Origin of the sequence: Marinobacter fonticola (assembly GCF_008122265.1) — a bacterium.
GTDB classification, from domain to species: domain Bacteria; phylum Pseudomonadota; class Gammaproteobacteria; order Pseudomonadales; family Oleiphilaceae; genus Marinobacter_A; species Marinobacter_A fonticola.
Genome location: NZ_CP043042.1, coordinates 115,344 through 171,728 on the forward strand (window position 1 = coordinate 115,344; position 56,385 = coordinate 171,728).

At 60.4% G+C, this 56,385-nt stretch carries 52 protein-coding genes and 1 riboswitch (2 of these 53 running past the window's edge); of the genes, 31 read left to right on the forward strand and 21 right to left on the reverse strand.

The annotated features are described in order from the left end of the window. The 14 genes from gltB to FXO11_RS00590 all read left to right on the forward strand — a co-directional run. Positions 1 to 4,251: the 3' portion of a glutamate synthase large subunit gene (gene gltB, locus FXO11_RS00525; RefSeq protein WP_148861065.1), read on the forward strand. It extends 324 nt beyond the left edge of the window; the window shows 4,251 of its 4,575 coding nt (coding positions 325–4,575); its start codon lies beyond the left edge, outside the window; it ends in the stop codon at positions 4,249 to 4,251. Then, positions 4,248 to 5,738, forward strand: coding sequence for a glutamate synthase subunit beta (locus tag FXO11_RS00530; RefSeq protein WP_148861066.1), 1,491 nt, complete (start codon positions 4,248 to 4,250; stop codon positions 5,736 to 5,738). The genes gltB and FXO11_RS00530 overlap by 4 nt, the downstream gene beginning before the upstream one ends. A 178-nt stretch (positions 5,739 to 5,916) precedes the next feature. Then, entirely contained in the window at positions 5,917 to 6,279 is a 363-nt protein-coding gene (locus tag FXO11_RS00535; protein ID WP_148861067.1) for a MerR family transcriptional regulator, read from the forward strand. 82 nt (positions 6,280 to 6,361) lie between these two features. Next, a complete protein-coding gene (locus FXO11_RS00540; RefSeq protein WP_148861068.1) occupies positions 6,362 to 6,748 on the forward strand; it encodes a carboxymuconolactone decarboxylase family protein in 387 nt (128 codons plus the stop codon). 60 nt (positions 6,749 to 6,808) lie between these two features. Further along, positions 6,809 to 7,180 carry a thiol-disulfide oxidoreductase DCC family protein gene (locus FXO11_RS00545; RefSeq protein ID WP_148861069.1) on the forward strand — a complete coding sequence of 124 codons (372 nt, stop codon included), beginning with the start codon at positions 6,809 to 6,811 and terminating at the stop codon, positions 7,178 to 7,180. A 58-nt stretch (positions 7,181 to 7,238) separates the two neighbouring features. Beyond that, positions 7,239 to 7,634 carry a VOC family protein gene (locus FXO11_RS00550; protein WP_148861070.1) on the forward strand — a complete coding sequence of 132 codons (396 nt, stop codon included), beginning with the start codon at positions 7,239 to 7,241 and terminating at the stop codon, positions 7,632 to 7,634. 75 nt (positions 7,635 to 7,709) lie between these two features. Continuing rightward, positions 7,710 to 8,249, forward strand: coding sequence for a DUF2058 domain-containing protein (locus FXO11_RS00555; RefSeq protein ID WP_148861071.1), 540 nt, complete (start codon positions 7,710 to 7,712; stop codon positions 8,247 to 8,249). A 66-nt stretch (positions 8,250 to 8,315) separates the two neighbouring features. Then, the gene (gene mtgA / locus FXO11_RS00560; protein WP_148861072.1) at positions 8,316 to 9,023 is read left to right on the forward strand and encodes a monofunctional biosynthetic peptidoglycan transglycosylase; all 708 of its coding nucleotides are present in this window, start codon (positions 8,316 to 8,318) and stop codon (positions 9,021 to 9,023) included. A gap of 52 nt (positions 9,024 to 9,075) precedes the next feature. After that, positions 9,076 to 9,492, forward strand: a complete 417-nt coding sequence (gene arfB, locus FXO11_RS00565; RefSeq protein WP_148861073.1) for an alternative ribosome rescue aminoacyl-tRNA hydrolase ArfB — start codon at positions 9,076 to 9,078, stop codon at positions 9,490 to 9,492. Between the two features lie 100 nt (positions 9,493 to 9,592). Continuing rightward, positions 9,593 to 10,429, forward strand: coding sequence for a YbaY family lipoprotein (locus FXO11_RS00570; protein WP_148861074.1), 837 nt, complete (start codon positions 9,593 to 9,595; stop codon positions 10,427 to 10,429). 72 nt (positions 10,430 to 10,501) lie between these two features. Then, positions 10,502 to 11,470 carry a hypothetical protein gene (locus tag FXO11_RS00575; RefSeq protein ID WP_148861075.1) on the forward strand — a complete coding sequence of 323 codons (969 nt, stop codon included), beginning with the start codon at positions 10,502 to 10,504 and terminating at the stop codon, positions 11,468 to 11,470. Positions 11,471 to 11,516: 46 nt separating this feature from the next. Beyond that, positions 11,517 to 11,732: a hypothetical protein gene (locus FXO11_RS00580; protein ID WP_148861076.1), complete on the forward strand. Its 216-nt coding sequence runs from the start codon at positions 11,517 to 11,519 to the stop codon at positions 11,730 to 11,732. A 65-nt stretch (positions 11,733 to 11,797) separates the two neighbouring features. Further along, positions 11,798 to 12,298: a shikimate kinase gene (locus FXO11_RS00585; RefSeq protein WP_148861077.1), complete on the forward strand. Its 501-nt coding sequence runs from the start codon at positions 11,798 to 11,800 to the stop codon at positions 12,296 to 12,298. Further along, positions 12,295 to 12,627, forward strand: coding sequence for a hypothetical protein (locus tag FXO11_RS00590; RefSeq protein ID WP_148861078.1), 333 nt, complete (start codon positions 12,295 to 12,297; stop codon positions 12,625 to 12,627). The genes FXO11_RS00585 and FXO11_RS00590 overlap by 4 nt, the downstream gene beginning before the upstream one ends. Positions 12,628 to 12,639: 12 nt before the next feature. Here FXO11_RS00590 and FXO11_RS00595 read toward each other — a convergent pair whose 3' ends face one another. The 5 genes from FXO11_RS00595 to FXO11_RS00615 all read right to left on the reverse strand — a co-directional run bounded on the left by FXO11_RS00595 (position 12,640) and on the right by FXO11_RS00615 (position 21,293). Beyond that, positions 12,640 to 14,055: a sigma-54 interaction domain-containing protein gene (locus FXO11_RS00595; RefSeq protein WP_148861079.1), complete on the reverse strand. Its 1,416-nt coding sequence runs from the start codon at positions 14,053 to 14,055 to the stop codon at positions 12,640 to 12,642. Between the two features lie 183 nt (positions 14,056 to 14,238). Further along, entirely contained in the window at positions 14,239 to 15,390 is a 1,152-nt protein-coding gene (locus tag FXO11_RS00600) for a DcaP family trimeric outer membrane transporter (RefSeq protein ID WP_148861080.1), read from the reverse strand. 167 nt (positions 15,391 to 15,557) lie between these two features. Beyond that, positions 15,558 to 17,714 (reverse strand): 3-hydroxybutyrate oligomer hydrolase family protein, encoded by a 2,157-nt coding sequence (locus FXO11_RS00605; protein WP_148861081.1) that lies wholly within the window; start codon positions 17,712 to 17,714, stop codon positions 15,558 to 15,560. Between the two features lie 81 nt (positions 17,715 to 17,795). Further along, entirely contained in the window at positions 17,796 to 19,514 is a 1,719-nt protein-coding gene (locus FXO11_RS00610; RefSeq protein WP_148861082.1) for an extracellular catalytic domain type 1 short-chain-length polyhydroxyalkanoate depolymerase, read from the reverse strand. 399 nt (positions 19,515 to 19,913) lie between these two features. Beyond that, a complete protein-coding gene (locus FXO11_RS00615) occupies positions 19,914 to 21,293 on the reverse strand; it encodes an SLC5/6 family protein (protein WP_148861083.1) in 1,380 nt (459 codons plus the stop codon). Next, positions 21,283 to 21,412: riboswitch (TPP riboswitch) on the reverse strand. It overlaps the preceding gene by 11 nt. A gap of 187 nt (positions 21,413 to 21,599) precedes the next feature. Between FXO11_RS00615 and FXO11_RS00620 the strand changes: the two genes are divergently transcribed. After that, positions 21,600 to 22,568, forward strand: coding sequence for an MBL fold metallo-hydrolase (locus FXO11_RS00620; protein ID WP_148861084.1), 969 nt, complete (start codon positions 21,600 to 21,602; stop codon positions 22,566 to 22,568). A 104-nt stretch (positions 22,569 to 22,672) separates the two neighbouring features. On the opposite strand, the gene FXO11_RS00625 is transcribed toward FXO11_RS00620, so the two are convergent. Then, a complete protein-coding gene (locus FXO11_RS00625) occupies positions 22,673 to 24,169 on the reverse strand; it encodes a flavin-containing monooxygenase (RefSeq protein ID WP_148861085.1) in 1,497 nt (498 codons plus the stop codon). 220 nt (positions 24,170 to 24,389) lie between these two features. On the opposite strand from FXO11_RS00625, the gene rrtA reads away from it, so the two are divergent. Both rrtA and FXO11_RS00635 read left to right on the forward strand, forming a co-directional pair. Next, positions 24,390 to 24,953 carry a rhombosortase gene (rrtA, locus tag FXO11_RS00630; protein WP_168203102.1) on the forward strand — a complete coding sequence of 188 codons (564 nt, stop codon included), beginning with the start codon at positions 24,390 to 24,392 and terminating at the stop codon, positions 24,951 to 24,953. A gap of 259 nt (positions 24,954 to 25,212) precedes the next feature. Continuing rightward, a complete protein-coding gene (locus tag FXO11_RS00635) occupies positions 25,213 to 25,806 on the forward strand; it encodes an exopolysaccharide biosynthesis protein (protein WP_148861087.1) in 594 nt (197 codons plus the stop codon). Between the two features lie 4 nt (positions 25,807 to 25,810). Here FXO11_RS00635 and FXO11_RS00640 read toward each other — a convergent pair whose 3' ends face one another. Beyond that, a complete protein-coding gene (locus tag FXO11_RS00640) occupies positions 25,811 to 26,869 on the reverse strand; it encodes an acyltransferase family protein (RefSeq protein ID WP_148861088.1) in 1,059 nt (352 codons plus the stop codon). Between the two features lie 222 nt (positions 26,870 to 27,091). After that, entirely contained in the window at positions 27,092 to 27,973 is an 882-nt protein-coding gene (locus tag FXO11_RS00645) for a DMT family transporter (protein WP_148861089.1), read from the reverse strand. A 243-nt stretch (positions 27,974 to 28,216) separates the two neighbouring features. Between FXO11_RS00645 and FXO11_RS00650 the strand changes: the two genes are divergently transcribed. Both FXO11_RS00650 and FXO11_RS00655 read left to right on the forward strand, forming a co-directional pair. Then, on the forward strand, positions 28,217 to 29,182 hold the full coding sequence (locus FXO11_RS00650; RefSeq protein WP_148861090.1) for a LysR family transcriptional regulator: 966 nt from the start codon (positions 28,217 to 28,219) through the stop codon (positions 29,180 to 29,182). Positions 29,183 to 29,307: 125 nt separating this feature from the next. After that, positions 29,308 to 29,511 (forward strand): DUF3185 family protein, encoded by a 204-nt coding sequence (locus FXO11_RS00655; protein ID WP_148861091.1) that lies wholly within the window; start codon positions 29,308 to 29,310, stop codon positions 29,509 to 29,511. Between the two features lie 90 nt (positions 29,512 to 29,601). On the opposite strand, the gene FXO11_RS00660 is transcribed toward FXO11_RS00655, so the two are convergent. Further along, on the reverse strand, positions 29,602 to 30,093 hold the full coding sequence (locus tag FXO11_RS00660; protein WP_202980264.1) for an MOSC domain-containing protein: 492 nt from the start codon (positions 30,091 to 30,093) through the stop codon (positions 29,602 to 29,604). Positions 30,094 to 30,294: 201 nt separating this feature from the next. Between FXO11_RS00660 and FXO11_RS00665 the strand changes: the two genes are divergently transcribed. The 3 genes from FXO11_RS00665 (at position 30,295) to FXO11_RS00675 (ending at position 33,341) form a co-directional block, all read left to right on the forward strand. Further along, entirely contained in the window at positions 30,295 to 31,470 is a 1,176-nt protein-coding gene (locus FXO11_RS00665) for a type III PLP-dependent enzyme (RefSeq protein WP_148861093.1), read from the forward strand. A gap of 133 nt (positions 31,471 to 31,603) precedes the next feature. Next, positions 31,604 to 32,530, forward strand: a complete 927-nt coding sequence (locus FXO11_RS00670) for a DUF4124 domain-containing protein (RefSeq protein WP_148861094.1) — start codon at positions 31,604 to 31,606, stop codon at positions 32,528 to 32,530. Between the two features lie 37 nt (positions 32,531 to 32,567). Further along, entirely contained in the window at positions 32,568 to 33,341 is a 774-nt protein-coding gene (locus FXO11_RS00675) for a TerC family protein (protein WP_148861095.1), read from the forward strand. A 41-nt stretch (positions 33,342 to 33,382) separates the two neighbouring features. On the opposite strand, the gene FXO11_RS00680 is transcribed toward FXO11_RS00675, so the two are convergent. From FXO11_RS00680 to FXO11_RS00705, 6 genes are all read right to left on the reverse strand, one after another. Then, on the reverse strand, positions 33,383 to 34,564 hold the full coding sequence (locus FXO11_RS00680) for an MFS transporter (protein ID WP_148861096.1): 1,182 nt from the start codon (positions 34,562 to 34,564) through the stop codon (positions 33,383 to 33,385). Between the two features lie 104 nt (positions 34,565 to 34,668). Continuing rightward, complete coding sequence (locus tag FXO11_RS00685; RefSeq protein WP_148861097.1) at positions 34,669 to 36,744, reverse strand: TonB-dependent siderophore receptor; 2,076 nt, start codon at positions 36,742 to 36,744, stop codon at positions 34,669 to 34,671. A 257-nt stretch (positions 36,745 to 37,001) separates the two neighbouring features. Next, a complete protein-coding gene (locus tag FXO11_RS00690; RefSeq protein ID WP_148861098.1) occupies positions 37,002 to 37,394 on the reverse strand; it encodes an ectoine synthase in 393 nt (130 codons plus the stop codon). Between the two features lie 76 nt (positions 37,395 to 37,470). Next, positions 37,471 to 38,910, reverse strand: a complete 1,440-nt coding sequence (locus FXO11_RS00695; RefSeq protein WP_148861099.1) for a GTPase/DUF3482 domain-containing protein — start codon at positions 38,908 to 38,910, stop codon at positions 37,471 to 37,473. Then, positions 38,903 to 40,285, reverse strand: coding sequence for a DUF2868 domain-containing protein (locus tag FXO11_RS00700; protein WP_148861100.1), 1,383 nt, complete (start codon positions 40,283 to 40,285; stop codon positions 38,903 to 38,905). Before FXO11_RS00700 ends, FXO11_RS00695 begins: the two co-directional genes overlap by 8 nt. A 120-nt stretch (positions 40,286 to 40,405) precedes the next feature. Next, entirely contained in the window at positions 40,406 to 40,954 is a 549-nt protein-coding gene (locus tag FXO11_RS00705; protein WP_148861101.1) for a DUF1415 domain-containing protein, read from the reverse strand. Positions 40,955 to 41,063: 109 nt separating this feature from the next. On the opposite strand from FXO11_RS00705, the gene FXO11_RS00710 reads away from it, so the two are divergent. Next, entirely contained in the window at positions 41,064 to 41,423 is a 360-nt protein-coding gene (locus FXO11_RS00710; RefSeq protein WP_148864739.1) for a DUF6164 family protein, read from the forward strand. Between the two features lie 57 nt (positions 41,424 to 41,480). Here the strand turns inward: FXO11_RS00710 and FXO11_RS00715 are convergent, their stop codons facing one another. Next, positions 41,481 to 42,383, reverse strand: coding sequence for an alpha/beta hydrolase (locus tag FXO11_RS00715; protein WP_148861102.1), 903 nt, complete (start codon positions 42,381 to 42,383; stop codon positions 41,481 to 41,483). Positions 42,384 to 42,660: 277 nt separating this feature from the next. On the opposite strand from FXO11_RS00715, the gene FXO11_RS00720 reads away from it, so the two are divergent. Beyond that, entirely contained in the window at positions 42,661 to 44,253 is a 1,593-nt protein-coding gene (locus FXO11_RS00720) for a sensor domain-containing diguanylate cyclase (protein WP_148861103.1), read from the forward strand. Here FXO11_RS00720 and FXO11_RS00725 read toward each other — a convergent pair. Further along, entirely contained in the window at positions 44,190 to 45,011 is an 822-nt protein-coding gene (locus FXO11_RS00725; RefSeq protein WP_168203103.1) for a M90 family metallopeptidase, read from the reverse strand. The genes FXO11_RS00720 and FXO11_RS00725 overlap by 64 nt on opposite strands. A gap of 364 nt (positions 45,012 to 45,375) precedes the next feature. Between FXO11_RS00725 and FXO11_RS00730 the strand changes: the two genes are divergently transcribed. Beyond that, entirely contained in the window at positions 45,376 to 46,665 is a 1,290-nt protein-coding gene (locus tag FXO11_RS00730) for a serine hydrolase domain-containing protein (protein WP_148861105.1), read from the forward strand. A 59-nt stretch (positions 46,666 to 46,724) separates the two neighbouring features. Here FXO11_RS00730 and FXO11_RS00735 read toward each other — a convergent pair whose 3' ends face one another. Further along, on the reverse strand, positions 46,725 to 47,069 hold the full coding sequence (locus FXO11_RS00735) for a hypothetical protein (protein ID WP_148861106.1): 345 nt from the start codon (positions 47,067 to 47,069) through the stop codon (positions 46,725 to 46,727). A gap of 381 nt (positions 47,070 to 47,450) precedes the next feature. Between FXO11_RS00735 and FXO11_RS00740 the strand changes: the two genes are divergently transcribed. Further along, positions 47,451 to 47,726 carry a hypothetical protein gene (locus FXO11_RS00740; RefSeq protein WP_148861107.1) on the forward strand — a complete coding sequence of 92 codons (276 nt, stop codon included), beginning with the start codon at positions 47,451 to 47,453 and terminating at the stop codon, positions 47,724 to 47,726. A gap of 32 nt (positions 47,727 to 47,758) precedes the next feature. On the opposite strand, the gene FXO11_RS00745 is transcribed toward FXO11_RS00740, so the two are convergent. Beyond that, complete coding sequence (locus tag FXO11_RS00745; protein ID WP_148861108.1) at positions 47,759 to 48,817, reverse strand: hypothetical protein; 1,059 nt, start codon at positions 48,815 to 48,817, stop codon at positions 47,759 to 47,761. Between the two features lie 193 nt (positions 48,818 to 49,010). Here FXO11_RS00745 and FXO11_RS00750 point away from each other — a divergent pair, with 193 nt between their 5' ends. Genes FXO11_RS00750 through FXO11_RS00760 form a run of 3 tightly spaced genes read left to right on the forward strand, consistent with a single transcriptional unit; the run spans position 49,011 to position 53,532 of the window. Further along, positions 49,011 to 52,526 carry a response regulator gene (locus tag FXO11_RS00750; protein ID WP_227545995.1) on the forward strand — a complete coding sequence of 1,172 codons (3,516 nt, stop codon included), beginning with the start codon at positions 49,011 to 49,013 and terminating at the stop codon, positions 52,524 to 52,526. 4 nt (positions 52,527 to 52,530) lie between these two features. Beyond that, positions 52,531 to 53,064, forward strand: coding sequence for a hypothetical protein (locus tag FXO11_RS00755; RefSeq protein WP_148861110.1), 534 nt, complete (start codon positions 52,531 to 52,533; stop codon positions 53,062 to 53,064). Between the two features lie 57 nt (positions 53,065 to 53,121). Then, positions 53,122 to 53,532, forward strand: a complete 411-nt coding sequence (locus FXO11_RS00760) for a response regulator (RefSeq protein ID WP_148861111.1) — start codon at positions 53,122 to 53,124, stop codon at positions 53,530 to 53,532. 90 nt (positions 53,533 to 53,622) lie between these two features. On the opposite strand, the gene FXO11_RS00765 is transcribed toward FXO11_RS00760, so the two are convergent. Continuing rightward, entirely contained in the window at positions 53,623 to 53,892 is a 270-nt protein-coding gene (locus FXO11_RS00765) for a hypothetical protein (RefSeq protein ID WP_148861112.1), read from the reverse strand. 928 nt (positions 53,893 to 54,820) lie between these two features. Continuing rightward, positions 54,821 to 55,354 (reverse strand): 3'-5' exonuclease, encoded by a 534-nt coding sequence (locus tag FXO11_RS00770; protein WP_148861113.1) that lies wholly within the window; start codon positions 55,352 to 55,354, stop codon positions 54,821 to 54,823. Positions 55,355 to 55,523: 169 nt separating this feature from the next. On the opposite strand from FXO11_RS00770, the gene queC reads away from it, so the two are divergent. Beyond that, positions 55,524 to 56,189, forward strand: coding sequence for a 7-cyano-7-deazaguanine synthase QueC (queC, locus tag FXO11_RS00775; RefSeq protein WP_148861114.1), 666 nt, complete (start codon positions 55,524 to 55,526; stop codon positions 56,187 to 56,189). Next, on the forward strand, positions 56,189 to 56,385 hold the beginning of the coding sequence (gene queE, locus FXO11_RS00780; RefSeq protein WP_148861115.1) for a 7-carboxy-7-deazaguanine synthase. The gene runs 475 nt beyond the window's last position; the window shows 197 of its 672 coding nt (coding positions 1–197); it begins with the start codon at positions 56,189 to 56,191; its stop codon lies beyond the right edge, outside the window. Before queC ends, queE begins: the two co-directional genes overlap by 1 nt.

Consider the following 56,385-nt stretch of genomic DNA (forward strand, 5'->3'; position numbering starts at 1 on the left):
GAGCAGGCAGAGCTGGTCAAAATGGTCGAGCACACGGTTGAGTCCGAGGGGTGCCGTCTGCTGGCCTGGCGCGAGGTTCCGGTGGATGGCCGGGACCTGGGGGCGTCTGCGCAAGCGGCCCAGCCGGTGGTCAAACAGGTTTTTGTGACGGCGCCGGAGGCATCGGACCCCGCCGCTCTGGATCGTCGCCTCTATGTACTGCGCCGTTGTCTGGAGCGTGCCGCCGCCGAAGTGGCGCTGGCCGAACCCGAATCCTTTTACGTGTGCTCCCTGGATCGCCGCCGTCTTGTCTACAAGGGCATGCTCACCTGCGGCCAGTTGCCGCTGTTCTTCCCCGACCTACGGGACGAGGACATGACCAGTGCCCTGGCGCTGGTCCACTCGCGTTTCTCCACCAATACCCTGGGCGCCTGGCATCTGGCGCATCCCTATCGCTGGGTGGCGCACAATGGGGAATTCAACACGCTGCAAGGCAACATCAACTGGGTGCGCACCCGCGAGGCACTGCTCGCCAGCGAGGCTTTCGGTGACGATATCCACAAGCTCAAGCCGATCATCCCCAAGCTGGAGGGCTCCGACAGCGCCAGTTTCGATCAGGTGCTGGAGTTGCTGGTGGCGTCGGGCCGGACCCTGCCCCACGCCTTGCGCATGCTGGTGCCCGAGGCCTGGAACAAGCATGCGTCCATGCCGCCCGAGCGCCGCGCCTTCTACGAGTACAGTTCGACCCTGATGGAACCCTGGGACGGCCCGGCGCTGGTGCTGGCAACCGACGGCCAGTCGCTGGCTGCGATTCTTGACCGCAATGGCTTGCGGCCCTGCCGCTACTGTGTCACGCGGGATGACCGGTTGATCATGGCCAGCGAAACCGGCGTGCTGGATACACCCGCCGAAGAGGTCGTGCTCAAGGGCCGCCTGAAACCGGGTCAGCTTTTCCTGGCGGACAGTGCATCCGGCCGCATCGTGCCGGACGAAGAAATTTTCGACACGCTTACCGAACCCGACCACGCCCACTGGCTGGCACAGGAACAGGTGGCGCTGGCGGATCTGGTACAAGGCATTCCAGCGCCGGCGGAGCCCCCGGACACCCTCACGCTGAACACGGCCCAGCGTGCCTTCGGCTATACCCGGGAAGCGGTGGAGAAAATCCTGATGCCCATGGCCGACGAGGCCAAGGATCCGATGGGCGCGATGGGATCGGATACGCCGCCGGCGGTGCTCTCGTCGTTTGCCAAACCGCTCTACAACTATTTTCTGCAACAGTTCGCCCAGGTCTCCAACCCGCCGCTGGATTATATTCGCGAGGATCTGGTCACCTCCCTGGATAGCCACATCGGCCGCCAGCGCAACTTGCTGGAGCAGACGCCGGAACACTGCAGGCAACTGCATCTCGCCTCGCCGATCCTCGACAGCCGAGAGCTGGCGGCCATCCGGGACCTGGATGTAAACGGCATCCGCGCCACCGTCATCGACCTGACGTTTCCGCAGGAGCTGCGACTGGAAGCCGCTGTCGACCAGATGCGCGCCGCCGCCGAAGCCGCCATCCGCACGGGCTATGAAATGCTGATTCTCAGCGACCGGGCGCTCGGGCCGGAACGTCCCGCCATACCCGCATTGCTGGCCGTGAGTGGCTTGCACCACTATCTGATCCGCCAGGGATTGCGAACCGATGCCGCGCTCATTGTGGATTCCGGTGAGCCCTGCCTGGTGCATCACCTCTGCACCTTGATCGGCTACGGCGCCGATGCCGTGCACCCCTGGCTGGCGGCCCAATCGCTGGCGCGGTTTCAGGCCGATGGCGGGCTGGCCGGCGGGGTGGACGAGCCCTTCCAGCGATACCGCAAGGCGGCCGAAGGGGGCATCCTCAAAGTGATGTCGAAAATGGGGATTTCCACGCTGGACAGCTACAAAGGCGCACAGATGTTCGAAGCGGTGGGCCTGGATGTGGATTTTGTCGACGAATACTTCGCCGGTACCGCCGCCCGCATTCCCGGCGTAGGCTTGGCGCGGATCGAACAGGAGCTGCGCATGGCCCATGCCATCGCTTTTTCGCAGCCCATTCCCGGCAGTCCGATTCTGCCCAGCGGCGGCGATCTGTACTGGCGGCGGGATGGCGAGTTCCATCAGTGGAATCCGGTAACGATCGGCAATCTTCAGCACGCCCTGCGCACGGACAACCAGCTGGCTTACGACACCTTCGCCGACGCCATCAACACCCAGAACGAACAGCTCCAGACGCTGCGAGGCCTGCTGGACGTCACCTCGGCAGACCCGGTACCGCTGGAGGACGTTGAATCCTGTGCCTCACTGATGCGGCGTTTCTCCAGCGGGTCCATGTCCTTCGGCGCGCTGTCGCGGGAAGCGCATGAAACCATCGCCGCGGGCATGAACCGGGTGGGCGGCAAATCCGGCACCGGCGAGGGCGGCGAACAGGTGGATCGCTTCGGCACCGAGCGTGAGTGCTCGATGAAGCAGATCGCCAGCGGCCGCTTCGGCGTAACCCACCATTATCTGGCCCAGGCCCGGCAAATCGAGATCAAGATGGCCCAGGGCTCCAAACCTGGCGAAGGTGGTGAACTGCCCGGCGCCAAGGTAGGCGAGGAAATTGCCGAGGTACGCTTCACCGTGCCCGGCGTGGGGCTTATCTCGCCCCCGCCGCACCACGATATCTATTCCATCGAGGATTTGGCTCAACTGATTCACGACCTCAAATGCGCCAACCCGCGGGCGGAAATTCACGTCAAGCTGGTGGCCAAGGCCAACGTGGGCACCATCGCCGCGGGGGTGGCCAAGGCCCGGGCGGACGCGGTACTGATCAGCGGCGACTCTGGCGGCACCGGCGCGTCGGTGAAGACGTCCATCAAACAGGCTGGCATCCCGTGGGAATTGGGTCTGGCGGAAACCCACCAGGTGTTGATGGAAACCCGTCTGCGCTCGCGGATCCGCGTGCGGGTGGATGGCGGGCTGAAAACCGGGCGCGATGTGGCTATCGCGGCGTTGCTGGGGGCCGAGGAATTCGGTTTCGGCACCGCACCCATGGTGGCGGTGGGCTGCATCATGTTGCGCAAATGCCACTGCAACACCTGCTCGGTGGGGGTTGCAACGCAGGATGCAGAACTGCGCAAGAAATTCCCCGGCGCGCCCGAGCATGTGGTGCGCTACATGCAGTTCGTTGCCCGTGAACTGAGGGCGATTATGGCGCAATGGGGCTTCCGCAGCCTGGACGAGATGATCGGACGCGTCGATCGGCTGCAGCAACGGGCGCTGCCTCACCCACGGGGCATCCAGCCGGACCTGACCGCTCTGCTATACCAGGCCGATTCCAGCGATACGCCGCGCAAGGTGACCGAACAACACCATAACCTCGACCGCAAACTGGACCATCGCCTGCTCTGGGAAGCCGCGCCCGCCCTGGACGATCGCAAGCCGGTGCGGCTGGTTTGCGAGCTAACCAACCGCAATCGCACCTTCGGCACGTTGCTCAGCGCTGAAGTGGCCCATCGGTACGGGGCCGACGGTCTGCCCGAGGATACGATTGTGTGCCAGTTGACCGGCACCGCAGGCCAGAGCTTCGGCGCTTTTCTCGCGCCCGGGATCAGCCTGCACCTGGTTGGCGATGCCAACGATTATCCGGGCAAGGGCCTCTCCGGCGGTATTATCAGCATCGCCACCCCGGCACAGGCCGGTTTTGACGCGGCGACCAATACGCTGCTCGGCAATGTGGCCCTCTACGGTGCGACAGCGGGTCAGGCTTACTTCAATGGCCGCGCGGGGGAGCGCTTTGCGGTCCGCAATTCCGGTGCCTTGACCGTGGTGGAAGGCATCGGCGATCACGGTTGCGAATACATGACCGGTGGAACCGTCGTGGTGCTCGGGCCGGTGGGACGCAATTTCGGCGCCGGCATGAGTGGCGGCGAAGCTTACCTGCTCTGTGAGAACGGCGACGCGCAGACCTTGGAGCAACACATCAATCCCGCCATGGTGCATACCGAAGCGGTCGAGGACGAACGCGACCGCGCCCTGCTCAAGCGTCTGCTGGAAAACCACGTAGCCTACACCGGTAGCGCCCAGGCGCGGCGCTTACTGGACGACTGGGACGCCGCTGCCGACCGGTTTATCAAGGTGATCCCCGGCGACTATCAGGCGGTCGTGGAGCGCTATCGCAGCGAAGGCCGCGATGTGCGGACGCCGATACCGACCGCAGCCCGTGCGATTCAGCGTGCTGATGCCTCGATTCGAGGAGATAGACCATGAGTGAAAATCACCCCAACGGCTTTCGCGAGATCGCCCGCCGTCCCATCGGCTATCGCGATCCGTCGCAGCGGATCCAGGACTATCGCGAGATCTATGCACCGGACTGGTCGGTCGAGCACCTGCGCGAACAGGGCCAGCGCTGCATGGACTGCGGAATTCCGACCTGCATGACCGGCTGCCCCATTGGCAACCTGATCCCGGAGTGGAACGATCTGGTCTACCGCAATCAGTGGCGCGAGGCGCTGGACCGGCTGCACGCCACCAACAACTTCCCCGAATTCACCGGCTACACCTGCCCTGCGCCTTGCCAGCCGGCTTGCACCCTGGCTTACAACGATGACCCGGTGACCATCAAGGACATCGAACGGGCCATTGTGGATAAAGGCTGGGCCGAGGGCTGGATACAGCCTCAGCCGCCGTATCAGCGCACCGGCTTCAGGGTGGCGGTTGTCGGCAGTGGGCCGGCCGGGCTATCGGTAGCGCAGCAACTTAACCGGGTGGGACATCACGTGGAGGTGTTCGAGCGTGACGACATGATCGGCGGACTGATGACGTATGGCATCCCCGACTTCAAGTTCGCCAAGCACCAGGTGGCACGGCGGGTGGATCAGATGCAGCGTGAAGGCGTGATCTTTCACACCGGCGCCCGTATCGGGCCGGATCGCCCCCTGGCGGACTTACGTTCGGCGTTCGATGCCGTATGTCTAGCTATTGGCGCCCAGAGCCATCGAGATGTCCAGATGCCGGGGCGGGCGTTGGACGGCATTCACTTCGGCATGGACTACCTGACGGCGGCCAACCGCCAGCAGGCGGGCAAGGCTGTGGATCAGCCGATTGATGCCCGGGACCGTCATGTCGTGGTGCTGGGCGGCGGCGATACCGGCGCGGATTGCGTGGCCACGGCGCATCGCCAGGGTGCGCGGGATGTGGTGCAAATCAGTATCCGCCCGGCGGCGCCCCATGAACGCCCCGAAGATAACCCCTGGCCCAGGCAGCCCCAGGTTTACGAGAAGACCTATGCCCAGCAGGAAGGCGGCAGTGAGCAGTTCGCTATCAACACCCTGGCTTTCGAAGACTTGGACGGCGACGGCCGTGTCCACGACATCCTGGCTGAGCGTGTGGAATGGACCTATGACGAGCGTGGCCGCCGCAAGGACAAAACCGTGCTGGAAGGCGATCTCCACATTCCCGCCGACCTGGTGCTGATCGCCATTGGCTTTACCGGGCCGCAGGCCGAAGCATTCCAGGATGAAGGCTTATTCCTGACCGATCGCGGCAGCTTCGGCACCGATGAGCGCCTGATGACGACTCTACCGGGCGTCTTTGCTTGCGGCGACGCCCACATGGGGCCTTCCATCGTGGTCTGGGCGATTGGTGAGGGGCGTGATGCGGCACGCGCCATCGATACCTACCTGACCGGCCATTCCAACCTGCCAGCCAGTTTGCGTACGCCGAATCCACCCCAGTGGGAGGAGGCGGGTTTGTGAAACGTTGGCGGGCGGTCGGATTTAAACGCCTCGGCGCTCGGGGTCAACGTCACCCCTCCCGGTAGGTTAAAGCCAGCCTTCCTGCGAAACCGCGTCTTGATTCAAGCTTTCAGGGCGAGCCAGAATCGCCCATAGACTTAATCAGAGGTTTCTTAAAGCCCACAGACGAGATCGGCGAATGAATATAGGCGATTTTTCGGCGCAGACCGGTCTATCCGCGTACACCCTGCGCTACTACGAGAAGATCGGTTTGCTGACGGATATTCCGCGTAACGCCAGTGGCCATCGGGATTACTCGTCCAGGGATCGCGAATGGGTCGGTTTCATTACCCGCCTCAAGGAAACCGGAATGCCGTTGAGCCAGATTTTGCACTACGCAAAATTGCGCGAACAGGGTGAGAGCACATTTGCGCCCCGCCAGGCTTTGTTGGAGGCGCATCACAAGGCTTTGAGCCAACGGATACAGGAGGAGTTGGATCACCTCGAGGCGCTCAAGACGAAATTAGAACACTACCGGCAGCTCTCCAGACCCTTGACTTAGAGTGCGCTCGAAGCGTCAGGCTAAAGCCACACTTTTTCGTGAAGAGACGCGTTCCATGAGGAAAGAGCATGAGGAGAGCACCATGGAGAATCTGAGATACCAACGAGGCCTGACAAAACTCGAAGAGATTGATGGAGAAGCCGGCAAGGCCGTAATCGCCAGCCTACAATCAATCTGTCCCGACCTGGCCCGCTATGTTATCGAATATCCTTTTGGTGATATCTATCAACGGGAAGGTTTAGATCTGCGTTCACGTGAGCTAGTGACCGTGGCTGCTCTGACCGCACTGGGACATTGCCAGCCACAACTCAAGGTTCATATTCACGGCGCTTTGAATGTCGGCTGCGACGCGCAGGAAATCATCGAAACGGTTTTGCAAATGTCGGTTTATGCCGGTTTCCCGGCTGCTTTGAACGGTATGTCGGTGGTTCGGGAGGTGTTTGAGGAGCGGGATGTTCAGGCCGTTTGAATCATTGGGTCGCCGCTCCCATACTGTTGATAGAAGCCATTTCTAATCCGAAGGTGCCGGATGAGCCAAACCGATTCGCCACTCACGGTGTTCTATGACGGGGCCTGCCCGCGCTGCCGGGCGGATCGGCGACGCTATGAGCGTTTGGCGGGTTCATCCAGCCACCGGGTGCAGTGGCTCGACATTACCGGGCGTGAAGGCCAGCTGCGGCGGCTAGGGATCGATCCCGAGGACGCGCTGCGCGAGCTTCACGTCAGGGACGCTCAGGGCGATATACATCGGGAGCTGGATGCATACCGGCTGTTGATGGCCAGAGTGCCCCTGCTGCGCCCCTTGGCCTGGCTGATCCAATTGCCGGGTCTTCGGTCTTTGCTGTCACGGCTTTATCGTACCCTAGTGCTCCGTCGACTGCGCCGGAGCGGGCGGTTGTAGGCGTTCGCAGAGCGACGCCTCGCTTCACTCAATCCCTTGAGAGTAAGGAGTGAACGCCATGAAATCCCAACCCCTCATTGCTGTGTCCGACGTTCAGGCCGCCAGCGCCTGGTACCGGGAACTGCTCGGCTGTAAGAGCGGACACGGCAGCGATACCTATGAACAGCTCACCGATGCCGCGGGTGATCTGGTCCTCCAGATCAACCACTGGGACGCGCACGAGCATGACTATCTTGGCGATCAGCGCCGCAAGCCATACGGCAATGGCGTGCTGATGTGGTTCGAGGTCGACGATTTCGACGAGATTGTCACACGGATCGAAGGTATGACGGTGCCGGTTCTGGATGGTCCCTTTGTGAACAAGAATGCCGGGCACCGGGAAGTCTGGCTGCGGGACCCCGAAGGCTATGTGGTGGTATTGGCCAGCCCGCAGGGCGATGTGACGGGACACTAGCGATTCGCCGGTTGCCATCGCCGTTCGCCTTTGTCGATAATGCCCCGGTCACCCATGTATCGAGGCAGATTGCTCATGGCTAAATCCCTGCAGGAACAGCTGCTCCAGGCAGGCCTGGCGGATGAGAAAAAAGTGCGCCAGGTCCGTCAGGAGAAGCGCAAGGCCCGCAAACAGAACAAACCGGTGGATACCGACGCCGAGGCCCGCCGCCAGCAAGCGGAACAGGCCAAAGCTGAGAAGGTGGCCCGTGATCGTAAGATCAACCGCCAGCGCCAGGAGCAGCAGGCACGCCAGGCCAAGCAGGCCCAAATTCGTCAGCTGATCGATCAGCACGCCGTGAATCGCAGTAAGGGCGAGACCGCGTACCAGTTTGTTGTTGGCAGGAAGGTCCACAAGATCTATGTCGGCGCCGAACAGGCAGACCAGCTGGCGCGGGGGCGTCTGGCCATCGTAGCCTTGGGCGAGGAATTTCACATCATCCCCGCCGATGCCGCGGGTAAAATTCGCGAGCGCGACAGCGAGATCCCCATCATCCAGCACGATCCTAAGGCCGACCAGCCCGCCGAGGACGATCCCTACAAGGACTATCAGATTCCCGATGACCTGATGTGGTAGCGGGCGACGTTCAACGTTTCGTGCCCTAATCAGAGGCTCCCTAAGTTCTTTTCGCGAGGTTTATGCGTGGCAGGCAAATCAGGCTGGAAGCGGGTGGGTCGCTGGCTGCTTTTTATCGTTTTGGGCCTGTTGGCGCTGGTGGTGGGGCTGATTGTCCTGCTGCGTTTCGTCAATCCGCCGACCACTGCCTTTATGCTAGCGGATCAAATCCAGCACCCCGAACGCCGGCAAGTGCAGAACTGGGTTAGTCTGGAGAGGATTTCTCCCTGGATGCCGCTAGCGGTGATCGCCAGTGAAGACCAGCGTTTCCTCCAGCATTGGGGGCTGGATATCGATGCGATCGCCTCCGCCGTGCAACAATATCGCGAGGGCGAGGGTCTGCGCGGCGCCAGTACCATTTCCCAGCAGACAGCCAAGAACCTGTTCCTCTGGAACGGCCGGCAGATGGTGCGCAAGGGGCTGGAGGCCGGGCTGACGCTGGGGCTGGAAGCGCTCTGGAGCAAGCGCCGTATCATGGAGGTTTACCTTAATATTGCTGAATTTGGCGACGGGGTTTACGGCGTGGAAGCGGCCAGTCGACGCTTCTTCGGCATCGGCGCCAGTCAGCTTAATGCGTCGCAGGCGGCACGGCTGGCGGCGGTCCTGCCCAATCCCAAGGTCTATAATGCCGTTCAGCCATCGAGTTATGTCTGGCAGCGGGTGGACTGGATCACCCGGCAGATGCGCCAGCTCGGCGGCCCGGCCATGGTTCGGGAAATGACCCAGGCGCCCTGAGCTGCCGTAAAACTCGGACTGCCTGCCTATCCAACGAATTACGGAGCCGATCGTGTTGCAGATTTCGCGTACCCTATCGATCCCCGAAGAGGAGATCGAACTGTCCGCCATTCGCGCCCAGGGCGCCGGTGGCCAGAACGTTAATAAAACGTCAACGGCGATTCACTTGCGCTTTGATATTACCGCTTCATCGTTGCCCGAAATCTACAAGGAGCGGTTGGGCGAGCTCAGTGACCAGCGCATCAACAAAGAGGGTGTTCTGGTGATTAAGGCTCAGCAGTTCCGCACCCAGGAAAAGAACCGTGAGGACGCTCTGGAACGGCTTCGCAGCTTGATCCAGAGCGTTGCGGAGACACGCAAAAAGCGCCGGGCAACCCGGCCGTCGCGCTCGTCTCGACGCAAGCGTATGGACCGTAAATCCCAGCGCGGCAAAACCAAGCAGCTCCGGGGTAAAGTGAGCATGGGATAAACTCGGGGCGGCGTGCTGGCCAGTGGCGCCTTCCGGTGTCACGATCACAGCATAGAACGTCATGATTGTGGCATAACACAGAGCAGGAAGAGGACTCAGGATGAAGCCGACGGAAAAGCGATTGTCAAAGCTGCGGTCAGGTCCGACTGCATGGGTCTCAGCGCTGTTGGCAGCTCTGCTGCTATCGGGCTGCGCCAGCGACGCCCATATCTGGGGCGGGGTGCCCAACGCGCAGCAGATTGAGGGAACGGTCAGCTACCGTGAGCGCATGGCAGTGCCGCCGGAGGCCATGGTGACGGTGATCCTTGAAGACGTCTCACTGGCGGATGCGCCGTCGGATGTGATCGCCCGGACGAGCTTCCGCGCCGAAAACGGCCCGCCCTGGTCGTTCGAGCTCGACTACGACCCCAGGGAGATCATGGACAGCCGCCGCTACAACCTGCGGGCCAAGATCACCAATGACGACCGCTTGATGTTCATCAGCACCGAAGCCAACCCGGTAACACCCGGTGAAGCCGACACGCCCGTAGCTATCGTGGTGAATCGAGCTGGAGGCCGAATCGCCCCAGTGGACCAGACCGGCGCTGCGCCGGTGGAGCTGGTCAACACTTTCTGGGAACTCAAAGGCCTGTACGGTGACCCGATCAGAGACGGCGCGGACCAGCGCAAGCTCAATATCGTCTTGATGGAAGAGAATGATCGGGTGGCTGGTTTCTCCGGCTGCAATCAATTTTCCGGCGGCTATGAGCGCGAGGGCAACCAACTGGCCATTAGTCAGCTGACAGTCACGCAAATGGCCTGTTTTCAAGGCATGGAGCGGGAAGAGAACTTCCACCAGGCGCTGCAGGACACCGTGCGCTACACCCTCAAGGGCCCGGTGCTGCAACTCTACGATGCCGATGAGGAGGTCGTTCTGGAGTTCGTCGCCGGCCAATAGCCCTGACAACGCAACTGACCCGGACCCTGTAACCGTGTCGGACACTGCAGCCGTGGAGCGTCAGCCGTCACCATGACCGAACGCATACTCAATATCACCAATGGCGATTGTGCGGTCGCTGCCCTGGCGGCCGCAGCTATGCCCGGCGATCCGTTGCCCTGGCGGGATATCCTGCATGAAGGGCCGGTGCCCGGGGGTTTGGACCTCGCAGCATTGTCCGAAGTCCGCGCGCGGTTTATCGCTGAGCGCGGCTGGGCGTCCTTGGGCCCCCTGCAGGCTGAATTTGCGGCGCGGGACGCTCGCTTGGCCGGCTTTCGTGATTATGACCGGGTCCGGTTTTGGTTCGAGCATGATCTTTACGATCAATTGCAATTGCTGCAACTACTGGACTGGTTCGCCGGCGAAGACCTGGGTGGCACCCGGCTAACCCTGCTTTGTACCGACGAGTATCTCGGTCCGTCGTCGGCGGACGCCATTCGGCAGCGGCTTTCCGCGGAAACGGCGGTGGCCGGGGCCCAACTCGAACTGGCCCGGCGGGCATGGGCCGCGTTCAGGCAGCCCACGCCGGAAGCCTGGGTCGCGCTACTGCGTAGCGATCTCACGCAGTTACCGTTTCTCGAGGGCGCCATACGCCGCACGCTGGAAGAATACCCCCACCCCCGCACCGGCCTTTCACGCACTGCCTTCCAGGCGCTTTGCCTGGTGGCCCAGGGAGAAGATCGATTCAACGACCTGTTCAAAGAGTACCAGACCACCGAGGAACGGAGCTTCATGGGCGATCTTGGTTTCTACGGGCTGCTGCATACCCTGGCCGAAGGCGAGTGGGCTCTGCTGACGATTGACCGGCGGACGCCGGCTCACCTGATCGATCCCGAACAGCGTTACGGCGTGACAGACCAGGGCCGCGAAGTGCTGGCCGGCCGGGCGTCGGCAGGCGAGCAGTTAGCTCGCGATCGCTGGATTGGCGGGGTCCATCTGAGGCCGGATCGTTACTGGACCTGGGATGCAGCAACGGACACATTATCCGGTATGAATGCGTAATACCGACAAACGCAGAACCGGGGATGGCAGCGGGAGGAGCGATGGCATGAAGGGATATGATATTCAACGGGTCATGGTGTTTGCCATGGCGCTGACACTCGTGGCCGGCTGCTCTTCTCGCGGTGTCTACGACTCGACTCAGCACCGGCGCCAGGCCGAGTGCCAGCAGATCGTCGATACCGAAGAATACTACGCCTGCATGGCCCGGGCGTCGCAGACATACGATGAATACAAGCGCAGCGTCGAACCGGTGTTGGACTGATGCCTGCAGGCGACGCACCGCTCCCCCTGGCGGCGTAGCCGGGCGTTGTGCGATACACTTTCCCCATGCGAACCAATCTGATCCTTATCGGTATGCCGGGTTCTGGAAAAAGCACCGTCGGCGTCTTGCTGGCCAAACAGGCGGCGATGGATTTTGTGGATACGGACCTGCTGATTCAGTCGGCGGAAGGCCGGACCCTGCAAGACATCGTCGACCATGATGGCTATGGCGCCCTGCGCGAAATCGAGGAGCGGGTGCTGTGCCGGGTTAACGAAAGCGGCAGCGTGATCTCCACCGGTGGCAGTGCAGTCTACAGCGAGAAGGCGATGGCCCATCTCAAACAGGACGGCATTGTCGTGTTCCTCAATGTCTCCCTCGCCACCGTTAAGCGGCGCATCGGCGACTACAGCCTGCGCGGTATCTCCAAACGGCCGGACCAGACGCTGGAGGAGCTGTTCGAGGAACGCCACGCGCTCTATAGCCGCTATGCCGATATCGTCGCCGATTGCGATGCTCTCACCCAGGACCAAGCCTGCCAGTTGGTGATGGAGCGGTTACCGGCATGAACCGGTTTGGGGTTACGGCCTTTCTCGTGGTGGTCCTGGTGCTTGGAGGGTGCCAGGCCAGTGGCGTCAGCGAACAGCAGCGTATCGGCGAAATGGTGCAGGCTGTCTACGCCGCGATAGCATCGCCCCAGGACCCGGCGTCACTGACAACCATCGCCCGCTACGGCACGGACACGCGCTATTACGTGATGATCCGCGGCTGGCTGGTGCAGGAACTGCGGGGTGTTGAGAGCCAGCTTGAGGCGAGCAAGGATCCCCAGTTGAAGGCGAAGTTCCGGCAGAAGGCGGATTTCCTGCGCACAGCCATCCGGCGGATCGATCTGGAGTAAATCGTGAGTGCACTAGACCTCGTATTTGGCCAATTTCTCATACAGCGCCGAACGCGAAATGCCCAGGATATCCGCCGCTCGCGAGCGATTGCCCCGGCTGGCGGCCAGGGCGGCATTGATGGCCTGAGCCTCGGCGTCCGCCATCACCTGCGCCAGCGGTCTCGGGGGCAGGGGCTCTTCCACATTGACCGGCCGGCGCACGCTACCGGGTAGCACCCGGAAGATGGCTTCGGCATCCAGCACGCCGGACTCGTCGCCCATGGTCAGCGCCCGCTCCAGGACATTGCGCAACTCGCGGATATTACCCGGCCAGTCGTAACCGCATAGAGCCGAAACTGCGGTATCGGTAATCTCGCCGCGTAATTTGAGACTGTTGCAGATGCTCTCCAGCAGCGCTTCGCACAACACGCCCATGTCCATAAGTCGATCCCGCAGCGGCGGGATGGGGATCTCCAGCACGTTCAACCGGTAATACAGATCGGAGCGGAAACTGCCGTCCGCCACCATGGCTTCGAGATTGCGGCTGGTGGCGGCAATCACCCGCACGTCCACGCTCTGCACCTTGTTTGAGCCTAGTGGCTCCACTTCTTTTTCCTGCAGGGCGCGCAACAATTTCGCCTGCAGCGGCAGGGGCATATCCCCCACCTCGTCGAGGAAGAGCGTGCCGCCGTCGGCAAGCTGGAACTTGCCGTCCCGGCTGCGGCGGTCGGCGCCGGTATAGGCGCCCGGGGCGACCCCGAAGAACTCCGCTTCCAACAGGTTTTCCGGCACCGCTGCCACGTTAACGCCGACGAACGGACGCTCTGTCCGTTCCGATATGGCGTGGATCGCCTGGGCCAGCACCTCCTTGCCAGTGCCGGTTTCGCCCAAAAGTAATACCGGCATGTCCCGGCCGGCAGCCAGCCGGGCACGGCGTTTGGCTTCCAGGGCCGCCGGACTGGCACCGACAAAATCCGCCAGGCTATAGCGGGTGCCCCGGGTACGTTTGGCGAGAGCCTTGCGCGCGGCGAGCAAATCCTGGTGTAGCCGCCGGTATTTGCTCACCAGCGGCGTTAACGGCTGCAGGTCGTCGTAGAGCACGAGGGCGATAGCGCCGTTGGCGGCTCCGGCCTCGTCGAACAGGGGCAAGCGGGTGACCACCAGCTGTTGCTTCCGGTATTCCATGATATCCAGCAGGATCGGCGTGCCCGTCTTCACCACCTCCGGCATGCGGGTCTCCGGAATGACGGCCTGAATCGGCTTGCCCACCACGCTGTCGGGTGAGCTGATGCCCAACAAGTTAAGGTAGCTGGCGTTGATCCAGGTCACCCGGGACTGGCGGTCCACGGCAATAGCGCCGGCGCTGGCCTGCTCGAACATGGGAAACAGCGCGGGGATCAACTCCCGGGTGAATCCGGTCTTGGGCGGATAGTCGAAGGGTTGTTTCATGGCGATTCGGCCTAACGACCGACCTTTGTTGTTGTTCTGCGGTTCTGATAGCGCTTACCCGCCGGGCGAACGTTATTGAAGTATAGGGTGTTGCCCCAGGCCGGCCAACTTCTCTGTTATCGGCCAAAAAAGGCCCCGGCATAGCCGGGGCAAAAGAAGAAAGACAGAGGTTTGCTTCTGACGTTAGAAGCTGTACTGCGCCATGCCTTGAATGCGCACGGCATCGCCGTCGTCACCGGAAACGGTCTCGCGGCTATGCAGGCCGGCCTCGATACCGTAGGTGACGCCGCCAATCGGCGACCAGATGTAATTGGCGTAGATGCTGGAGAACTGCTCATTCTGGCTGGAGAGGTCCATGCCCGCATCTTCGGCATCGTCCCAATCCGCCTGCGCCAGGCCATAGCCCAGGTTGAAGCTGCCCGGTCCCATGTCGGCGCTGAGGCCCAGGGTGCCGCCGTAGGCGGTGACGGCTTCCACATCGCCGGAAGCCGAATCGTAGTAGGCCGGTGCGCCCGGGTTGCCGTACAGATAGCCACCGATACCGTCACCGTAGACCATCGAGCCCTGGATGCTCAGGCCCTCGGACAGGGCGATTTTGGCGGACAGGCCCGCGCCGTAGCCGAAGGTACTCTCCTCATCGTCGTTGCCGGCATTGTAGATGCTGAGTTGGCGTGCGACGCCGGAGACTGCAAGGCTGACCGCGCCCGCTGTCATCTTGTACTGCGCGGTCAGGTCCGGCAGGTTGTTTTCGATGGTGGCATCCGGTGCCGGGTTGCCGGCAATCGGCAGCAGCGCGGCGGAACCGCCCAGGGTACCCGGATCTTCCAGCGCGACGGATAGCCCGCCGGTGGTGTAGCGCAGCTGGGTCTGGCGTGCGATAACGGTCTGGCCGACCTGGCCGAGGAAGTCGATGGTTGGGGTGGTGCCCAGGAAGTTACCGAAGTTACTCCAGGTCTGGCCGGCCAGGAGGCCGTTCCATTCACCGTAGGCATGACGCAGACGGAAACTGCCGCCGCCGTTGCCGTAGAAGTCCCCTTCGATCACGGTCTTGACCTCACCCATTGCCGTATCGGTGGCGGTTTTTACGCCCAGCCGGCTTTGAATGGCCTGTAGGTTGGTGTGGCCATCCGGGCCGTCGGCGCCGTCCAGGCGGATCTTGCTGTGGGTGACCAGCGGGCCCAAATCTGCATCGACGTCGTAGATAAAGTCGAGCTTGCCGTAACCGTAGAGTTGAGCTTTGGTGTCGGCGACGTTGAGTTCAAGAGCACTCGCACTGCTAGCGACAGCTAGCGCCAGGGCGGAAATAGAGCCGCGGAAGAGCTTGTTGTTATACATCAATGAGTTCCTTTGTGTTAGCAGTCGTTTTTATGGGCCTGATGGACTTTGTTCAGGCAAGCCGGGAGCGCCCGCCGACGCTCAAGCAGCGGTAAGTAACGTCGCAAAGCGACAGAATGGATGCGGCGGCACCCCGGACCCTGGCGGGACCGGAAATCGGTTATGGCCTAGTCGGGAATGCGCACCTGGTTCTCCTCGAACAGGATGCGATCCGCAGCGGCCGGTTCGGCCTGGATCGGCGGCACGTTGGCTTCGGTCAGAGCCGGCGCGCCGGTCCCTCTTGGCGTGGTGCGCACCACCTGGCTCGCCGGCAGCGGATCGCCGTTCTTGAGGTGGGCATAGACCAGATCCAGCGCCTGGAAGTAGTAGCGGTGCAGCGGCACGTAGAGCGCATCAAAGCCCGGGAAAGCATTGAACGCGTCCAGGTGGTGAGCGTTGAGCACTTCGTAGTAGCGCAGGCTGCTGTCGCTGCCCTCCACGGTCTGGTTCAGGCCGAAGTAGGGCCGTGAGGTGTGGTTAATGGGCAGGATGGCGTCAGCCCGGCCGGTGACGAAGACCGTCGGCTTACCCTGCAGGTTGCCGTTAGCGCGGATGGTTTCGATGCCGCTGGCGATGGCTTTAGCTTGCTCGGCCTGTTCGCTGGGCAGCACGCCGCCGTTCACCGCGTCCGTACCCTGGGCGAGGCCGCGCAGGCAAAGCAGCGCATCCAGACCGTGATCCTGCACGCCGCTGCTGGGCGAGGTGCTCAGTTTCAGGCTGGTTGGAACGCCGGTGGCGCCGTCGTACACCTGATTGATACCGCCGGTGGGCGGAATGCCGTTGCTGGTGGAGAACAAGACTTCCTCGGCCGCTTCCGCCAAGGGTGTCACGGCGCCGGTGGAGCCGTCGGTCGCCGCCAGGCTGAGCTCACAGAGCCGGTCTTCGACGCCGAACCGGCCGTAGGCGTTGGCGTAGGTCATGGAGATGCTTTGGGCGACGGATGCCCCGAAGTGACTGGGCGCCACCAGGTTCTGTTCGGGCTGAACGCCGAAGTCTTCTTCCAGAATGCGCTGGGCGTCGGCGGCCCGGGCATCCACATCGGCGCCGGTAATCAGGCCCTTGTTGAACAGCACGGTACAGATATTCTCATCCACCGCGAGGTCGTTAAGCACCGCGTTGAATGGCGCGGTGTCCTTGACGCCCGGCGCCAGGTTGGCGCAGCCCTGGTAAACCCCGATGGCGGTGGTGTAGTCCAGCAGGCTGCGGCTGTGATCGGTGATCACCGGGCCACTGCCCTGGCGAATAGTGAAGCGGGTGTCCACGGTCGGATTGACGTTGGGCTCGGACACGGCAACGCCATCGATCAGGCCCTTCTCGTCCTGCTCTGCGGCACGGACGGAAGCACCACCGCCGTTGGACACCGAGGAAGCGATGACCAGCGTGTTGTCCGGCGTGACCGTGACCAGACGTTCGCCTTCGTCAGTCTCTTCGCCGAAGCGCTCGTTGAGGATGTAGAAACCGAATTCGATCGACTTGAGTACGTACTGGCCCCAATCGGCCTCCGGGTTGGTCTTGGAGTGCGCGTGCTTGAAGGCGAAGCGGTCCGGCCAGTGGGTATTGAAGGTGGCCCGTTCGCCGGCCTCCAGATCCGCTTCGAACTGGACATCGGCGCTGTCGTCAGTGGTCAGGCGCCCGTGGATATCCTGGGCGGCGCCGGTTTCCATATTGAATGACCCGGTGCCGGATCCCTTGTCGGTGTAAACCACGGCGCAGCCTTTGTTCAGACCCCATTCCCCGGCGGTGCCGATGGCGCCATAGATGCCGCGGGACCCGGACGAAGGCGCAGTCACCATACAGGATGAGGCTGGATCGTAGCTGTCCGGAATCTGCACCATAACGGTGACCGGGACTTCGGTGTCATCGTCGATGCGGATATAGGCCAGATACTCGTCGCCCGGAATCTTGCCCTCGGCGCCGTCAGCCCCCACTTGCGGGCCGAACAGGTTGCCGTAACCGCCGCCGGCGCTGGTATCCACCAGAGCGCGGTAGTTGTTGTAGATGGCCAAGGTGCGCAGTTCTTCCGCCGTGGGATTGAGCGTATCCGCAGGCGCTGGTGCGGTGCCGCTGGCCAGGCCGCTGGCGCCGAGGCCCGCCGTTAGCAGGTCGTTGCTGGCGCCATCGTAACGGGCATGCTGCACATCGCCGCTGACGGAAGCGGGACGCTCGTTGGTAACCCCGTCGGGACCGTCAGGGCTGTCATCGTCATCGTCGTTGCAGGCGGTGAGTCCCAGGGATAGCGAACCGATCAATGTGCAGAGCAGCAGTTTTCGGTAAGTCCGGTGCATGAGGCGTTTCCTCGATATTGTTGTTGTTAAACCCGCATCCGGCACAACGCCGGATGCGGGGAAGTCGTTTGTTTTTTGGGGTTAGGGGCACTGGCCTGCGTGGAAGACGCCGGGGCTGGATTCACGGACCCAGGCATAGCTGCCGGAGATCTGGCCCAGGGCATCGTCGCCACCCACGGTGTAGTAACCCATCTGGTAGTAGGCGCGACTGGCGGAGTCATGTTGCAGGTTGGTGCCGTACCAGTCCTGGCAGGTGTGGCCGTCGCCGCCATCGCCACCATCGCCACCCCCACCACCTGCGCGGCAGGCTTCCGGTTCGGCGGCATACCAGGTGCCGGGCTCGCCCTGATGCAGGGTAACCGAGGACCAGGTATCGAACGATCCGCCGATGTCCTGGCGGTCCGTCAGCGACAGCGCCCGTAGGTCGGAGTTGCCGCCGGCAACGGCGCGGTTGGCCGAAATGTGGGCGTTGGGCGAAGCCGTCGCGGTCTCGCAGGTAACGTCCGGTGCGCTGGGGTCGAAGACCGTGACCGTGCGGGTCCGGTTAACGCTGTTGCCGTCGGAGTCCGTCGCCTTGTAGGTACAGGTGTAATCGCCCTCGGTGCTGGTATCCACGCTTGAGCAATCGGCGTCGACGCTCAATGAGCCGTCTTCCGGATCGGTGGCTGTGGCGCCGGGATCGGTAAAGCTGTTGCCCAGTTCAACTTCCAGCGGGTTGTCGCCCTGTAGGGTCAGAGAAGGAGAGCCATCGCTACCGCCGGAACCGTTACGGGTATGACGATTGAAAAAGTCCCAGATAATGTCCGGATAGCTGGGGCCGGCACGAACGGCCCAGGCGCCCTCGCTACCATCCTCGCCGCCGACCCAGTAGTGGCCGTGGTTGGTGTCGGTGCTGTTGGCGGTGTTGAGTGGGCCGTCGTAGAACACGGTCTCGACGATGGACCGGCCGTTGCCGGTGCCATAGCGGGTATGCATGCAGCTGTAGTTATTCTGGTAGTACGGGCTGCACGCGGCCTGGCTTTGCTGGGCTTCCGCCGGTGAGTCGTGAGCGGCGTCGCCGAAGACCCGCAGATGGGCATCGCGGATGTTACGGCCGGCGGGCTGCACGACGGTACAGTCGTTATTGTTCTGCAACACCATCATCGGAATGGGGTAGGTGTCGTCCAGTTCCGCTTCCATATCGTTGGCCACCTGACTCACGCTGTGGAAGGTGGCGTTGCCCGGGCATTGCCCGGACAGCGATACCGAAGCGGCGTCTTCACCGTAGGGCAAGCCCGAGGCGGAGGCAGCAGCGGCCCAGTACTCGTTATGAGCAACGGCGGCGACGACGGTCATAGCGCCACCGGAGGACAGGCCGGTGATGTAGCGGCGGTTCGGGTCCACGCTGTACTCGGACTCGACGGTCTGGGCAACGCGCACCAGATCTTCCGGCTCACCGGAGCCTTCATGCTGATGCTGGTCGAACCAGAAACCCCAGCAATTCTGGTTGCGTAGTCCGTCGTAGCTGGTAATGAAGGGCGTCACCAGGATGAAGCCATACTGATCGGCAGCGGCTTGCAGGCCCCATTCGTTTAGCGTGTTGGCCTGGGTCTGACTACAGCCGTGCAGGGCCATCACCATGGGGGCTGGCGTGGTGAGGTTGTCTGGAATATAGACCTGATATTGGCGGTCCCGGGATGCGGCATGAGTGCCTGCCGGAAGCGTGTCGGACGTCACGGTGCCCGCCTGAACGGGCGTTACGGCGGTGACAAGGGAAATGGCGGCCGTCGCGGCGACCGCGAGTAAACCTCGGATCGTCATAGCATTCTCCTTCCTGTCTTGTTTTTGTAGGAATGGGGCCCGGGGCAAAACCCGCGGCAGGAAGGCTTATGCTTATGTTGTGCCAAGTATAAAAAGGTAATTAATACAGCTATTTAGAAATTTCACTGGGAGGCGGGTCAAAAAGTATCCGGAAATCCGGACAGCGCTGCCGCGCCGGTTTGCGGCTCAAGGGCTGGTTTGGCGTGAGATTTGGCGGGGATTGAGAGTGTCCGGTGTTTTAGACAGTGTATTGTATTCCGGACACATGAGCGTCAGGCGGTGAACGTGTGTAGACGAAAACTAAAGAGCCTTTGCTCAAAGCTATCGGCGATTCCTGCGCCCAGGGCCGAGTCCCCAAGGCTTGCAGAATCGCCAATAGACTTATTTTTAATAATAGACTTAACGAGACGGTCCGTAACGACTTGGTCGTACAAGGCCGACCGCGATGCTCACCGCAGCCGACGCCACGAGTGCCCCCACAAACGGCGCCAGTGTCGGCACCCCACCGGGGAAGCTGGCCACCTGTAGTCCCATTACGAAGCTACCCGTTTCGACCCAGCCCGGCAGCACCGCGCCCATCAGGCCGGCAGCAGCGCCGCAGATCGCGGCTTCGCGGGACATTCGCGTCCAAAGGCCCATCAATACGGGAATCACCGCCGTTGCACAAAGCAGGTCGGCGACCAGGAACAGCCGGAGTACCGAATAACCCTGTAATGCGATAACCACGACCGGCACCATCAGGCCCACGGTAATCCAGCGCGCCGCACTCAGGGAAAGCCCGGCCTTTTCCGTCACCGCTAACGACGCGAGGCCGTTCTGCAGCGTGTCGACGGACGAAGCCACCAACGTCAGCGCGAGGACGAGAGCGACCAGTGCCAGCCAATCCGGCGCTTGGCTGAGCAGTGCGAAGAAGGGGATCGGCGGCGAGCCAAGATCGGTACCGCTCATGGCGGCGGTAATGCCCAGGCCGCCGACAAGGGCTACCACCGCAATGGTGATTACGCCGCCGAGTACGGCGCCCTGGCCCAGGGCGGTGCCATCCCGGGCAGCCCAGACCCGTTGCCAGTAACCCTGGTGAAACAAGTTGGCGGCGGTGACGGCGAGAACCAGCGTCAGCGCGACGGCCAGCGCGCTGCCCACCGGAATCGAGGGCATTGGCGAACGTTCCACCTGACTGGGCAGTCCCGGTAAGGCGACGGCGCCGACGACGAGAATGAGCGCAACCAATAGCAAGGCTTGCCAGCGGTCAGTTACCAGGCTGGCCCGTAGCCCGCCCCAGGCGGTATAGACCAGCGTGGCAACAGCGACGCCAAGAACCGCCACGTTGCCGTCGAGATCGGTTAGCAGACCGGTGATGGCACCCACCGCCGTAAGTTCCGCGGTCAGAAAGCAGAGCATATAAAGCACGGAAATCAGCGATACCCAGCGCCGCATCCCGGTGCCATAGCAGGTTTGGGCAAACTCCCCGATGCTGCGGCCCTCGGGGAGATGACGGCGTATCGCCGGGCCGCAGAAGGCAAACACGATGAATGGCAGGGCGGCACCGAGCGCGTAACCCGCCAAGCCGATGGGCCCGACCATGGCGCCGACTTCAGGCGGTGCGAACAGGATCCAGCCGCCCATGCCGGATGCAAGAAAGGAGAGTCCCAGGGCCCGGGCACCCTGGGAGTTACGGGCGGTGACATAGTCGTCGAGGCCGCCGTCGGCCACGCGGGCGCGCACGCCCAGCCAGGTAAATACAAGCAATGCAGCCGCCACGGCCGCTACGGTATAGAACATGTCGCGCTTCCTCCGCCGGTGCTAACCGGATCAGGTTCCAGGGTTTCATCGAGTGACTGTAAAAACAGCGGCGCTCGATACCTTCTCAGTCCGATTTACGGACTCCCCTGGCGACGAATTGATGGAATTGGTGATTAGATCAGGACGGTCCATACTGACACAGATCCGGCTTTGTCGCGACTGATGTCCATTCGCGTATGATCGGTCTGATTGACGATGGCGTATCCGAAGCGGATGAACGACGGACTTTGCGGACAACGAATGACGTAGCGGATAAAAGGACATTCAGGCAGGGAGACTCAAACCATGATTTCATTCAGACAACGCGTGACCGCCGCCGCGCTGCTTATGCTCGGAAGCACACTCGCGATGGCCGCGGAAAACGTGCGTGTGACGCCACTGGGAAGCCAGGATGGCGAGTTCTGCGCGATGGACCGGGCCTTGGTCTTCGAGGACCCGAACGGCACCCGCATCCTCTACGATGCCGGTCGAACCGTGGCCGGGCCGGACGATCCGCGGTTGGGAGACATCGACATCGTTCTGGTCAGCCATGTTCACGGTGACCATATCGGCGATCGCCATATTGCCAAACCCAATGCCGGGACTTGCGCCAAACCGGAGGCTTCGGTAACGGCAACGCCATTGTCGAGCAGCGTGAAAATTGCCATGGCCAAGGATGCCAAAATCGTCACGGGCAGCGAGATGCCCAGCTTCTTCGCGGGCAAGCTCAGAGCCGCCGACGGCAACCCGGAGAATTCCGTACTGGCCCGGTTTGGGGCGATGGTGAATGTCGGCGGGGTGGGGATCACGACAGTCCCGGCGGTGCATAGCAATGGCCTGGCGCCGGACTATATCGGCGGCGAGCTGGGCGACAATATGAAAACCGCCGGGATCACCGCGTATGTCGGGCCACCGACCGGCTACGTCCTCAAGTTCAGCAACGGGCTGGTGGTCTATCTCTCGGGCGATACCGGTATTACCGCCGAGCAGGACGTGGTGGTGCGGCGCCACTATGGCGCCAAACTGGCGGTGATGAATATCGGCGATACATACACCACAGGGCCCACAGAGGCGGCCTACGTCATCAACGACCTGGTCCAGCCCACCAGTGTGATTGCTTCCCATGCCAACGAGCCGGCCACCGAGGGCGGCAAGGTGCGCGAAGGAACCCGTACGGCGTCGTTTATCGAAGCCACCGAGGTGCCGGTGCATGTGCCGCTGAGCGGACGAACGCTATCGTTCAACGCCTCGGGGAAGTGCGTTGAAGGATGCTGACACCGCTGGCATTGTCTCGGACCAAAGCGTGGGCCCCGGATAATAAAAAAGCCGGGACAGCCCTGATCCCGGCTTTAGAGCCATTTGTGGAAAGACGGGCCGATTTAGCGCCGCTGTTCGGCCAGCGCAATCGTGTCCGGCACCGGCGTTCTCCTGGAAAACGCTAGCGCCGAATCGTCGACGCTGCCGTAGCGCAGATTCATCAGGTCCAGCAGGTAGTTTTGGTAGAGCTTCCAGGGCTTGCGGTCGCCCTGCTTGGGCAGGCGGTCCAGGGCCCGCAGCACGTATCCGGAGTTGAGGTCGATAAACGGCTCCACCTCGACGTCGTCGCCTACGTGTGGCGTGCAGGCATCGTAACCCTGGCGGTCCATGTGGTTGAGAATGCGGCACACGTACTCGCTGGTAAGATCCGCCTTTAGCGTCCAGGAGGCGTTGGTGTAGCCCACCACCAGCGCCAGGTTGGGCACGTTGCTGAGCATCATGCCCTTGTAGCTCATGGTGTCGCCGAGTGCGACTTCCTGGTTGTCCACCGTGACTTCGGCGCCGCCCAATGCAACCAGGTTGAGGCCGGTGGCGGAAACGACGATGTCTGCCTCCAGCTCCTCGCCGGATTTCAGTCGGAGGCCTTTTTCGGTGAAAGTGTCGATGTGGTCGGTGACCACCTTGGCCGCGCCCTTGCGCAACGCACGGAACAGGTCGCCGTTGGGGACCAGGCAGAGGCGCTGATCCCACGGATCGTAGCTGGGATTGAAGTGGGTATCGATGTCGAAATGTCGCCCCAACTGGCTGCGCAGGTGCTGCCGGAGCAGTCGCCGCATCAGCTTGGGATAGCGCTTGCAGGCCTGGAAGAAGAGTGTCTGCAAGCCCACATTCTTCCAGCGGGTGAGCGGGTATGCAGCCTTGGCCGGCAGCAGGCGGTTGAGGGTCCGGGCGATAACATCCACATCCGGCAAGGAGACGATCCAGGTGGGCGAACGCTGCAGCATGGTGACCTGGGCCGCTGACTCGGCCATGGCCGGTACCAGAGTGACCGCCGTGGCGCCGCTGCCGATGACCAGGACCCGTTTGCCGGCATAATCCAGGCCTTCGGGCCAGTGTTGGGGATGGATCAGACGGCCCTTATAGGTTTCGACGCCCGGAAAGTCCGGCATGTAGCCCTCGTCATAACGGTAGTAGCCGGAACAGTTGATGATGAAGTGACAGGTATAGCGAACGTTTCTGCCAGTCTTCTGATTCTTGGCGGTAACGGTCCAGGTGGCATCGGCGCTGGACCAGTCATAGTGGGTGACCCAATGGTTGTAGCGAATCTGCTGGTCGATGCCGTAGTCTGCAGCGGTGCTCTTCACATAGCGGAGGATGGACGGGCCGTCCGCCAAAGACTTGTCTTCTCGCCAGGGACGGAAGCTGTAGCCTAGGGTGTACATATCCGAGTCGGAACGGATGCCCGGGTAACGGAAGATATCCCAGGTGCCGCCGATGGCATCGCGGCCCTCGAGGATGGCATAGGTCTTGTCCGGGCAGTAAGTCTGGATGTGGTAAGCCGAGCCAATACCGGATAGCCCGGCCCCCACGATCAGGACGTCGAAATGCTGGTTTGCCATAGCGCTACCTCGCTGGGCGGTGTCTGTTGTTATATCGCCAATGGGTTTCGTAATTTGTTGCTGCGTATAAAGCAGTCGCTTTAGTTTTTTATTTCAACCCGAGGCCAACGCGCAGTGCAAGTTTTATCGGGCCAGGATCACGTAAATAGCTCGGGTTCACCGACCGGGGACGCCAGGATGCGCTAGGCTGTTGCGAATGCTCTATGCGGAGTCGGAACTCTTGAGTCTGTCAAAACGCTATCTCGGACTGGCGGTCAGCCTGCTCCTGTTATATCTGCTGCCGGCGGAATGGCTGGAGCTACAGCGGTGGGCGGTCATTGATGGCGGTGAAGTCTGGCGCCTGGTCTCGGCGCATTGGAGCCATGTCGGACTGGTCCATCTCGCTCTCAATGGGCTGGGCGTACTGGTGTTGGCCGCTCTCTTTCCGCCGCGGGAATCCTGGCGCGTCTGGCTGGCCTGCGTGATTGTCCTGGCGCTGGCAGTCTCGCTCGCCTTGCTGGCAACGTTGCCGGCGCTGGCCTGGTATCGGGGGTTTTCCGGCTGCCTCTACGGCCTGTTCATCTATGAGGCCATTCGCCAGCTCAGAAGCCAGCCCTGGACAGCGGCGGCCGTGCTGGTTCTAGTGGTGGGTAAACTGGTGATCGACGGGCTGGGCCTTGGCAGCACCAGAACGTCGGCGCTGATTGGCGCGCCGGTGATCGATACCGCTCATGTTGCCGGCGCCCTCACCGGCGCCGCCCTGGCCCTGACCCGAGCCCTCACCGGCCGATTGGAGAGCAACTGAACATCGGGCGGGCTACAACTAATCTTAAACAACATGACCTGTCGCTTCAGTGAGCGGTTTCTCAAAGCCGGTGGTTATCGGTCGGGTTTCGGTGATTGATATCGCCGCGCCGGGTACCCATTGCAAGCCTATGTTATTGCCGAGCGTTGGCTGACGGGCCTCAAATGGCGGATATAAAGAACGTGGTTTTATTGCGATAATTGGGCGTTTGGCTGGGGAACTCAGTGGTTAATGATATTTCAGCGGGGGATTTTGGGGTATGGATTTAGCCGGGGACCTGCGCAATCTGGAACAGCTTATTGATCGCATCGACCTTGCCGCATCCCAGCATAGCAAGGTCAGGCTGGAGGACATTCTGTACGAGATCGGCTATCGCTCGTTTGGCCCTATTGTTCTGCTGGCTGGGCTGATCACGCTGGCGCCGCTGATCGGCGACATTCCCGGCGTGCCGACGCTAATGGCCGTGCTGGTGTTGCTCACCGCCGGGCAGATGCTGTTCCGGCGCGAACACATCTGGATGCCTCGCTGGATCGTCGGTCGCACCTTGCCCAGCGGCAAACTGCGTAAGGGATTGGCGTGGTGCCGTAAACCGGCACAAAAGATTGACCGGGTGATCAAGCCGCGCCTGACGCAACTGGTCAATGGACCCGGTTTGAGCGTATTGGCGGTTGGCTCGGTGGTGGTGGCGCTGGCCATGCCGGCGATGGAAATCGTGCCCTTCAGCGCCAACGGCGGCGGTCTGGCGCTGGTGATGTTCGGGCTGGCAATGATCTCCCGCGACGGGGTACTGGCCCTGTTTGCCGTTGTCGTTACCGGCGGCACGCTGGCCTTTATCCTCAACAGCCTGCTGTAGGCGCTCAGGAGCGGGAAACCACCTGTTCCGGCTCGGCTTCGTTGGGGCGCCGCTCCAGTACCTCGCGGCGGCGGTCGCGGAACCAGCGTAGTGCCGGTTTTTCCACCCAGCGGTGAATGCCATAGGCCAGGATAAACGCGGTTAAAACGGCCAGCGCCACGCCGGCCTGGCCGGGTAAACCCGCTTCGTAGCTCAAATTGATGATGCCGTAGCCGATGTTCTGGTGAACCAGGTAAAGCGCATAGGACAGGCTGCCCAGCCACAGCAAGACCCGGTTGGCCAGAAAGTTGAGGTAGCCGCACACCGCCAGGATGAACACGCCGTAGCAACCCGCCACAAACAAATTGAACGGTGCTTTGTAAGCAATCAGGCAATGCAGCATCGAGAGCGTTAGTAGGCAGCGGTCGGCCACCGGCGGACGGCCGTAACGGTGCCACTGGAAGAGCAGCATGCCGCTGATAAACAGGGGCGCATATTTGACGAACAAAAGCTCCTTAACCAGAAATTCGTAGGTTTCGGGAATCTGCTTCCAGTAAATAACGCCGATGTAGCTGCCCACCACCCAGAGCCAGAATACACCGTGCAATCGACGACCGGCACCGAGGCTGTAAAACAGAATGGCCATCCAAACGTAGAAGGTGGCTTCGACAACCAAGCTCCAGTAGGCGCCGTCCACCGGGCTAAAACCCAGATACTCGTGTAGAAGGGTGAAATTCCACAAGGTGCCGGTCAGCCCCACTGCACGGTCTGCAGGACCGAGCAAATAAACCGACAGGCTGGTCAATAGAATACCCACCCAGAGGGCAGGCAGCAGCCGAAACGCCCGTGCTAGTCCGAACCAGCCCGCGCCCGGCGTGCGCTCCAGGGTCATGAAGATGACGAAGCCACTCAGGATATAGAACAGGTGCACGCCGTAGCGGCCGAAGTCGAAGAAACTCCAAGGCGTAAAACCGTGGCCATAGAGTTCGTGGTAATACGGGATGTAGTGAAACAGCACGACGCTCACCGCCGCGATTCCGCGTAGGGCATCCAATGCCTGAAGACGCTGGGTGTTCTCGGCCATGTAAGGGGTCCGTCCGATGAAAGCCAATAGCGGTTCAAAACGGGCAGAGGTTCAAAACCGCGGTTCTTTACAACCGGGCGTGTTTTGGAACCAAGCGTGCTTTAAAACCAGCAGTAGTTAAAAACAAACAGTTTATGCCGGATTAGCAGTCTCGCGGAGGCCTTTTCACTACCATCTGATTGCGCCTGCCTTACCATTTAGACAGGCGCAGGGCCTGAAACATCAGCCCGCCTCCCCGACCAGCGCGGCCCGCTTGCGGCTCACGCGGTGCTGGCGCAGGCCGATCAGGATCAATGGCACGACGATCATGCTACTGCCCAGCAAAAACCACAAGTCAGGGGTTTCCCCGAACCAGAACCAACCCAGCACCACCGCCCAGATCAGCCCAGTGTACTCTGCGGAGGTCACTTGGCTGGCCTCTACCTGGCGGTAGGCCAACAGCACCGTCACGTTGTAGCCGAGGATGAACACGGATGAGCCAATGGCATTGAACAGGATCGATGCGTCCCAGGCCGCTCCCTCCCACAGCATGAGCGCGGTGGCGGCTGGCAGCACCAGCAGGTAGCTGAGGAACAGCTTATGCACCATCGACTGCCCGCTGGGAAGTTTGCGCACCATCAACGCATTGACCGCCAGCGATGCCGCCACCACCAAAGCGCTCAGGGCCATCCAATTCACCTCCACCGGGCGCAGGATTACCACAATGCCAATAAAGCCGCTGATCACCGCAAATAGGCTGCGGCCATCCAACCGTTCGCGCAGAAAGACCACCGACAACACCATGACCAGCACGGGTGCAGCGTAGAAAATGGCGTTGGCGGTGGCCAGCGGCAACGCGCCCAGGGCCATAACCATAGCGACGATGCCGATCAGGTGAATGTGCGCGCGCACGGTATGAATGCCGAGCCCTTCGAACACATGGCTGCCGTTGATCTGACGCCACAAAGGCACAAGTAGCAGCAAGGTGATGACACAGCGCAGGAACACGAACTGGAACACCGGCGTATCCGGGCCCAGCAGCTTGATGAAGACATCGGAAACCAAGGCCATTGCATTGCCGATAATCAGCAACAGAATGGCGCTGTTAACGGTGCGTCCGGACATGACTTTCTCCTGCGTGGGAATGGAACCCGGTTAACGAAGAGTCCAGTCTAGTGCGCTGCTTTTATCCTGTTTAATGATATTTGAAAACGCTACATTAGTTATTTAGATAATAGGCGGACAGAGTAGGAAAGCGGCTAGCGAGATAGATGCTAGAGGGTCGATGGATAAGCGCTAGATAGTCGATAGATAGGCGTACCGGTTTAGAGGCTAGATAGAAGCACCCTAAATAGGAGTACCGGAACGATGAAATTGCCACCCCTGCGGGCCTTACCGGTTTTCGAGGCCGTTGCCCGGCTCAACAGTTTTTCCCGGGCGGCGGAGGAGTTGAACATCAGTCAGAGTGCGGTCAGCCACCAGGTCAAGGCACTGGAAGCGTATCTGGGCGAAGCGCTGTTCCAGCGCAATGGCCGCTATCTGGTATTGACCGAGGAAGGCCGGACCTACCACGACAACATCAGCTCTGCGCTACTGCAGATCGAGCGGGCCACGGAAGCGGTATTGGGTGAAGCCACCTCGCGCCTGCGGCTGGCGGTGTTCAGCTCCTTCGCCGTGCGCTGGCTGATTCCGCGGCTCCCCAGTTTGCAGCGGGCCCATTCCCAGCTGGACCTGGTGCTGGAGATGACCGGTGAATCGCCTCAGCTGTCCGATCGAGTGGCGGACTGCTTCATTACCATCCACAGGAACAGCCAGGCCTTTACCTACGACCTGCTCTACCGGGAGCGTCTGTTTCCCATCTGCAGCCGGCAATACTGGCGCACGATATGTGAACAACTGGGTCTGCCCGAGGACAGCGTCGAAGATGAACGCCTGTCGCTGACGCCCGAGCAGGTGGCCTGCTTTCCGTTGCTGTCGACGTACAGCATTTACGACCGCGAGTCCGGCGACTGGGACGCCTGGTTTGGCGTAGCGGAGCAACCGTTGCCCGCCAAGACCCGTATCCAGCATTTCAGCCACATGCTGATGGCGCTGGAAGCGGCGCGCTTTCATCAGGGGATCGCCCTGACCAACGACTACATGCTCAGCGACGAGGCCGACGCCCAGGCCTTCGTGCGGCTGCCCTGTCATTCCCTGATCACTGGCGACCGCTTTTACTTCGCCCACAAGACCAGTCGCCGTAACGAACAGGGCATTCGCATGGTCCGGCGCTGGCTGATCGAACAGGCGATTGCCAGCGGTTTGCGTATCCGAAGTGAGGCGGATCCGGCCTGAACCGGGTCATCTTGCAGCGGACTATTTTTCTTCCCGGGTCAATATGTCGCCTTTCCCTTCCAATTTGTGGGAGCGACGTGTAGTTTTTGAGTCAAATGTTAAACGCCGTCAAAGGAGGTTTTTGCTTGACCACAACAAGAATAATCGGATTGGTCGTCCTCGTGATCGGTGTGCTTCTGTTGTACTTCGGCTGGCAGTCGACGCAGAGCGTGGGTGAGCAACTTTCGGAGACCCTGACCGGACGTTTCTCCGATGAAACCATGTGGTATCTGATTGGTGGCGCTGCGGCAGCGATCGGGGGCGCTTTTATGGTGTTCTGCAGGAATTGATCGTGCTCAGTCCGTCGCTCTGCATCTCCTTGGTGCGAGCGCCCTTTGCTGGCAGAGATAGAGCGGTGTCCTTGCCGTTTTCGGATCCGGTCAGGACGCTATAACCGACACTGTATCGCCCTCCCGAATCGTTCCACCGGCGACCACCTTCGCCGTAATGCCGCCGTGACCGCGGATAGCGTTATACCCACCCGGGCCAAAAATGGCTTCCATCTTGGAACAGGGATGGCAGAGCCCGGTCATCTCCAATACCACGTTGCCGATCCTGAATTGCCGGTTTTTCAGCGCCAGCAGGTTAAGACCGCTGACCATCAGGTTGCGGCGTAGCAGTTCCGGCGGAACATCCGGCAGGTGCAGCAGAGACGCCATCGCGGGCAGATGTTCGGCCTGGATCAGAGTGACCTGGCGTTTGCTCTCCGGCCGGCCTTTGAAGCGATCGCCCTCCAGGCCAAGGCCAATTTCCGCTATCGCCGAGTCTACTCGAACCATGGGTTCGCCCCGTGCTGGCCGAAGGCCGATCCAGACCAAACGGCCCAGTTGGGGTAACGTCTGTATCAAATCTTTCAGGGTGGGTGAAGTCATTGTCAAAAAAACGGCTCCAAGCCGAGGCGCTGGGTGGGGGGTTGCTGGAAAAGTTCATGCCAGGCGCAGTGTGTGTGCTTATGGGTGAATATGCTCATTTCCCGCTTTTCCAATTGCCTCTACATTCGCGCGCACATCGGTACAGGATTGTTTCTGTGCCCCTTTAAGGCGTCTCTCTCAGTGGAGGACATTCAGACGTCCATGAACGAACACCAGTCCATTCAAGTTACCGACTACTATGACGCGGCGACATTCAGTCGCATTAAGGCGCTTGCTGATACCAAGGAAACCCCGTTCCTGGTCGTGGATACAGCGACCATTGGCCGTCACTACAACGAGCTGGTGGATAACTTCCCTTACGCCAAGGTCTACTACGCCGTGAAGGCCAATCCGGCCCCGGAAGTGCTGACGTTGCTGCGGGACAAGGGCTCCAACTTCGATATCGCGTCGATCTACGAGCTGGACAAGGTCATGGCGCTGGATGTGTCTGCCGATCGCATCAGCTACGGTAACACCATCAAGAAAGCCAAGGACATCCGCTACTTCTACGAGCGCGGTGTGCGCCTGTTCGCTACCGACTCCGAAGCCGACCTGCGCAATATCGCCAAGGCAGCCCCGGGCTCGAAGATCTACGTGCGCATCCTGACCGAAGGCACTCAGACCGCTGACTGGCCGCTATCCCGCAAGTTCGGTTGCCATACCGACATGGCGATGGATCTGCTGATCCTGGCCCGTGACCTTGGGCTGGTGCCCTACGGCGTGTCGTTCCACGTCGGTTCACAGCAGCGCGAAATCGGCGCCTGGGACGCGGCGCTGGGCAACGTCAAGGTGATCTTCGACCGCCTGCGCGAAGAAGACGGCATCGAACTGAAGATGATCAACATGGGCGGCGGCTTCCCGGCCAACTACATGACCCGCACCAACGAGCTGGGCACCTACGCGGAAGAAATCGAGCGCTTTATTCGCGAAGACTTCGGCGACGAATTCCCGGAGATCATTATCGAGCCGGGCCGTTCGCTGATCGCCAACGCCGGCATCTTGGTCAGTGAGGTGGTACTGATTTCCCGCAAGTCACGCACTGGCCTGCACCGCTGGGTGTTCACCGACGTGGGCAAGTTCTCGGGCCTGATCGAGACCCTGGACGAGTCCATCAAGTTCCCGATCTACACCGAAAAAACCGGTGAGTGCGAGGACGTGGTGATCGCCGGCCCGACCTGCGACAGCGCCGATATCATGTACGAGCACTACAAGTACGGCCTGCCGTTGAACCTGGCCATGGGCGACCGCCTCTACTGGCTGACCACCGGTGCTTACACGACCACCTACAGCGCGGTGTGCTTTAACGGCTTCCCTCCGCTGCAGGACTACTACATCTAAGCGCCGCAAAAATGGCCAGCAGGATCGTCCGGTCCTGCTGGCCGCCTGCCCGCACACCGATTAAACTCTTTGCCTTCTGGCTGGCGCATCATTCTGCCTCCCCAGTGTTTTTGCAGGGATAGACCGCAAGTCCATGGCGAGATGTTCGTTTTTCGTGCTTTTGCTGCTGCCGTTCATGCTGCATGCAGAGATTTACCGCTACACCGACGAGAACGGTGTGGTGCACTTCGGTGATCGCAAGGTCCAGGGCCGGCAGCAGGAAGAGGTCCGTATCCGTAGCGGCGGTTCCGACTGGCAGCGCTACCAGATTGATATCGTGACCGCTGACGGCGTGGTGCTGACCGAGGCCGAGCGCGAGCGCATCGAGGCGGACGTGAATCATGTCTATCGGTTCTTCGACGATATCCTCTATTTCGACCTGTTCCGTACGGTGCCGGTCAACATCCTGATCCTGCCGGACGCGGCCAGCTACCGCAGCTACCTGCGTCAATATATTGAAGGGGCGGTGCCGCCCTCCTACGGGATTTTTCTCGGCGCCACTCACCAGATCGTGGTCTACATCCGCGACGAGGATCGGGACGCCACGTTCCGCACCATTAGCCACGAGACCGGCCATGCGGTTCTTGCCTCGCTGACGCGCTATATGCCCGCCTGGCTCAACGAGGGGTTGGCGGAGCAGATGGAGATGCTGGAGCGCCAGGGCGATCATCTGACGATCCGGGTGCACCCGGATAACACCGAGGTGGTTGAATACCTGCGGGAGAGACAGTTGCTGCCGAAGGTGGCGGATTTTCTCTCGATGCAGAGCCGGGACTGGCGTAACCATTACATCGACCGGGGCTATTCCTTGCAGGCCCAGACCGGCGAGTTTGTCTACTTCCTGCTGTCGACACCGACCGGGCGCAGCTTCCTCACCCGGCTGGTTCACCAGTACAAGCGCGGCGACCGCACGCTGGCCGCTTACCTGGTGGATCAACATTATGTTGGCGGCATGCGCGTCATGCAGGACAATTGGGCGCTCTGGCTGCAGGGACGACGGACGGATTCGGTAAGCTTTTGATCACACAAACGGAATATCCCCAACGAGGATGGACACCATGATTGAATGGTTTACCTGGATTCACGACCCCCAGGCCTGGATTGCACTGGCGACGCTGGCGCTGCTGGAAATCGTGCTGGGCATCGACAACATCATTTTCATCTCCATCCTGGTCGGGCGCCTGCCCGAGCACCAGCGCAACCGGGCCCGGGTGATTGGCCTGGGCCTGGCGATGGTATCCCGTATCCTGTTGCTGCTTTCCCTGGCCTGGGTGATGACCCTGACCAGTCCGCTGTTCACCGTGCTGGCGCAGGAAATTTCCGGCCGTGACCTGATCCTGATCGTCGGTGGCCTGTTCCTGTTGGGCAAGAGCGTGCATGAGATCCACAACAGCCTAGAGGGCGAGGAAGAACACGTAGGCGCCAAGGCGATGGCGAGCTTCGGCGCAATTCTGGCCCAGATCGCGGTTATCGATATCGTGTTCAGTCTCGACTCGGTGATCACAGCGGTGGGTATGGCGGATCATGTGGCTGTGATGGTCATCGCCGTGGTCATTGCGGTTGCTGTGATGATGCTGGCAGCCAAGCCCATTGGCGAGTTCGTGGACGACCATCCCACCATCAAGATGCTGGCATTGAGTTTCCTGATCCTGGTGGGCGTGGCCTTGCTGGGCGAAGGCTTCGACCAGCACATTCCGAAAGGCTACATCTACTTCGCCATGGCCTTCTCCTTCGCTGTGGAGATCCTCAACCTGCGCATGCGCAAGAAGGCCCAGGACAAGGTGCGCTTGCATCGCCCGATTGTAGAAGACGGCAAGCACACCGAGCATTGATCCGCAGGCACGTTCAGCGGGTCGCTTTTGCCTGGGTAAGGCTAGGAGGACCGCGTTCGAAGATCCAACGTAAAAGCCAGCGGCAATACCAGCACAGCGTAGACGATCAGGGTGATCAGCGCGTGATTGGGATTACCCGTGCTATCGGCAATCAGCCCGCCGAGCATGGGCACGGCGAACGCCAGGGTGTAGCCGATGGTGAAGTTCCCGGCCGCCAGCCGTCCGGTGTCTTCGCTACGGCTGACCAGTGGCGGCAAGGCGACCAGCAGTATCAACAGCCAGGCCGCCGTCAGACTCATCAGGAAGGCGAAAACAATACTCAGCAACCCGGTGGTGGCCAGAAATAGACCAAGCGTGACGGCGGCGAGTGCCAGCATGATCACGATCAACGAGCGCCGCCCCACCCAGTAGCGGGACGTCTTGAGCATGATCAGCGAGGCGGCGACCTGGGCCAGGTTGAACCAGAACAGGGCCCGGTCCAGGGTTTCGAGCGCACCGCGCTGCTCCAGGACATTGGCCATATAGGCGTTGGTGCCGAAGAACAGGGCGCTGGAGGCACCCAGCAGCAAACCCAGTTTCCAGGTCAATGGATTGCGCCAGTCCGGCACCCAGGCTGGGCGTTCAGACGTGATCTTACGCCGGCTTTTAGGCAAGAAAAGCAGGCCTGCCACCAGCAATCCGGGCAGCGACCAGGCCAGCAGGGTCAGGCGCCAGCTGTCATCGGTCAGCGGCATCAACACCGGCAGGGTCACCCCGGCCCCGATAAACTCGCCCATCAGCATCCCGTTCATGTACACCGAGGAGCCCAGAGCCAGATGGGCCGGTTTGAGCCAGACCGTTAACAGGGCCGGTAATGCAGGCTGCATGATGGCGATGCCAAGACCCATAACGGCGCTGGCGGCCAGCAGCGTAAAGGCGTCAGGCGCCAGGCCGCGCAGACTCGAGCCAACGGCAACGACGATCAGAGCCAAGGCCAGCGCGGTACGGGCGCCCAGCCGGGAAATTGCCAGCGAACCAGGCATAGCGCCGATAGCCAGCATCAGCACTGGAACGGTGGTCAGGGCGCCGGTTAAAGCCTGTGATAGGGCCAGCTCATCGGCAATAAACGGCGCCAGCGGCGGCGCCACCAGCACGGGAATCCGTAGATAGAGCCCGGCCAGCCAGAGCAGGACGAGTACCGGAAGGGCTTCGCGGAGGGTAAATTGGGAGGTGTTCTGGGCCATGAAAAACGGGGTTACCAAGGGTTAGACTGGATAAAAAGGGTATCCAGTCTGCCTTAACAACCCCATTGGGGGAACCTCCTGTGTTGGAAGGTTCAGGCCAGATTTTACCAGCGGTAGCTGACGCTGCCCACGACGCTACGAGCTTCGCCGTAGTAGCACCAGTAGTCGCAACTGGCTACGTACTCGCGATCAGCTAGATTGTGGACGTTGATTTGAGCTCGCCAACGACTGGCGAAATCATATCGGGCCATCAGGTCGAGGACGGTATAGGACGGCACTTCCACGTTATAGGCTTCGTCTTTGGTTTCCCCGACATATCGGGCGCCGCCACCTATCAGTAGGCCCGGTACTGTATCGTTAAACGCATAGTCGACCCAGGCAGAGGCCATATGGCGGGGAATTAACGGAGCCTGCACCTCGCCTGCGTCTGTGGCCGTATTTTCGGTTACCGAGTCGCTGTACGTGTACGCTCCGGTTAATTGCAGGTTATCGGTCACGTAGGCAACGCCCTCAACTTCGAACCCGTCCGTATCGCGCTTTCCTGCTTGGGATTGGATACCGCCGGTGGTCACCAGCGTATTGTCTTCCTCGATGCGATATACCGCAGCGGTCACGTAACCGTCGAGGTAATCCGGGGCAAACTTTACGCCAGCCTCCAACTGCTTTCCTTCGCGGGGATCGTAGAGGCTTCCGTCGCTTTCAGTGCCAGCGAGAGGCTGGAAGGATTCGGCGTAACTCAGATAGGGTGAAAGTCCGTTTGGAGCCAGATACATCACGCCGCCAGATAGGGAAATTTCATCATCATCAGCGCGTTCGGTTGTGCCAGCGGTGCGATTGACGTTGTCCGTCTCTGCTTTATCGTAGCGGACACCGCCTAGAAGCACCCAGCGATCATTGATTCGAAGCTGATCCTGAATATACAGGCCAGTCTGTTGCTTGGTTATCTCGCGATTGATGATGTCGCTTTCCGTGACCGGTGTGAAGTTGCCGTATTGCGGATCAAACAGGTCGATGGTGCCGAAGCTGTATAAGTTGGCTTCGTCGCCCTTGTTTTCCAGGTCTTGATAGTCGATCCCGAGCAACAACGTATTCTCGAGGTTCTCGGTGAACCACTTACCGATCAGTCGATTATCGATGGTCCATGACTCGATTTCACCCTCGCGATAGGTTAAGCCCTGAGTGCCGGTCCTGACCGCAGGGTCTGCGTCTTTGAAAAGGATGTAGCTGCTCCGCAAGAGTAGATCTAGATGGCTGTATCGCAGGTTTTGCTCGAATGTCCAGGTATCGCTGAAGCGATGCGACAGTTCATAGCCGATAGACGCCTGCTCACGCTCGTTGGTGTCGTAGTCGGGCTGGCTGTAGTTGGTTGATGGATCCACCTTGCCGTAAGGTGTGTTGTTAGCCGTTCCATAAGGCAGTTTAAAGCCATTGTAAGGAACGGCATCATCCTTTTGGAAGCTGGTCAGAAGTGTGAGTTGCGTGTCTTCGGAAATATCCCATTCAACGCTGGGCGCGATGAAATAGCGTTCGTTCTCGGTTTTTTCGATATCGCCTTCGCCATAACTATGCAGGCCAACAATACGATAACGAACATCGTCACGACCTTCTACAGGGCCTGATGTATCGAAGGCAAGTTGCCGATGTTCATCGGTACCCGCTTGAATGTTCAACTCACCCTGTGCGGTTTCTGTCGGGCGTTTGCTGATAGCGTTGATCACGCCGCCGGGAGGCGCCTCACCGTAGAGAATCGATGCCGGTCCCTTCAGCAACTCGACTCTTTCAATGCCGTACATTTCAGGCAACCATTGGTAGAAACCTTCCCGGTAGATCCGTAATCCATCCTGGTAAGTCGACTGGTCGTAACCTCGAACCTTGAACCAATCCGTATCGTTGTCGCCGCCGTAGTGACCGGAAAGCACGCCCGCCCGATACCTGAAGGTTTCATCCAGCGACTGAACGTTCCGCTCTTCCAACTCCTCACGTTCAACGACGGAGGCCGGGCGTGGCGTTTCCACCAGCGGCGCTTCGACTTTCAGCGCGGTGTCGGTTACCACGAGTGCGTTCAGGGTGGTGGTGTCGTCTTGGGCCAGTGTCAAGGGGGCAATGCCAAACAGGGCCAATGGCAACGTATTCCGTACGGCGCGTGTCAGCCGACGGACAGGGAGGGAGTGCAAGGGCATTGAATATAACCTCAATCGTGCGGACGGGACATTTGAACTGCGGCCATCGAGAGTCAGGGCGACCGGTGGCGCTTAGCGGTAAATGATATTGAGTGCCGTTAACTAACGCAAATAATTCTCAACTACACGCAATGGATTGCGCTTTGGCCTTTCTGACCGGTGGCTGTTCAGAGATTAAGCGTCCAGATTGAGAGCGGGCGTGCGGGGAAAAACCGCGAGCCTCCGGCATTCGGAGGCCCGGGATTGGCAGGGCGGGATCAGTCCTCGTCAGACAGGTTGTAGGACCCGTCCTCGTCGTGGGTTTCGCGCCCGGATACCGGCGGGTTGAAGCAGCAGATCAATCGCATGTCCTCGGTACCGCCGCGGAGGATATGGCGATCATGGTTGTCGAGGGCATAGAGGACGCCGTCGTAGATCTCGTGAACCTCACCGGTGGCCAGGTCCTCAATGCTGCCGTTACCGGCGACGCAGTAAACCCCTTCGAGGTGGTTCTTGTACCACAAATGAAGTTCGGCGCCGGCCGGAATGATGGTCTCGTGCATGGAAAAGCCCATGCCGTCTCTCTTCAGCAACATCCGGCGGCTGTTCCAGCCGGGACCGTGAACGTCTTGGTCAGTACCAATGATTTTGTTGACATCAACTATTTTCATCGTCGTCCCCATTTTTCGTTCAGTGAATTAATAAGTATAAACACGCCCGTTTCCGGCAATTCAACTGCAATCATGATTAATATGCAGCTTCAGGCATGCTTTCGGACTGCCGCCACTGCTCGAAAGCATCCATCGCGGCGCTGATCATCTGTACCCAGTGGACGTGTCGCCGGCCATCGGTAATACCTTTGCTCAAGCGCTGCAGCAGGCTCTGCAGCTCTCTCCGCTTGTCTTTGGAGAGTTGTTCCAGCCAGTGGCTTTCCGCCTGCTCCAGGCGCATGGGATCGCGTCCGGCATGGTTGCGGTGGCTGATGTGATACCAGTGATTCAGGGCCCGCCCTAAGATGACATAGGCAAACTGCAGGTCGGCTACGGGCCCGTAACGCATGGATTGTAGGCCGCCGAGTAACGGACCGAACGACCATTTGCCCAGCCGGTCGGCATAGAAATAGCTGCCGGCTGCCCCCAGAACCCCACCCACAAGTGCGCCGGCGCCAAGAGATGTGCCGAAGGTCAGCGCATCGATACCCACGCCTCCCAGCGCACCGGCACCAAAGCCGGCCGTCGCCAGATAGGTGCGGCTGACGCCCCAGGCGGCGCGGCTGCGTTGGCTGAACAGGTCGCCGTCCTGCCATTCCAAATCTTGTTCATGACGCTGGATGCGATGATGCTGGTAGAGCGCCTCGATGGCTTGGCGCAACTGGCTTTCGCGTTTGCGCTGGGCATCGAGCCAGCGCTGTTGCAAGCGTTGACGGGCCGCGTTGCGGTTATCGTCGTCACTCATGGTGCCGCTAACCTGGAGCTGCATCATCTCGTTCATGGCGTGCATGATCAGTTCCGCCGCAGCCTGATGCTGCTGTTGGCGTTGGCGCTCAAGATGGGTGGTGGCGGTGTTGAGCAAACCTTCCCAGCGCGGTTCAAGTTGGCCAAAGCCCCGCAGCAGACCCAGATGCTGGGAAAACGGGGCCGTCACGGCATTGAAACGGCGGACGATGCGGAAGTATTGCCCCAGGGCCTTCTCCCAGGCGGTGCCGTGGTCGTCGCTGCCGATGGCGTTGATCAGTGCCAGGCTGGGCCGGCCGGTCCACTGGAGAATAGTCATTTCCGCCTCGTTGCCGGGACTGTAGGGCACCGAGCCGTCCACCACGTAAATAATCCCCGCCTGCCCCTCGATAATCGGCCGCAGCAGTTCGCACTCGTCGTGAAACTGGGGATCGTCGCGGTGCTGCAGATAGAACGCCCGCACCGTATCCGGCCGGTCCGACGCTGAGGCGCTGTGGGCCTCAAGCCAGGCAAGCACTTTGCGCGGCCGCTGGAAACCCGGCGTATCCACCAAATTATAGAGGACTTCGCCGTCCACCTTGAGCGGATAGGTATCGCTGGTACGCGTGGTGCCCGGCTCCATGGCAATCGCAATGCTGTCGTTCTGGGACAGGGTGGCGACAACGCTGGATTTGCCTCGGTTGGGGTGTCCGACGATCGCGAACGTCGGTACGGCCGGGGAGGAACTAACCATGCTGGCGGGCCTCCCGGTCAGGTGTTGGTAGTTGGCAGATCCACAGGTTGGCATCTTTCTGGCGCTCGACAAACCGCTGCCATTGGGCCAGCTGGCGCGGCGAGGCGGGTGTCAGGGGCTGCTCGCCGCCAATCGGCACCAGCGCCAGCAGCCTGTCCCGTGATCTGCTTCGGCGGGCTTCCTGAATAAAGTCCGCCAGTTCCCCGGTGGGCGGTTCCCAGGCGCGGGCCAGCAGGATCACCGGCCCTTCCCGTTCTGCCAGTTCGTTCAGTACGGCTTGGTCATGGGCCAGCGAAGCGGTGCCTCCGGCATCGAATAGGCGGCTATTGTCCCTCTCCATGAGCGTGAGTGGCTCGTCGGTATCGTGGGCGACGCCGCCCCAGCGGATCAGGTCGCGGCTGGCAGGCAGGCTGTGGAACTGGTTCTCCGGCTGATGCGGCATGGCCGGATCGGTACTTGGGCTGCTGGCGGTTTCCACCGTGGGCGCATCGAAACGATACAGCAGCGATTGGCGCCCAGGGTGCCGGAGCAACTGCCGCCGGGCCTGCGTGCGCAGGTGCAAACGCGCAAACAGTGTCAGCAATAGCCGCGGCAGGACCGCATAAGTCAGCCACAGCATGCAGACGAACGGCCACCAGTCGCCGTAGCGGGCCGGCTCGGCAATTCTCGGATCGCCGAGACGGAAAAACTGGGTCTGTTCGATCAACGCCATCGACGGTACGGCCGCCGGCCAGAGGGCCTGCCACGGCGTCGCCAGTCCGTGGATAAGCGCGCCATAGCTTTCCGCGGAGGTGCGTAAAGTCGTGCTCCAGCCGAAAGCCAGGTCTTGCACGACGATCATGGCCAGTAACGTCAGCAGCCCCGCCAGGGTGAACACAAGCGCGGTCTGGTGAGCGGTGCAGGCGGCAAGCTGCGGCTGCAAGCCGTCCAGTGCGGTAGTGGGACGGTCCGTCCCGCGGCCGGGCGTGAGCAACCGGCCCCAGGGCCGCCAGCCGAATAAGGCTTGCAAGGTGGTCAGCAACGCCAGCAGACCCTGCAGGGCGACAAAACCGATAATGACGGTGACGTTGATTTGCTGGCTGCCGTCGTAAAAGAGGAGCCCCAACATTGTCACCACGCCCAGTAGCGCGCCGACTGGCAGCAGCAGGCGCGACAGCCGCTGCCAGCGCTTGATGCGCGCATCCGGCTGCAAAGTTTCGGGGCGATGAGGGGTAATGTGATTCAACCAGCCCGCCAAGGATGGTTTTTGCTGCTGAGCGTGGCAGTCGAGGGCGTAGCGGCGGTCGCGCCGGTGCAAAAAAAGGGCGGATTGGTTCTGGTCGCGCCGGACCTGGTCATCGAAGGCCAGTAGCAGCGTGACGGGGCTTTTGCTCATCCGGTCGACATCCTCGGACTGAAGGGCTTCTGGCGCACGCGTGTGGTCGAAAAGGGCCCGCGTAGCGTCAAATGCGTGGACAACGGTAAAAATGTAACCCGGGAAAGTGTAACGCGGGGTTTAGCGGCGCGGCCATAGTCTGTCCCAACCGCTATGGCCCAGCGCCCGGAGGCGTTCGATGTTGGCCTGATAGATTTCGTCCGGGTCTTGCATCGCATCCACGGCCCGGCTCACGCTGTCTTCCCGCAATAGATGCAGTATGGGGTAGGGGGAACGATTGGTATAGTTTTCGATGGCGTCCGGCGCAGTGTCAGCGAATTGATAGTCGGGGTGGAAGCTGGCTATTTGCAGCACGCCTTCCAGGCCGAGTGCGTCAAGCAGGGCGTCCGCCGCCGCGACGAAGGCGTTGAAGGAGGCGAAGTCGGCCAGGCCGTCGGTCAGGATCAGCAAGGTGGTATCCCGTTGTTCCGGGGATTTATCGAGCAAGGCCTCGATTTCCACAACCAGATCGGTGAGCAGGTCCTCTTCGCTCACGGCGGCGGATGCGGCAAAGTGCACTTGCGAGCGCAGATAAGGGGCCCGTGCGAAGGGGCACAGGTTAAGCCCGATCACGGCGCGTTCGAGCCAGGTGCGGGTCGCGGCGATGGCGGTTTGTTCTAGCTGGGGCATGGGCCCTCCAAAAAACGTGCAGCATCATAACCCGTGCATGGGGTACGGTCCCAGTTGGCGTTGCAGCACGTTACAATGCCTGATCCATTCTCTCAATCGAGTCGCCCCTATGCCGCACTTCCTGATGAACCTGCGCCATGTCCCCGACGACGAGGCGGACGAGGTTCGGGCGCTGCTCGAAACCCATCGCATCAACTATTACGAAACCCCGCCCAGCCGGTGGGGCATCAGCATGGGTGGTTTCTGGGTCCATGAAGCCGACGAGGCCGAGCGCGCGCGCGGTCTCTTGGCGTCATACCAGAGGGAGCGCGCTCATGCCCAGCGGGCAGACTACGAGCGTCGCCGGGCTGCAGGCGACGTGCTGTCTTTCCGCCAGCGGCTGGCGCGGCGACCGGTCACCGTCCTCGCGGTACTGCTGGCGGTCGCGCTGATCCTGGGTTTGGCATTGGGTCCTTTTTTGTCCTGGTAGGTCTGTTCTGGTTTGTCCTGGTAAGTCCGTTCTGGCAAGTCTGTTCAGATAAGCGGATTAAGTCGCCCTGGGCACCGGCTCTTCGTCCGTCATGTCCAGTTGCCGGTAAAGAAATTGGATGGCGTCGTCGACCACTTGATGGCTGGTGAGAAAGGTTAGGATATGGCCGCGCCAGCTTAGAACCATCATCTCGGTAGGAACACCGTCGGCCGCCAGCGCAGATTGGAAATCCGTGGTATGGTCGAGCGGCACCAGATCGTCCCAACTTCCATGGAAGAGGAAGAACGGCGGCGCTTGCGGAGTGATGTGGGTGACCGGTGACGCCGCCGCATAACGTTCCGGCATGGCCTGTTTGGTTCCGCCAAGGAGTTGTATCACCAGTTTGCCGGAGTCGAACTTGCGCAGGTCGCTGGGTGTGCCGCCAGCAACCACCGCATCCAGCGTGGTTTCGGGGCCGCCGTGGGGCGTGTCGAGCTCCCCACCCTGGTTGGCCACTAGTCCCAACAGGCTAACTAGGTGGGCGCCGGAAGAATAGCCAAAGCCGGCCATGCGATTGGTGTCGATATCCAGCCGCTGGGCGTTGTCGTTGAGCCAGTGCATTGCCTGCTGCAGATCGTGCAGTTGGGCCGGGAAGCGGTATTCCGGGGCGAAGCGGTAGCCGATGTTCATGACGGCTAAACCGTGACTGGCCAGTGTCTCGGAGATCCCCGCCATGTCGTCCCGGGAGCGGCGCTCCCAGCCACCGCCATGGACGGACAGTACCGCTGGATGGGGCCCCGGCCCTTCTGGTAGATAGATGTCGGCATGTAAGGTCTGCGGCCAGTCTGGGGGCGTGTAGACGATGTTTTTTTCAACGCGCCACTCTGTGGTCCGGGCAGGCACCGTCGTGTCAGGGGCATTGAGGTGACGAACGCAGCCGGACAGAAGCACGCTGGCTAATAATATGAGGCAGGTTTTCATCGTCGTGACTCCTGTCGGAATTCGAGGACGTTCCCGGGCTAAGAACTGCTGGTCTGATACGGTTCGCTTGACGTATTGGATGATGTGCGTGCAGCCGGAAATGGGCCGCTTTCCTCGACGCTGGGTGTTTCAGCAGTTAACTTGAAGATAAGGTTATACCAACATCGATGGGCGAACACTTGGGCATTGTTTGGGGATCTGATAACACGACTGATCGGCGGTTTTCCTCCGATGCTGTCTTATGCTTCCGTTTCGAGAGGCCGGGACGGATAACGTTATGACCGGGTTCAGCGATGTTGCATCGCCGGTTCGCCGGGCACTTAGTATTAGTTTGGTCTACGCTGTTGTCGGCGCATTGTGGATTGCCGGTAGCGACTATGCCCTGTCACTTCTGTTTCCCGACCCGCAGACGCTGACCCTGGCCCAAACCTATAAGGGGTGGGCCTTTGTCGGCGTGACGTCCTTCCTCTTGTTCTGGGTGATCTTGCGCCAGTTTCGCCGCTACCGCGATGTAATAAACGCTAATTCAGACCAGGCTGCCGCCATCCGCGAACTCAGCCAATTCCGCGAAAGTGTAATCGATAATGCCAACATTTGGATCCAGGTTTTCGATCCCGACGGTAATATCGTGGTTTGGAATAAAGCCGCAGAGTTGATCAGCGGCTACACCAAGGACCAGGTGCTTTACAGCGATTTGGTCTGGACGTGGCTTTGTCCGGATGCAGAGGATCGCAGGCACATCTTCACCCATGTCCAGGCCACTATGGCGGACGGGTCAGATCTGTCGGACTTCGAGACCTTCATTACCACCCGTGACGGTGCGAGGAGACAAATGCTGTGGAATGCCCGCCACTTTTCAGGCCCGGATGGCTCGATAGAGGGGGCGATCGCCATCGCGGTTGATGTCACCGAGCAGCGGGAAATGGAGACGCGGGCACGCGCCAGTACGCGTCAGTTAAAGACACTGATGGATAACCTGCCGGGTATGGCCTACCGCTGCCTGTTCGATGACGCCTGGACGATGAAGTTTGTCTCCGACGGCTGCCGCGAAGTCACTGGCTATGCCCCTGACGAGTTAACCGACAATCGGGATGTCTCCTTCGTCGACATGATCGATGATTCGGCCAATGAGGAAAATGTCCACATTGTTGAGCAGGCCGTTGCCGAGGCCGAGCCCTACTCGATCGAATACCCCCTGACCCGCCGCGATGGCAGTCGCATTTGGGTGTGGGAGCGTGGCCGCAGCGTGCAGGTGGACGGCGAGCTCATGCTTGAAGGCATCCTGATGGACATCAGTGACCGCAAGGCGCTGGAGCAGGAGTTGGAGCGGCTCGCCACCCTCGATGCGCTGACCGGGCTCTACAACCGGCGCGAGGCGGAACGCCGCCTGCATGAGGAAATAAGTCGATCCGAGCGCTACGGGCGCTCCGTCGCGCTGCTGTGGATCGATTTGGACCGCTTCAAGAAGGTCAATGACCGTCACGGTCACGCCAAGGGCGACGAGGTTCTCCGGCGGGTCAGCCAACTGATTGCCGACTCCGTCCGCACCGTCGATATTGCGGCGCGCTACGGAGGCGAGGAATTCATCGTGCTGCTGCCCGAGCGGGACCTGGAGGAGGCCAGCGCGACTGCGGAACGGCTGCGCCAGCTTGTGGAGCGTCAGGTGCTCACTGTCGACGGCGAAGCGGTGGAGCGCTTGTCCGTCAGCATCGGTATTGCGTTATTTCCCCAGCATGCCGACACCGCCGATGCCCTGTGTAATGCAGCGGATCAGGCCATGTACACGGCCAAGCGGTCCGGCCGCAATCAGGTGTGCATTGCCGGCCAGTCGGCTGGCGAGAGACGGAAGAATCCCTCCAAGCATTTGTAAAGATGAGGCTCCTCGGCGCGCAGATCGGAGGGGCGGCAGAAGAAGGTTTCGGTGGCGACGGCGAAGAACTCCGCCGGGTCCGTAGCGCCATAGGGATCGAGCACCGTAGTACCCGAGTAAGCCTGTTGTTTCAGACGTTCCCAGGCGTCGTTGAAAACCGCCTCCCAGGTTCTGGCTTCGGAATCCGAATGCAGCGGCGGCGCGCCGTCCGAGGCGCCGTCGAGCTGATCGAGTTGATGGGCGAATTCATGCAGCGCGACGTTGCTGGCCGCATTGGGCTGGGCCGCCTCCTGCTGCAACGTGGACCAGGTGAGGATGACCCGCCCTTCCCCCCAGGACTCGCCCAGCCGGTGGTCTTCCGCTTCGGTATAGACGAATCCGTCGTGGTGGTCCGCCGGGGCGCGATAAGCGTCCGGATAGAGCAGTACGGCCCGCAGGCTGTCGTAATAGTCGAGGTTTAGGCCGCAGATCAACAATGCGCCGTGGGCGGCGATCAGCAAGCGCATTTCTTCGGTCACGGTCAGGCCATCGCAACCGTAGAATTCAAGTTCATCCAGCAAAATGAGGATGCCGGATTCCACCTGTTCACGCACCTCCGGCGGCATCTGGCGGTAGAGCGCCATATCCTCATTGAGCCGTTCGCGCCAGGAATCGGGAAAGGTGCGGGAAGCCACCTGTTTGCGGCGCTGACGCCGATAGAAGAACAAGCGGTAGCCGGCCACGGCCACGACGGCGAGAATGCAGAGAAAATACACCATAGGTAATACCGGTCTCCTTGAGCGGGGTTTGGCCCGGATTGCACGAACAGATCGCTTGTTGCCCTGTATCATCGCTGCTCTATGCCGGTATTTCCATAACTCCGAAGGCTCTCTCGTTGCTCTGCATGGTTCTCGTGATTGGGGTCGTGATCGCGACTGGGTTAGGTCCCGTGATTCGATAGTTCTCCTACCTAGCGTAACCCTTGGCATAATCCCCACGCTTATTTCCCAGGATAATGCGAGAGGTGTCTTATTGCTGCACACTCGGTTTGCGGCACCCTGGTCTACACCATAAGGTGATGACAATGACCGCCAATGCCCTTAACGATGCGGATGCCGCTGTTGCCGTAAGAGGATATCTGCCATGCACTCCCTGACCCGCCGCGCTTTGAACGCGTCCCCGGTCCCCCGGAATCTGAACGCTGTCACCGCCGTCGACGCCGCCTCCGAAGTGTCGCCTGAGCAGGCCGGCATCGGTGCTGACGCCCTGGACAATGTGTGGCGCAGCGTCGAGCGGCTCTATCGCACCGGTATACATCCCGGCATGCAATTGTGTCTGCGCCACAAGGGACAGGTGGTGCTGCACCGGGCCATCGGCCATGCCAGCGGCAACGGACCCCGGGACGGTAAAGGCGCCCGCCGCCTGCCGATGACGCCCGGGACGCCGGTTTGCTACTTCTCGGCATCCAAGGCGGTGACGGCGCTGCTCATCCATATCCTGGCGGAACAAGGGCGCATTAACCTGCTGGATCCGGTGAGCTACTACTGCCCGGAATTCGCTCAGAACGGCAAACGCACTATTACCATTCATCAGATTTTATCCCACCGCGGCGGTATCCCGGCGATTCCCAGGGACACGCCGCTGGACACCTTGTGGGACCCTGACGCGATCTGGCGCTTACTGTGCGAGGCGCGTCCGGTCGAGGTGGATGGCGCGAAGGTGGCGTATCACGCGATTACCGGCGGGTTCGTGCTGCAACGGGTGCTGGAGACGGTGACCGGCGAGTCCATCGAAACGTTTCTCGACCGGCATATCCGTCAGCCGCTGGGAATGACATGGTTCACCTACGGTATCGGCAAGGAGCGCCTGCAAGACTTGGCCTCCAATTACGCCACGGGACCTAACCCGGTTTTTCCCATCTCCTGGATCCTGCAGCGTGCGCTGGGCGGCGATATGCAGACCATCGAGGCGGTGGTGAACGACGTTCGCTTTCAGGAAGCCGTGGTGCCGGCCGCCAACCTGTGCGGTACTGCGGAGGAGATGTCGCGCTTTTACCAGATGATGCTCAATGGCGGTATCTGGAAGGGGAACAAGGTTTGCGAGCCGCTTACCATTCGCCGGGCCATCCAGCAGTTCGGTTCGCTGCAGATCGACCGCACGTTGATGATTCCCATGCGCTTCAGTGCCGGCATGATGTTGGGGGGCGAACCGCTGGGTATCTGGGGGCCCCATAGCCGTGAAGCTTTCGGGCATGTGGGGCTGATTAACAAGCTGTGCTGGGCGGACGCCTCGCGGGACATTTCGGTTAGCCTGCTCAACACCGGTCTACCGCTCGTTGCCCACCATCTACCGGCGCTGGGACGATTCATCTGGACGGTGTGCCGGGCGTTTCCGAAAGTGCCGGAGGCCGAAAGACCGCCAGCCATAGCTTAGGGCGTCGTCACTCAGGGGCTCAGGGGCTGAGTAGGTCAGCGAATTGGCCAGACGGAACACTAAACGTCGTCAAGCTGCGCCTCGAGAATGGCCAGCACCGAAGACTGGATTTCCTTGAAATCCGTCACCGTCTGGGTGCGCTGAATCACATCGCTCTGCTGATCTTCAAGCTTTTGCAGTTTGGGGATGACCCGCCGGATACCTTCGGTGATCACCTCGTAGGGATAGTGATGGTCGAGGATGCTGAGCTTGTTCAGCTCGGCCACCTCCTGGTGAAAGATGCTGATAACGTCGTAGAGCATGTCCTTGTGCTGAATGGTGCCCGCTTCCCAATAGGCGTCATCCAGTATCTCCATCAGCGACATGTATTCCCGGAGGGTATCGGCAACGGACGGGGCAGTCATCTTGAACTCCGTTCAGGGGAACCTTGGCCTTTATCACCAAACAGCGGGCACGCAGGCAGGTTCGCGTCAGCTTCTTTTTCCCAGAATAGCAGCCGACCGCCGCGGCGGACAGTCGGCCGAGAGCGGCGACCTCTGGTTTGTGAACCGTCGTTCACTCTTTGTTGCTGTTTGTCTAACAGTTGTGCACAATAAGCGAAATCCGTACTAGACTCTAATGTACTAGGGAATCGACGGATGTTATCGAGGTGCATACGTCGGGAACCTGAACACAGGGTGCTGATCTAACATCAGCGATACTCTCGATAAATCTCAAGAACGCACGTGATAACAGCTTAAGCAATAACAACCACGCGATAACAACTCAAGGATGAGGGACAAACCATGTTAGTCGAACCGACCGAGCTTGCCGACCAGAGCTTTCCAGACGATGGCCAGCAGCCCAACCTGAACCGGCACGAGAGCGTGCGCGAGCATCTGCAGGAACGCCTCAATCGCGAAGTGGCGGACCTGGAAGAGCGTATCGAAATGCTCCGCCGCAATCAGGCTCCGCACACGGCCATCATCATCGCGACGTATGAACGCATGATCGATCGCAAGAAGGGTTTTATGACCACCTGGGGCATGGGCGAACGAACCCGGTTCCAGCGTCCAGGCTAACCCGGCCTACCGATCCGATGTAGAAACACCTTTCACTGCTGGCGCGCAGATACTGGCTGTGTACTGTATGTGTGGCCTTCGCCAGCGGAAGCGTTACCGCAGTATGCGTTGCTGCCCACGTATTCTTCGCGACTTTTGACGTCCCTTCCTTGCGAATCTTTATAGGCATTCTGGGCCGAGCAGTCCATGGCGTCGGGATGAGGCCTGTCCTCGCAAACCGACGTGAAGACTTCAGCCTGCGCCATGTCGTAATCCACGACCACCCGGGCGCAATCGATGCCGGTCTGACCGGCAAAGTCGAAAACGTTATTGCTGCTACGGATCCAGTCGTCGGTATGTGCGTCGACGAAGTCCTGTTGCAGGCCCAGGCGCTCTTGGTTATTGCTAGCGGTGAACGATGCCTGAACGAGTTCGGGGGCGTTGAAGCCGACGGATGAGAACGCTTGGCTGTTAAATTGAACGCCGACGACGGCGCCTTGCAGGTCTTCGCCCGCAAGCCCCTGGAATCGAGTAACACGGATCACTTTGTCCGAGGCCTCCGGCGCATAGACCCAGCGCACCGTAGGGTAGTTGTACCTATCGGTGGCGGAACCGTTATCGACTTCCTCGAAGGTGACCAGTACACCGTTGGCACTGGTGCTGTATTCGGCGGCATTGCCGGCGTCGATACAGTCGCTGATGGTGCGCCGTCCTTCGGAGAAATTCTCAATGCGGTCCTCGCCGATCATCAGGCTTACGAGATCGATGGGGTTGCGTACGCTGGTGTAGCTGCCTGCGCCAGTATCGGGCTTGCCGCCATTGAAGCGCGCAGTGAGGGATTTCACAGCGTCCGCGACGGCCTGAGAGTCCGTATCTTCGGTGTCTGCGGGCTGGACACCCAGAAGCACATCGCGGAATAGCGTGCGCTCCAGGCGAGCGGGTTCCGTGAGGGTGAAATCGCTGAACGTCTCGAACACCGTTGTCGCGGGATTGAAGGCCGAGCCGCAATTGTTGGCACTTTTCCCTTTGGCACTGGTATCGCCGTCGCTGCCGCAACCGGCAAGCAGTAGCGCGGGGGTTAAAAAGGCCAGAATGTAGCGAAAACCAGTCATTGTAAGCGTCCTTGTGGTCCTGCGCTTGATTGGGCGGCGTAAAGGTGCGAATTTCGTGTTAACGGACTAAAGTGATGGCAGAGGCCACAAAAACTAAAAAAGCCCGACCCGACAGCACACCGGCACGTTAACGGAATTCCCAGGCACCTGCCCGCTCGGAGATCACATTTTGCGGCATTCGGAACAGCGAGCAGTGTACTCACTGACCGCTGCCTTGTTGACAGCGTTTATCCTGCTTTGCCTGCTGATTCCTGGCATCGCCTCTGCCGCCGGTAAAGCCTGCCACGACGTCCCTATCGAAGTAGCTCCCGGGGAAGAGCGCGTCGGTCTGGCCTCCTGTCTTTGGTACCTGGAAGATCCTACCGGGGATTTGTCGTTGGAGAACGTTCGGGCCAAGGATCTGGAGGAGGCTTTTCGCAAGCATGACGGCGGCGTCCTCAACTTTGGCTACACCGAATCGGCCTACTGGGCGCGCTTCGATCTGGAATACGCCGGCACTGCCCCGGTCGAGCGCTTTTTGGAACTCAGTCTGCCGTTGGTGGATCAGGTGTCGGTTCATGTTTATCGCGACGGGGTTCTCTCGGATGAGCGCGAGCTAGGCTATACTCCAAACTGGGACGAGCGCGAGCTGCTGGTGCCCAATCCCGTCTTCAAACTGACGCTGCACCCTGCCGAGGCGGTGCGGGTTTACCTCCGGGTGGAAACCGCCAATACCTTCCGCCTGCCCCTGATGCTTTGGTCGCCGGACGCCTACATCGAAAAGGTGGCGGTGGATGAGACCATTCAAGGCATTTTTCTCGGCAGTATCCTGGCAATACTGGCCTACAACCTGTTCGTCGCCATTGCCGTGCGTGAGCGCAGCCACATCCATTACGTGCTCTACCTGGTGTTCGCCGCCCTGTTTATCGCCACAGAACAAGTGCATGGCCTGCAACTGTTCGACGAGCGGCCCTGGTTCCTCAGCAAGGACCTCCTGCACTACCAGATACTGCTCGCCTGGTTTTTCGGCATCCTCATGGCCCGCGCGTTGTTGGAACTGCCCAGGCATTCGCGGGATCTGGATAAGGTGTTGCAGGTTTGCGTGGGCGGCGTGGTGGTGACAATCGTCCTTAGTTTGTTCCTGCCCTATCACGTGGCGATGGAGTGGACCGTCATGAGCTCCATCATTCTGGCCATCGTGCTCATCGTGGTCAGTTACTGGGCCTGGAAGCATTTCAATGCGGCGGCGCGGACCTACTTCTTTGCATGGACCTGCACCCTGGCGGGTGTCGGGGTGTACGCGCTGACGGTAATGGGATTCGTACCGCTTAACTTGTTTACCGCCCACGCGCCGCAAATAGGTCTGACGGCCCAGATTATCCTGTTTTCGTTCGCGCTGGCGGACCGGATCAAGCTAATCCAGGCCGAAGCGCTGGACTGGAGTCAGCGGGCATTATCCAACCTGACCCGCTACCAATCGCTGTTCAACAATGCGGTGGAAGGCATCTTCCAAATGTCGCTGGAACGTCGCTTTGTGGCTGCCAACCCCGCCATGGCAACTCTGCTGGGCTACGACGATGCCGAGCGCATGACTCGTCAGGTGCCCGATGTATTATCGGCCTGTTTTGCCGACCCGGACCTGCGCCAGCAGGTGATCCGGCAGTTGGAAAACCACGGGACCGCCAAGGGCGTCGAGACGCGCTGCTTCACGATTCGCGGGGAAGAGCGCTGGCTCAACGTCTCGCTCAACACGGTATATGACGTGGACGGCGAACCCGGGCACCTGGAAGGCACCTGTATCGATATTACCGAGCGCAAGCAGCGCGAGGCGATGGAAAAAGAGCGCGAAAACGAGCGCATGGAGAAAGAGCTGGCACGCAACTCGGCGGAAGCGAAAAGCCAGTTTCTGGCCAACATGAGCCATGAGATTCGCACGCCGCTGGCGGCGATCATCGGTTACGGCGAAACGCTGCTCGATCCCGGGCTCAAAGAGGATGAAAAGCGCAGCAGCGCTGAAACGGTCGTGCGCAGCGGCCGTCATCTGCTTGACTTGGTCAACGATATTCTCGACCACTCCAAAATCGATGCCAACAAACTCAACGTGGACATCCTCGAGGTTAACCTGCCTGAATTACTGGATGAGGTGCGGGCTTTTTTCGCGCCGCGGTCGAAGGAGAAAGGTGTCGATTTCAGTATTGCCTGCGAGTTCCCCCTGCCGGAGACGATCCAAACCGATCCGACGCGACTACGGCAGATCATCATCAACCTGTGCGGCAACGCCCTGAAGTTCACCGAGAGTGGCACGATTTCGCTGAACGTGCGCTGCCAGCGGGAGACCGAGACGTTAGTGGCCCGGGTGGTGGACAGCGGTATCGGCATGAAGCCGGAGCAGCTCTCACGCCTGTTCGACCCTTTCGCCCAGGGGAGCGCGGCCATTGCCCGGCAATACGGCGGCACCGGATTGGGTTTGAGTATTTCCAAACGCCTGGCGGAGATGCTCGGCGGTTCGATTGCGGTCAGCAGCGTTTACGGAGAAGGCAGTGAGTTTGAGGTCTCCATCGCGACCGGACCGCTTGAGGGGGTGCATCTACTGCGCGATGCTTCGGAACTCGTGCAGCGCCGTCGCATGTTGCCAATGGTCGCCGCGCCGCGTCTGCAGGGGCGTATCCTCTGCGCCGAGGACAATGAGGTCAACCGCAAGCTGGTCAAGCTGATGGTCGAGCGCACCGGCGCCGAAATCGCGTACGCGAACAACGGCGCGGAAGCCCTCGACCTGGCGACGCACGAAGCCTTCGATCTGATCCTCATGGATATCCAGATGCCGGTCATGAACGGGCGGGATGCGACGGTCGCTTTGCGCGAGGCGGGTGTGAATACGCCTATTATCGCGCTTACCGCCAACGTCATGGCCGAGGATATCGACGATTACCGGCGCGCCGGCTGCACCGACCACGTGGCGAAACCGATCGACAAGCATCGCTTCTATGAAGTCCTCGCCCGTTACCTGACGCTGGATGACAGGTTGCACAAGAACGAGGAACAGCAATACAGCGGCACCGTGCTGGTTGCCGAGGACAACGACGACAACCGCCTCCTGGTGGAACGTCTGCTGCGCCGATTCGGGCTGGAGGCCATCGCCGTCACCAATGGACGGGAGGCCGTGCAGATCGCGTTGGCGAAGACCGTGCACCTGATTCTGATGGATCGCCACATGCCGGCTATGGATGGCGCCGAGGCGACCCGGATGCTGCGCCAGACCGGTTTCCGGCGACCTATCGTGGCGTTTACCGCCGGCGATCAGCGGGAAATCGACGAATTATTGGACGCCGGGTGTGATGGCGTGCTCAATAAACCCATCGACAGCGACCACTTGGCGGCTATGCTGGCGCGTCACTTGGATGCGGTGAACGCCCCTCGGTCGAGTGCGAGTGAAGAAAGCGAAGGCATTCATGCCCTGGTCAGCCAGTTCCTGGACGGCTTGCCCAGGCGGATTGAAATCATGGAGAAGGCGTTCCGGGATGATGATTGGGCAGCGCTCCAAAGCCAGTCGCACCAGATCAAGGGTACAGCCGGGGCCATGGGTTACCCGTTAATGACCGAGCAGGCCGGCGAGCTGGAAGCGGCCGTCAAACGTGGCGATGCGAATCGGGCACTGGCCCTCTTCGATACACTTAAAGCCCTGATGCGGCAGGCTCTGGCCACGTTGGAACTACCAAGCGAGGATCGATAATTGTATGGATGATAGGCGCCACAGCGAAGCACCATCGCTGAACACTATGTTTGGAACCTACGCGGACGTGCTCTTTGTGCTGTTTCCGTTCCTGGTTATCGTAATGCAACGGATGTGGGATGGAGAGCTGGCGCAGGTCCTTCTGCGGCCGGATCTCAGTATCGCTTCGGCGATCCTCGCGGGTTTGGCCATCGGTAAGTTCGTGTTGGGGCTAGTCACCACCCCAGGCCTGGGGCGCCACAAGGAGCGTATCGTATTCTTTATCGCGCTGACCTTGTTCTTGGTCATGGGGCCGTCGATCATTCTGATCATCAGCATTGTCGGCGGCCAGCAAGTACCCGGCTTTGTGGCCTTTCTGCAGCCGGTTCTACTGATTATTGCCATTTCTCTGTACACCACGGCGATCTCGATCAGTAATATGCTGCTTCGGAGTGGTGAGCCGGACGCGCGTTATTCCAGCCGGCAAGACGAACCGTCGCCCGATACGGCGGCCTCGCCCACGCCACTGGTTATTCCCCGCCGTTCGTCCGGCGAGTGATCCCAGGCGTGTGGCGTTTTGATCGTCAAGAGCTTCGATCGTTAAGAGGAAATGAACATGGAAAACCTGCGTATCCTCGTTGTTGAGGACGAACCGACCATGCGCGAGTTGCTCAAGGACATGCTGCACCAGACCGGTGCGACCCTGGTGGTGGAATGTGAGGACGCCGCCAGCGCCCGGACACAGTTCCAGAACGAGGCTTTTCACATCGTGATGCTGGACCTGGGGCTGCCGGATATGGATGGCCACGAGCTGATGCAGGAGTTCAAGCAGATCAACGAGCAGCAGCACATCGTGCTGGTGACGGCCGACGATTCTATCGACAGCATCCAGCGCGCCATCAGCGCCGGTGCCAACGGCTATGTGGTCAAGCCCTATTCAAAGGAAAAGATTCTGGACGTCGTCAATAATTACGTGATGATGCATGGGGGGCAAGAAGATGCCCTCCGGGGATTCAGCCGGCGCTAACGGCTGAATCGCGTTGCTTGTGCAATCCGGAGGGCGTTGGTGCAGCCAGAGACGGTTGGACGGAGCCTCGCTGTCGGCCACCGTGGGCGATCAGGCGACCTGGCGTGCAATCCAGGAGTTGTATTTGGTTGCCAGGGCGCGCACGTAGCGGGCTTCCTGATCATCGGTATTGGCAATGACCCCTTTGAAGATCCATCCGCGTTCGTAAAGACCCAGTACGCTTTGTTCACTGTCCAGGTTGACGCGCTGATTAAGCCTCTTGCAGATCGCGTCCAGCAGTGGCAGCTTCGCCGGGCGGCGGATCGGGCCCTGGGAGGGGGCCTTGTTCTGGATAGCGGGGCGATTATGGTGTTTTCTCATCTCTCTCTCCTTTTGCTCTATCGCGCGTGCAAAATAAAAAACCCCGATATGGAGCGACCGGGGTTTTCGAGAGATTCTCGGCCCGGTCGCTCAACGGCTTCCGGGTTTGAAGGAAGCCGTTAAGGCGTTGGCATGACAATGGAAAGAAAACGCGCCTGCGCAGGGCCGTTAAGGCCATTCGCCGGCATATCGACAAGCGGTTTTTGCAGTTTGTGCATACAGCTAAGCCCTCGCTTTGTTCAGCGTCTGTTTCCAATCACATGTTTTCCAAGGACAACGTTTCCAAGGACGACGTTTCCAAGGACAACAAGCATCAATAAAAATGCATAAAAAAAGCCCGGAATCTAAAGACTTCCGGGCTTCTTCGGCCACCGGAAGATTCGCGTCGCGAATCGCCCGATGACGGGGATTCGTCGCTTAAACGTATTTTGCGTGAACGACTGGAATCACTGTTAGGTATCTCGTAACTCAATGGCCGACAACGGTGAAAAACAAGCGCGGGCGCCTGTTACCGTCGTCATTTCCCTCTCAGTCTATCCGTTGCCTTTAAGTTTGCAAGCCTTATAAGCGGCGAAGTTGGTGATGCAATCGGTAAGTCCTTATATCGTCCCGATGGCTCACTTTTGCGGCAATCCCGTACAGATTGGAAGGCTAAAGAGAAGGCATACTCTTTGGCGTCACGTGTTTACGTTGTGCATTTCATCAGCCTCGTCCACTTGCGACGGTTGGCGTGATGAAACTCTCCTTTATTGAAAGCGCGGCCTCCCGGTCGCGCTCTTTTTTTGCCTGTTTTTCTGCTTTTAGCGTCTCGACTGGTTCGTATCGGCTCTTTCGTACCGTCCGCTATTGTGCAGACCATTAAGGGATCGCTGAGAAACGCGGAATACCGCGGTGACGTGATCGAAGGGGTTGCTGGTCGCCGCCCTACTCAAGGGCGTGCGATATGATAGTGCAGGTTTTGCGTTGGGGTATTGCCCACCACACGATGCCAGGTTTCCTGCAGTATGAGTGCGTCATTTGCAGCCCGATGCACCGGCAACCCTAACGATTCGATGACCTGCTGACGCGTTTCCGACCATTGCTGGATCTGGTGAGCACCCAAAATGGACGAAACCGACTCCAGGAGAAAATTGGGACGGAGGCGGGCCGCCCGAAACAAACGATGCAGCCAGAAACTGTCGAAGGTCCAGGCATCGCAGTAGACTTCGTCACTAAGGATCTGGTTTAGCTCATAAGCAACGTCTCTGACTTCACGGCCCTCGGCGAGCAGCGTGTCGCGGCTGATACCGTGAATGGCTTCGGCGCTTTCCGACCAGTCCTGCCAGAGCACATGCGGCGCGATTAGCCAACTATGTAGCGTTCCATCGGGCAGGCTGACGCCAACCTCGATCGGGTAGCTTGCGATCAGGTCCAGGCTCGAGGCCTCGAAATCGATAAATGCCGGTCTATCAGAAACGTTCATACTGCGTATTTTAGTTATCGCTGTCGCGGAGCGCCCATTCAACGAAAGGGAACGTCCTATGAGTTTAACCGTCCCGTAAGTTGGACGCGAACCTATCCTGACCGGTCCCTGTTACACTTCATCCTTTGCTCGATGCATTCCAAGATTACCGTTTCCGAGGTTCCCCACTATGTCCGAGAAAGTCGTGGTCATCTATTCCGGTGGCATGGATTCCTTCACTCTGCTGCACCGGGCCCGTGCATCAGGGCACGAGGTACATGCGCTGTCGTTCAATTACGGTCAACGCCATGTGCGGGAACTGGAATGCGCCGAAGCGGTCTGCAAAACCTTGGCCGTTCCTCATAAGGTAGTCGATATGTCACCAATGGCTAGCCTGATGACCGGCTCGGCGCTGACCGACGCAATCGGCGTGCCGGAGGGGCATTATGAAGAAGACAACATGAAGTCCACAGTCGTGCCTAACCGAAACATGATTCTGCTTTCGCTGGCTACCGGTTACGCGGTGTCTGTCGGTGCCCAAGCGGTTTGGTACGGTGCCCACGGCGGCGATCACGCCATCTATCCCGATTGCCGGCCCGAATTTGTGTCGAAGATGGACGCCGTGTGCCGGGTCGCCAACTACGAGCCGGTCGGTATCGAGGCGCCCTACATGCAGATGGATAAGGGGCAGATCTTGTCTGAAGGGCTGGCGATGGATCTGGATTACAGCCAAACCTGGACGTGCTACAACGGCCGCGAGAAAGCCTGCGGCCGCTGTGGCTCATGCGTAGAGCGCCTGGAAGCGTTTGCCCATCATGGATTGACGGACCCGCTCCCCTACGAAGTGGAGGTTTGATGTACCGGGTTAAGGAAGCCTTCTACACCCTACAGGGGGAAGGCGCGCAGGCCGGACGTGCAGCCGTATTCTGCCGTTTCAGCAAGTGCAACTTATGGAACGGACGGGAAGCGGACCGGGCCCGGGCGGTGTGCAATTTCTGCGATACGGATTTTGTCGGCACCGACGGTCAGAATGGCGGCACGTTCGCCGATGC

Bases quoted from the DNA above. Each gene is read 5' to 3' on its own strand.
- FXO11_RS00530 (WP_148861066.1), top strand. From the start codon at position 4,248: ATGAGTGAAAATCACCCCAACGGCTTTCGCGAGATCGCCCGCCGTCCC.
- FXO11_RS00535 (WP_148861067.1), top strand. From the start codon at position 5,917: ATGAATATAGGCGATTTTTCGGCGCAGACCGGTCTATCCGCGTACACC.
- FXO11_RS00540 (WP_148861068.1), top strand. From the start codon at position 6,362: ATGGAGAATCTGAGATACCAACGAGGCCTGACAAAACTCGAAGAGATT.
- FXO11_RS00545 (WP_148861069.1), top strand. From the start codon at position 6,809: ATGAGCCAAACCGATTCGCCACTCACGGTGTTCTATGACGGGGCCTGC.
- FXO11_RS00550 (WP_148861070.1), top strand. From the start codon at position 7,239: ATGAAATCCCAACCCCTCATTGCTGTGTCCGACGTTCAGGCCGCCAGC.
- FXO11_RS00555 (WP_148861071.1), top strand. From the start codon at position 7,710: ATGGCTAAATCCCTGCAGGAACAGCTGCTCCAGGCAGGCCTGGCGGAT.
- FXO11_RS00570 (WP_148861074.1), top strand. From the start codon at position 9,593: ATGAAGCCGACGGAAAAGCGATTGTCAAAGCTGCGGTCAGGTCCGACT.
- FXO11_RS00575 (WP_148861075.1), top strand. From the start codon at position 10,502: ATGACCGAACGCATACTCAATATCACCAATGGCGATTGTGCGGTCGCT.
- FXO11_RS00580 (WP_148861076.1), top strand. From the start codon at position 11,517: ATGAAGGGATATGATATTCAACGGGTCATGGTGTTTGCCATGGCGCTG.
- FXO11_RS00585 (WP_148861077.1), top strand. From the start codon at position 11,798: ATGCGAACCAATCTGATCCTTATCGGTATGCCGGGTTCTGGAAAAAGC.
- FXO11_RS00590 (WP_148861078.1), top strand. From the start codon at position 12,295: ATGAACCGGTTTGGGGTTACGGCCTTTCTCGTGGTGGTCCTGGTGCTT.
- FXO11_RS00595 (WP_148861079.1), bottom strand. From the start codon at position 14,055: ATGAAACAACCCTTCGACTATCCGCCCAAGACCGGATTCACCCGGGAG.
- FXO11_RS00600 (WP_148861080.1), bottom strand. From the start codon at position 15,390: ATGTATAACAACAAGCTCTTCCGCGGCTCTATTTCCGCCCTGGCGCTA.
- FXO11_RS00605 (WP_148861081.1), bottom strand. From the start codon at position 17,714: ATGCACCGGACTTACCGAAAACTGCTGCTCTGCACATTGATCGGTTCG.
- FXO11_RS00610 (WP_148861082.1), bottom strand. From the start codon at position 19,514: ATGACGATCCGAGGTTTACTCGCGGTCGCCGCGACGGCCGCCATTTCC.
- FXO11_RS00615 (WP_148861083.1), bottom strand. From the start codon at position 21,293: ATGTTCTATACCGTAGCGGCCGTGGCGGCTGCATTGCTTGTATTTACC.
- FXO11_RS00620 (WP_148861084.1), top strand. From the start codon at position 21,600: ATGATTTCATTCAGACAACGCGTGACCGCCGCCGCGCTGCTTATGCTC.
- FXO11_RS00625 (WP_148861085.1), bottom strand. From the start codon at position 24,169: ATGGCAAACCAGCATTTCGACGTCCTGATCGTGGGGGCCGGGCTATCC.
- FXO11_RS00635 (WP_148861087.1), top strand. From the start codon at position 25,213: ATGGATTTAGCCGGGGACCTGCGCAATCTGGAACAGCTTATTGATCGC.
- FXO11_RS00640 (WP_148861088.1), bottom strand. From the start codon at position 26,869: ATGGCCGAGAACACCCAGCGTCTTCAGGCATTGGATGCCCTACGCGGA.
- FXO11_RS00645 (WP_148861089.1), bottom strand. From the start codon at position 27,973: ATGTCCGGACGCACCGTTAACAGCGCCATTCTGTTGCTGATTATCGGC.
- FXO11_RS00650 (WP_148861090.1), top strand. From the start codon at position 28,217: ATGAAATTGCCACCCCTGCGGGCCTTACCGGTTTTCGAGGCCGTTGCC.
- FXO11_RS00660 (WP_202980264.1), bottom strand. From the start codon at position 30,093: ATGACTTCACCCACCCTGAAAGATTTGATACAGACGTTACCCCAACTG.
- FXO11_RS00665 (WP_148861093.1), top strand. From the start codon at position 30,295: ATGAACGAACACCAGTCCATTCAAGTTACCGACTACTATGACGCGGCG.
- FXO11_RS00670 (WP_148861094.1), top strand. From the start codon at position 31,604: ATGGCGAGATGTTCGTTTTTCGTGCTTTTGCTGCTGCCGTTCATGCTG.
- FXO11_RS00675 (WP_148861095.1), top strand. From the start codon at position 32,568: ATGATTGAATGGTTTACCTGGATTCACGACCCCCAGGCCTGGATTGCA.
- FXO11_RS00680 (WP_148861096.1), bottom strand. From the start codon at position 34,564: ATGGCCCAGAACACCTCCCAATTTACCCTCCGCGAAGCCCTTCCGGTA.
- FXO11_RS00685 (WP_148861097.1), bottom strand. From the start codon at position 36,744: ATGCCCTTGCACTCCCTCCCTGTCCGTCGGCTGACACGCGCCGTACGG.
- FXO11_RS00690 (WP_148861098.1), bottom strand. From the start codon at position 37,394: ATGAAAATAGTTGATGTCAACAAAATCATTGGTACTGACCAAGACGTT.
- FXO11_RS00695 (WP_148861099.1), bottom strand. From the start codon at position 38,910: ATGGTTAGTTCCTCCCCGGCCGTACCGACGTTCGCGATCGTCGGACAC.
- FXO11_RS00700 (WP_148861100.1), bottom strand. From the start codon at position 40,285: ATGAGCAAAAGCCCCGTCACGCTGCTACTGGCCTTCGATGACCAGGTC.
- FXO11_RS00705 (WP_148861101.1), bottom strand. From the start codon at position 40,954: ATGCCCCAGCTAGAACAAACCGCCATCGCCGCGACCCGCACCTGGCTC.
- FXO11_RS00710 (WP_148864739.1), top strand. From the start codon at position 41,064: ATGCCGCACTTCCTGATGAACCTGCGCCATGTCCCCGACGACGAGGCG.
- FXO11_RS00715 (WP_148861102.1), bottom strand. From the start codon at position 42,383: ATGAAAACCTGCCTCATATTATTAGCCAGCGTGCTTCTGTCCGGCTGC.
- FXO11_RS00720 (WP_148861103.1), top strand. From the start codon at position 42,661: ATGACCGGGTTCAGCGATGTTGCATCGCCGGTTCGCCGGGCACTTAGT.
- FXO11_RS00725 (WP_168203103.1), bottom strand. From the start codon at position 45,011: ATGGTGTATTTTCTCTGCATTCTCGCCGTCGTGGCCGTGGCCGGCTAC.
- FXO11_RS00730 (WP_148861105.1), top strand. From the start codon at position 45,376: ATGCACTCCCTGACCCGCCGCGCTTTGAACGCGTCCCCGGTCCCCCGG.
- FXO11_RS00735 (WP_148861106.1), bottom strand. From the start codon at position 47,069: ATGACTGCCCCGTCCGTTGCCGATACCCTCCGGGAATACATGTCGCTG.
- FXO11_RS00740 (WP_148861107.1), top strand. From the start codon at position 47,451: ATGTTAGTCGAACCGACCGAGCTTGCCGACCAGAGCTTTCCAGACGAT.
- FXO11_RS00745 (WP_148861108.1), bottom strand. From the start codon at position 48,817: ATGACTGGTTTTCGCTACATTCTGGCCTTTTTAACCCCCGCGCTACTG.
- FXO11_RS00755 (WP_148861110.1), top strand. From the start codon at position 52,531: ATGGATGATAGGCGCCACAGCGAAGCACCATCGCTGAACACTATGTTT.
- FXO11_RS00760 (WP_148861111.1), top strand. From the start codon at position 53,122: ATGGAAAACCTGCGTATCCTCGTTGTTGAGGACGAACCGACCATGCGC.
- FXO11_RS00765 (WP_148861112.1), bottom strand. From the start codon at position 53,892: ATGAGAAAACACCATAATCGCCCCGCTATCCAGAACAAGGCCCCCTCC.
- FXO11_RS00770 (WP_148861113.1), bottom strand. From the start codon at position 55,354: ATGAACGTTTCTGATAGACCGGCATTTATCGATTTCGAGGCCTCGAGC.
- queC (WP_148861114.1), top strand. From the start codon at position 55,524: ATGTCCGAGAAAGTCGTGGTCATCTATTCCGGTGGCATGGATTCCTTC.